This window comes from Alteripontixanthobacter muriae, assembly GCF_013336795.1.
GTDB classification, from domain to species: domain Bacteria; phylum Pseudomonadota; class Alphaproteobacteria; order Sphingomonadales; family Sphingomonadaceae; genus Pseudopontixanthobacter; species Pseudopontixanthobacter muriae.
This window is the reverse complement of sequence record NZ_JAAFZT010000035.1, coordinates 293570-349454: the sequence shown is the minus strand read 5'-3', so window position 1 is coordinate 349454 and position 55885 is coordinate 293570. Positions and strand designations below refer to the sequence as shown.

The window sequence follows — 55885 nt, the reverse complement described above, 5'->3', positions numbered from 1 at the left end:
ATGGCCGATGTAGCCAAGCTTGTTGAAGAACTTTCGAAGCTGACCGTCCTCGAGGCGGCTGAACTCGCCAAGGCACTGGAAGAAGAGTGGGGCGTTTCTGCCGCTGCTGCTGTCGCCGTTGCCGGCCCCGCCGCTGGCGGTGGTGAAGCCGCAGCCGAAGAAAAGGACGAATTCGACGTCATCCTGACCGGCGACGGTGGCAAGAAGATCCAGGTCATCAAGGAAGTCCGTGCGATCACGGGTCTCGGCCTGACCGAAGCCAAGGGCCTCGTCGAAGGCGCGCCCAAGCCGATCAAGGAAGGCGTGAACAAGGCGGAAGCCGAAGAGATCAAGGGCAAGATCGAAGCAGCCGGCGGTACCGTCGAACTGAAGTAAGCGATCAGCCCGGCAACGGGCGCTTACGCTTCGGTTTTCGCATCATGCGATCACCAGGAAAGGGCGGTGCCGGAAGGCGCCGCCCTTTTCCTTTGCCTGCACTCTCGCACTGCCAGTTCGAGCTTCTCTCAACCGGGTTCCGCCGGCGCAGCGCCGCTCGCTGCTGCCTGGTGCACCAGACCGCTCCCCGCCTTCAAATCATCGGCTTCATGCTGACGGGCCATCCGCTCCATGTCGATAGACCGGAAGCGCCTTTCGACTTCATCCACGCCGTTCGCGTCCACGCCCATGCTGGCAAGCGCCGCGCGCCCCATGGCGATGGCCGATTCCCGCACTTCGCGCACGATGAAATCTACAGGCGCAGCCTTGATCCGCAGCATTGATCGGCGGTCGAAGGTCCGCACCATTATGCTGGTTTGGGGGAAAGCCGTGCGCACGCCATGCAGGATCGTGTTGCCGATCTGGTCGCCGTCCATGCAGAACAGGATCATGTCCGCCTCACCCGCACCGGCCTGTCGCAGCAGATCGATCCTGGTACCATCGCCAAAATAGACTTTCGATCCAAAATCGCCCGCCAGGTCGATCTGGCCGACGTTCCGGTCCACCAGCGTGATCGTTGCGCCATGCCCCAGCAGCATCTGCGCGACGGTCTGGCCGAATCGCCCGTAGCCGACGACGATCGCCTTTGCCGTGCCTCCCTCCGGTGCCTCCCGCTGTTGGCTGCCCCGCCGGGGTTTTCGGATACGGGCGGTTGCCATCATCAGGAATGGCGTGGTCGCCATGGAAAGGGTGACGATAGCGCCGAACAGGCTGGCGACTTCCGGGGCAATCAACAGGCCCTGTTGCGCCTGGGCGAACAGGACAAAGGCGAACTCGCCGCCCTGGCTGAGCAGCAGTCCGAGCGCCAATGCCGGCCGCCAGGCCATTCCTGCAAACCGGCCGATGCCGAAGATGATAGCCGCCTTTATCGTAATCAGCCCGGCGGCCATGCCGACGACGAAGATCGGATTTTCGGCGATGGCGCCCAGATCCAGCATCATCCCGACCGCGAGGAAGAACAGGCCCAGCAGGATCGAGCGAAAAGGTTCGATATCCGCTTCCAACTCGTGCCGATAAGGTGTGTTAGCCAGCATCACACCTGCGACGAACGCCCCCAATGCGGTCGAGAGGCCGAGCCATTCCATCAAAGCTGCGGCAGCGATAACGGTGAACAGTCCGGCCACCACGAACATCTCGCGTTCGCCCAGATTGCCGATCAGACGGAACAAGGGGCGCAACAGAAAGCGGCCTGCTGCGATCAATGCACCCACGGTGAGCACCGACATCAGCACGAGTTGCCAAGCAGGTGCCGCGTCCGCGTCGGCCGGGTTCAGGCTCAATGCGGCGACAATCGTGATCAGAACGATGATCGAAAGGTCCTGGAACAGCAGGATCGCGAAGGCGCGTTCCCCGAACGGCGTTCTCAGCCTCCCGGCAGATTGCAGCATCGGCAGCACCTGTGCCGTGGACGACAGCCCAAGGGGCAGTCCGAGCGCCAGCGCAGCGACAAAGGGGAAGTCCGTCGCCAGAAGTATGAAGGCCGCAACCGCCAGCCCGCAGGCCGCGACCTGAGCGAAACCGATGCCGAAGATTGCCGTCCTCATGCGCCAGAGCCGCGCCGGGTCCAGTTCGAGCCCGACGATGAACAGCAAAAGGATAATTCCGATCTCGGCGAACCCAAGCATCGATTCGGCATTTCCGACTAGACCCAGGCCATGCGGCCCAACCACCGAGCCCGCCAGAAGGTATCCCAGCGTGGCACCGAGACCCAGCCGCCGGAAAAGAAGCACGAAACCCAGCGCAAAGCCGAGCATCAATACTCCGTCTCGCAGGAAACCGGCGCCTTCATGTTCCATTGCGCCATTCCTTTTCCATCGGCAGTGTCAGTACGGCAGATAGAAGCGCAGCAGCACCGCGCATAGGCAGGAAAGCTATCGCGGTCTCTAGAGGGCGTAGTTCAGTCGGATTCCGATGGTGTCGATGCCGGGGTTCTGCTCCGAATTGAACAGGCGCGCATTGCTGATGTGCACCCAGCTCGCCTCCACGCTCCAACGTTCGCTAACAGCGGTTCCGATGGCAATCTCCGGCTCGAACAGGATGCGGCTGCCGAGATCCGTCCGAAATTCGTTGTTACGATCTATTCGGAAATCGGGCGCGTCATGAATGACGAGGCCGATGCCGGGCCGGAGATAGACCGGGCCTGCCGCAATCTTCCAGCTGAGCCCGCCGCCTGCGAAATTCGTATCCCCCTCGCTGTTCAGCGAGGCGAAGACATATGGCTCCGGGCTGCCGATGAAAGCGAGCGCCTCTGCCCGTTCGAACCGATAGCCTGCCTGAAGGTCGACGCCGCCTTCTTCCGTATCGAAGGTGAACGGGGTGTCGACAGCATGGGCATAGATTCCGCCATAGACTTCTCCGGCAGCGGCGGGATTTGCGGCGGCAAGCGAACCGAAGATCGAAATCAAAGTGAAGGAGCGCAGGCCAGAGATTCGGGAAGGTCGCGACACGGCAAATACTCCGAAGAATGGCAGGCGTTTATGCAGCGCCATGCAGGCCGCCGCAAGCTGAAGCGATTGCCCCGGCGCGGCATGCACCCTATCGCGCGCCGGCGATGAACAATCCTGCAACCATCAGCCGCGCTCCTGGGGCGAAGCCGGTGTCCAATCCGTGGCGCCGGGAATTTCGCGCGACGATGCGGCTGGCCTGGCCCCTGGCCGCCGCGAATCTGTTGCAGATGCTGGTTCATGCCGTGGATGTCATCTTCGTTGCGCGACTTGGCGAACAGGCGCTGGCCGCAAGCAGTCTGGCCATTGCCATCTTCGGCCTTCTGCTCTGGGCATTGTCCGGCCTGACCGGCGCCGTCGCGCCGCTGATCGCCGCGGAATTGGGGCGGCGCAGCCATGCCGTGCGCGAGGTGCGCCGCAGCGTCCGCATGGGGCTGTGGCTCGCGGTGGCTGCGGGCCTGTTCGGCATGGCGGCGTGTTCGCAGGCAGAACGGCTGATGCTGCTGGCAGGGCAGGACCCGGTGATTTCCGCCATGGCCGGATCTTTCATGGACGTCATCATGTGGGCCATGCTGCCGATGATCATTGCCAACGTGTTGCGTATCTTCGTCTCGACGCTGGACCGGCCGATCTTTGCCACGCTCATCATCGCGGTCGCGATAGGGGTCAGCGTGATCGCCAATTACGCCTTCGTGTTCGGTAATCTGGGCGCACCCGCGCTGGGGCTCGAAGGCTCCGCCCTCGCCAGCGTGGTGACTTCGGTCTTCATCCTTGTGTCCTATGTCATCGCCATCCAGACCGACCGGCGGCTGTCGCGCTATCGAATCTTGGGAAACTGGTGGCGCCACAAATGGAGCCGCCTGCGCGAGATCACGCGGATCGGTACGCCGATCGCGCTCACCATTCTGGCCGAGGCGGGACTATTCTCCGGTGCTGCCTTCCTGATGGGACGGATCGGCCCTTCCGAACTCGCCGGCCACACCATAGCGCTGCAGATCGCCAGCCTCGCCTTCCAGATACCCTTTGGCATCGGGCAGGCAGCGACCATTCGCGTCGGCTATCATTTCGGCGCACGTGATGCGGGCGGCATTCACCGCGCCGGGTGGGTGGCGATGGGCATTGCCGTGGTGTTCAGCGGCGTCACTGCATCAATCATGCTGTTCGCGCCCCATTTCGTGCTGTCGCTCTATGTCGATCCGCAATTGCCGAGGAACGCGGCGCTGGTCGGCTTTGCAGTGCAATATCTGCTGTGGGCGGCGATCTTCCAGCTGGTCGACGCGGCGCAGGCGGTAGCCGCGGGCAATCTTCGCGGTTTGCAGGATACGCGCGTGCCGATGGTGATCGCCGTGCTCAGCTATTGGGCAGCGGGCTATTCGGTCGCGATCTGGCTGGGCCTGTCCACACCGCTGGAAGGCACGGGCGTCTGGATCGGCCTCGCCACAGGACTGGCGGTAGCAGCCGTGTTCCTCACCCTTCGCTGGACCCGCCGCGCGGCGCTGGGGCTGCTGCCGCAAAACTGAAACGGCGCAGCGATAAAAATCTTGGTTCTTCCCTGTTGACGCCCATGTGGGTCGCAACCATATGCCTGCTGTTGGCACTCTCATGGCGAGAGTGCCAAAGCTGATATTCATTCAACAAAGCAAGGAAGGTCAACGATATGGCATTTCGCCCTCTGCACGACCGGGTTCTGGTCCGTCGCATCGAAGCTGACGAAAAGACCGCCGGTGGCATCATCATCCCCGACAGCGCCAAGGAAAAGCCCAGCGAAGGCGAAATCGTCTCGGTGGGTTCGGGCGCCAAGGCCGAAGACGGCACGGTCACGCCGCTGGACGTGAAGGCGGGCGACCGCGTTCTGTTCGGCAAGTGGTCGGGCACCGAGGTCAAGCTGGACGGCGAAGACCTGCTGATCATGAAGGAAAGCGACATCATGGGAATCATGGGCTGAGCCCTGATTTCCGACTGACTGCACTTTTCTTAATCAACCCAATTCAGGAGAACCAATCATGGCTGCCAAGGACGTGAAATTTTCGCGCGAAGCGCGCGAAGGCATCCTCAAGGGCGTCGACACGCTCGCAAACGCCGTCAAGGTAACGCTCGGCCCCAAGGGCCGGAACGTCGTCATCGACAAGAGCTTCGGCGCACCCCGCATCACCAAGGACGGCGTCACCGTCGCCAAGGAAATCGAACTCAAGGACAAGTTCGAGAACATGGGCGCGCAGATGCTGCGCGAAGTCGCCAGCAAGACCAACGATCTCGCAGGTGACGGCACCACCACCGCCACCGTTCTGGCTCAGGCCATCGTGCGCGAAGGCATGAAGTCGGTCGCTGCCGGCATGAACCCGATGGACCTGAAGCGCGGCATCGACCAGGCCGTGATCCGCGTCGTGGAAGACCTCAAGGGTCGTTCCAAGGATGTCGCCGGGTCCAGCGAAATCGCGCAGGTTGGCGTCATTTCCGCCAATGGCGACCGTGAAGTCGGCGAAAAGATCGCCGAAGCCATGGAAAAGGTCGGCAAGGAAGGCGTCATCACCGTGGAAGAGGCCAAGGGCCTCGAATTCGAACTCGATGTCGTTGAAGGCATGCAGTTCGACCGCGGCTATCTGTCGCCCTACTTCATCACCAACCCCGACAAGATGACCGTGGAACTGGATAACCCTTATATCCTGATCCATGAAAAGAAGCTGTCGAACCTGCAGGCCATGCTGCCCGTGCTGGAAGCAGCCGTGCAGAGCGGCCGTCCGCTGTTGATCATCGCAGAAGACATCGAAGGCGAAGCGCTGGCGACACTGGTCGTCAACAAGCTGCGCGGCGGCCTGAAGGTCGCGGCAGTCAAGGCGCCCGGTTTCGGCGATCGCCGCAAGGCCATGCTGCAGGACATCGCGATCCTGACACAGGGCGAGATGATCTCCGAAGATCTCGGCATCAAGCTCGAAAACGTCACGCTCGGCATGCTCGGCGAAGCCAAGCGCGTCACCATCGACAAGGACAACACCACGATCGTGGATGGCGCTGGCCCGGCCGACGACATCAAGTCGCGCGTGAATGAAATCCGTGCCCAGATCGATGCGACCAGCAGCGATTACGACAAGGAAAAGCTGCAGGAACGCCTGGCCAAGCTGGCCGGCGGGGTTGCCGTGATCAAGGTCGGCGGTGCTTCGGAAGTCGAGGTGAAGGAACGTAAGGATCGCGTCGACGATGCGCTCCATGCAACCCGCGCCGCTGTCGAAGAAGGCATTGTCCCCGGTGGCGGTACCGCGCTTCTCTACGCCTCCAAGGTGCTCGAAGGCGTGAAGGGCGAGAATGACGACCAGACCCGCGGTATCGACATCGTTCGCCGCGCGATCCTGTCACCGATCCGCCAGATCGCGGAAAATGCCGGTCACGACGGCGCCGTCATTTCGGGCAATCTCCTGCGCGAAAATGACGAGACGCAGGGCTTCAACGCTGCGACCGACACCTATGAGAACCTGGTCAAGGCCGGCGTGATCGACCCGACGAAGGTCGTTCGCACCGCCCTGCAGGACGCAGCCTCGGTTGCCGGCCTGCTGATCACCACCGAAGCTGCCATCAGCGACGCACCGGAAGACAAGAATTCCGGCGGCGGCGGCATGCCCGACATGGGCGGCATGGGCGGCATGGGCGGCGGAATGGGCTTCTAAGCACACGTCATTCACGACCAACGTACGCGGGTCCGGGGGAGCAATCCTCCGGACCCTTTTTCATGATGGCGAAAGTGCACGCGCTTTTTCTCGGACCCGTTTGCAGCCCGTAAAGGTTGAGTGGCCGGAGGATCTTGCCCAGCCGATGCCGACCGTCTCGATCAATCATGTAACCCGTTATCGTTACCGCCGGGACGTGGCTTTCGGCGAGCATCGCATCCTGGTGCGCCCGCGTGAAAGTTACGACCAGCGACTGCTCATCGCGTCGCTGCAAATCGATCCGGCGCCCTCGTCCCAGCGCTGGCTGCAGGACGTATTCGGCAACGCCGTCGCCATAGCCTGTTTCGACAAGCGCGCAGATATGCTGGAGATACGCGGGCATGCAGAGGTCGACCACCGGCCGACCGCGCCTGAAGAAATCGCCGTTGAACCCTATGCAGCGCGCTATCCGTTCACCTATTCGGCGGAGGATATGCCCGACCTGCTGCGATCAATCGAGCGCAAATACCCCGATCAGGACCGGAAGCTCGACAGCTGGGCGCGGTCCTTCCTCAAATCCGATGGCGGTACCGATACTCTGGACCTGCTGACGGGGATGACCCGCAGCATAAAGGCGGAGTTCGATTACAACAGGCGCGAGGACAAAGGCATTCAGCCACCGTCGACCACTCTGAAGTCGCGCAGCGGAACCTGCCGCGATTATGCCGTCCTGATGATGGAAGCGGTACGGGCGCTGGGCTTCGCTGCGCGCTTCGTTTCGGGCTATCTCTATCAGCCGAGCGAAGCGGATGCGCGGATCGGTGGCCATTCCACCCACGCGTGGCTGCGCGTCTTCCTGCCGGGTTCCGGCTGGATCGAATTCGACCCGACCAATGGCATTGTCGGAAATCAGGGGCTGGTCCGCGTAGCCGTGGCCCGCGATCCTGTGCAGGCGACGCCTTTGTCGGGGACCTGGCGGGGCGTCCGGGGCAGCCAGATCGACATGGAGGTCGAGGTCGAGATCAAGCATCTTGTCGCTTCAACTGGCGGTACTGATCCCACCGGCCAGATCACGGCCCATGCGACCGAGGAAACTGCCGCATGCTGATCCGCACCGGCTTCGACATCAGCTTCGAGACAGATACGGAGGTGCCGCTGCTTGCCCTGCTGCACGTCCGGCCCGAACGGCAAAAGGACCTGCGCACGCCCGAAGTGTTGCAGACCGATCCGCACGTCCCGCATCGCACCTTCATCGATAATTTCGGCAATGTCGCCACGCGCCTGATCATACCGGCGGGCGGCATTACCTTGCGCACCGATTTCGTCATCGAAGATACCGGCACCCCCGATGAAGTGAACCCCGATGCCGTGCAGCAGAACATCGAGGATCTCCCCGACGAGGTTTTGCCGTTCCTGCTGGCAAGCCGCTATTGCGAAGTATCGAAACTGGCAAATGAATCATGGGAGATCGCGCGCAAGGCCGAACCCGGCTGGGCGCGGGTACAGGCGCTGGTCGATGCGGCCCATGAACGCATCAGGTTCGATTACATGAAGGCCAGCACCGACCATACCGCCCGATCGGCTTTCGACGAACGCTACGGGGTCTGCCGCGACTTCGCTCATCTGGCGATCACCCTCTGCCGCGCCGCGAACATTCCCGCGCGCTATTGCACCGGCTACCTCGGCGACATCGGTATCGATCCCATCGACGCGCACATGGATTTTTCCGCCTGGTTCGAAGCCTGGCTGGATGGCCGGTGGTACACTTTCGATGCGCGGCACAACACGCCGCGGATCGCGCGCATTGTCATGGCGAGAGGGCGTGATGCCACGGATGCCGCATTGACGACCGCCTTCGGCTCGGCCCGGCTCGCCAGGTTCGAAGTGCACACCGACGAGGTCGCAGGCACCGACCTGACCCGTTCGCCAAGTGAAACGGCGCTATCCCAATCTGCCCGCGAGACTGCCTGACCGGCGCAGTTCCGGCACATTTCGCAGGTACGTCCGTTGTCGCAACAGTATCATAACAGACGGAGACCCCAATTTATGAAATTGCCGCACAAGGCCCATGTCGCAATCGTCGATGGCGAACGCTTCCTCGTCATGCGCAATCACGGACAACCCTTCGAACCCAAACTGCAGCACGAAGCCAAGCCCTCGCTCGAAGTCACGAATTTCAGCGCCGGCGTGAAGCATCAGGACGAATCGAGCCAGCAGACCGGAGCGACCGATCTGAACGAGCTTGCGCATGGTGCGGCCGCGGCCGAATGGTTGAATGCAAAGGCTATTGCCGGCGACATCGACGACCTGCTCGTCATCGCCGACCCCAAGACCTTGGGTGAAATGCGGCGGCACTACCATGTCGAATTGAAGAACAGGCTGTGCGGCGAAATCGCCAAGACCATGACAGGCGAAACGACCGATCGCATCGAGAAGGCGATCAGCGCCGAATAGGTCACTTGCCGACATCAGGATTACGACTGGCGCGGTGATCGATTTCGTCCCGATCATGGAACATCTTGCCGCGCCAGCCCTTTGCGTGCCACATTGCCGGGATAGCCTTTGCTTCTGTTAAGGAAATGCAAACCATGAGGGCGGTAGGGTAAGCGCATGAAAATGAAGACAATCACCAACATGCTCGGTGCACTCGCACTGGGCACTGCCTCGCTGACCGGAATCTCAGCGACGCAGGCGCGGGAGCGCGTCGCGTCTGTCAATCTCGAAGCGATGTTCGATACCACTCTGGGCACCGAACAGCGCGCCCCGCGCGATTTCACCGCCGGGTATGATTCGCCATTCGAACGGCAAATCGCCGCGATTGCCGATGGGCAGGACGGCAGGATCGGTGTGGCGGCAGTGGATCTAGCGTCCGGCCAGCAGATTTCGATCCTTGGTGATCAGAGCTTCCCCATGGCCAGCACCAGCAAGATCGCGATCGCTGCAACCTTTATGGAAGGGGTGGAGCAAGGCCGCTGGTCACTGAACAGCCGCTTTCCGCTCATGATCCCGGTCCGCTCGCGTGCTTTTTCGAGCGATGTCGCCCCTGTGACCCGCGGTCAGAGCATGGCGGCCTCGGAACTCATCGAGATCATGATCACGCGTAGCAGCAATCCGGCAACCGATGCCCTGCTGGCAGCGGTCGGCGGCCCGGCAAAGGTGAATGACTGGGCACGCAGGGCCGGTCTCGACGGCTTCAACCTGACCCGCGACATCGCGACTCTCGTGCGAGACGATGGGGAGATCGATCCTGCCAAAGCCGTCGACATCCGCGACAGCGCCACTCCGGCGACGATGACGAAACTGCTGGCAGGCCTTTATCAGGGCCGCTGGCTGAACAATTCAAGCCGCCGGGTCATTCTCGGCGCAATGGAGCGGTGCCGCACAGGCAAGCGCCGTATCCCTGCTCTGCTGCCCGCTTCCGCGCAGGTGAAGCACAAGACAGGCTCGTTGAACAACACCTCCAGCGACATCGGCATCATTCATACCCCGGACGGGCGTGCAATCGCCCTCGCCATCTATGTCACGGGCCAGGGATCGCGGCCTGCGCGCGAAAGCAAGATCGCAGAGATCGCCCGGGCGCTTTACGACGGCTATGCCAAGTCGGACGGACGGAACTGGGTTACCGCAGCTTATTGATCGGCGGACCGGGCGGCCATTACGCCCGGCTTCCGGATTTCTGCTGAGCAAAGAAAAAGGGCGGTGCCATTGGCACCGCCCTTTCCAATTCGAAACGAGTTCGAACGATCAGTCCATCTGCGCTTCGGCAGTGGTTTCGTTCTGCAGGTCGCCTTCGACTTCAGCAGCGGCCGTGTCGGCTTCCATGGCGACGCCGTCAACAGCGGCTTCGGTTTCCATGGCAGCTTCGGTGCCGAGTGCTTCGGTTTCCGCACCGAGAGCTTCGACATTGGCTTCGGTATCGGCCATTGCGTTTTCGGTGGTCAGTTCAGCGGATTCTTCCGTGCCTTCCGAGCAAGCGGAGAGCGACAGAGCGGCACCGGCAGCAGCAGCGGCGAAAATGATCTTACGCATAGAATAAATCCTTGATTAGCAAGCGCTCCACCTGTGGGAGAGGCGCTGGCGAAACCCGAAAGCAGGCCTCGTGATGTTCAAATAATGGCGAGTTTGTGGCAGCGCAAGGGCAAATCGTCACATTGCGCCTCATTTTGCCTTTTTTTAGCATTTTTCAGGCCTCTTGGCTGAACATGGCCGTGGCAAATGCCGCTGGATTGCGCCCGGTCCCCTGCTAAAGCGAAGGCATGGCGGACAAGCAGCATCTCTATCTGGTCGACGGATCGGCCTATATTTTTCGCGCGTATCACCGGCTGCCGCCGCTGACCAATCCGGAAGGCACGCCGGTAGGCGCGGTGTATGGCTATACCACCATGCTGTGGAAGCTGGCCGAAGACCTCGACAAGGCATCGGGACCAACCCATCTGGCGGTCATACTCGACAAGGGCAGCACGTCGTTCCGCAACGACATCTATCCCGATTACAAGGCGCACCGGCCGCCGCCGCCGGAAGACCTCGTGCCGCAATTCCCGCTCATCCGCGATGCGACCCGCGCCTTCAGCCTCGCCTGTATCGAGGAAGACGGGCTCGAGGCCGACGACATTATAGCTTCCTATGCTCGTGCAGCGACGCGGCAGGGCTGGGATGTCACGATCGTTTCTTCTGACAAGGACCTGATGCAGCTCGTCGGCAAATGCGGGACCGGCGGCGGCTGTATCGACATGCTCGACACCATGAAGAACCAGCGCATCGGGCCGGAAGAAGTGGAGGAGAAATTCGGCGTCGCGCCCGAGCTGGTTGGCGACGTGCTCGCCCTTATGGGTGATTCGGTCGACAACATTCCCGGGATCTTCGGAGTCGGCCCGAAAACGGCGACCAAGCTGATTCAGGAACATGGAACCCTGACAGGTGCGCTCGATGCCGCACCGGACATGAAGGCTTCCAAGCTGAAGGAGCGCCTGCTGGAAGGGCGCGAAATGGCGGAACTCAGCCGGGTTCTCGTCACCCTGAAGGAAGATTGCGAACTGCCAGTTCCGCTGGAGAAATTTGCCCTGGATGGCGTTCCACACGAGCCGTTGGCGAAATTTCTCGAGGTGCATGGTTTCTTCAGCCTGCTGAAACGTCTGGATGCAGGGTCGGGCAGCCCAGGCAGGCGAACCGATCTGGACCCGGCGAAACGCAGCCCGAAGGGTAAGGACGTCCAGGAAGGCGCAAGTCAGCCTGCGCCCGAGATGCCGCCGGTCGACCGGTCGGCATACGTCTGCGTGCAGGACATGGAAACGCTGCAAGTCTGGATCGAGCGTGCCTTTGCTGCCCGGGAAGTGGCGATCGACACCGAGACCAGCGCGCTGGATGCGATGGAGGCGGAACTCACCGGAATCAGCATGGCGCTGGGTCCGAACGATGCCTGCTACATACCGCTCGGCCACGGCGGCACGGATCTGCTTTCCGACAGGCCGAAGCAGATCGACAAGGCCAAGGCACTTACTGCGCTGGAGCCGCTTCTGACCAGCGATGCCGTGCTGAAAATCGGTCAGAACATCAAATATGACATCAACATCCTTGCCCGGAACGGCATCGCCGTTGGCCCTCTCGAGGATACGATGATCACGAGCTTCGCTCTTGATGCCGGACGCTCGCTCGACGGGATCGGCGGCGGGCACGGCATGGACGAACTGGCGCAGCGCCACCTCGGTCACACCACACTCACCTTCAAGGATATCTGCGGCAGCGGCAAAAAGGCCATTCCCTTCGGCGAGGTGCCGCTCGACAAGGCCACCGAATATGCGGCGGAGGATGCCGACGTCACGCTGCGCCTGTATCGCACCCTCAAACCGCGCCTTGCAACCGAGCGCGGAACGCGCGTCTACGAGAGGATCGACCGCCCGCTGATTCCCGTCGTCGCTGCGATGGAGCGCGAAGGGATCAAGGTGGACCGCGCGCGTCTGGCCGGACTGTCTGACGAATTCGCAGCCGAACTGACGAAGCTGGAAACGCAGATCCACGAGATCGCGGGTCAGGAATTCACCATTGGCAGCCCCAAGCAGCTGGGTGACATCCTGTTCGACAAGATGGGCTACAAGGGCGGGCGGAAAGGCAAGAGCGGCCAGTATTCCACCGATCAGACGATGCTGGAGAAGCTCGCTGCACAAGGGGCCGAAATGCCGGGCAAGGTGCTCGAATGGCGGCAGCTGGCAAAACTGAAATCCACCTATACAGACGCTTTGCAGGCCGCCATCAACCCGCAGACCGGCCGGGTGCATACCTGCTATTCGCTAGTCGGCGCGCAGACGGGACGGCTGTCGTCGACTGACCCCAATCTGCAGAACATCCCCATCCGCACCGAGATCGGGCGGCAGATCCGCGAAGCCTTTGTTGCGGAACCCGGCCATGTGCTGCTGGCGGCGGACTATTCACAAATCGAGCTGCGACTCGCGGCGCATATGGCCGATGTTCCCGCTCTCAAAGAAGCGTTCGAGCAAGGACAGGACATCCACGCAAGGACGGCGGAGGAGATGTTTGGCGAAGTCACGCGGGACACCCGTGCGCAGGCCAAGACCATCAATTTCGCCATCCTCTACGGCATATCGCGCTGGGGCCTCGCAGGCCGGCTTGAAGTCGAGCCGGATGAGGCACAGGCGATGATCGACCGCTATTTCGAACGGTTCCCGGGCATCCAGCGCTACATCGTCCGCACCCTGGAGCAGGTGCGCGAGAACGGCTATTCCGAAACGCTGTTCGGCAGGAAAACCTGGTTTCCGCGGATCTCGTCCAAGAACCCGAACGAGCGTGCCGGATCCGAGCGGGCTGCGGTGAACGCCCCCATTCAGGGCACCAGCGCCGATATCATCAAGCGCGCGATGGTTCGCATGATGCCAGCGTTGCGCGATGCCGGACTGGCGCGGGAAGATGGCGGCATCAGGATGTTGCTGCAGGTGCATGACGAACTGGTGTTCGAAGTTCCGGAAGCGGATGCCGACGCGGCGCGGCCGATCATCGAACGGGTAATGGCCGAAGCCGCCCTGCCCGCGATCAAGCTGGACGTGCCGCTGGGCATCGACATCGGGACCGGGCCGAGTTGGGGAGCAGCGCACTGAACCCTGATCGGGTCGAAGCCGGCGCCCCTGGCAGCGATACGATTGCCGCACGTCCTACAGGGGCAGGACGGCTACCGAGCCGAACACGCATCGTGAACCTTGTGCTTTTCGCCATTGTCGCGGCTTCCCTGCTTGTCAGCCTCTATTTCGTATTTCAGACGATCGAGGCCGAGCGCCGGGAACGCGAGCAGGTCCGTGATACGGCGGGAGTGCTGACCGAACTCAATATTCTCAACCGCGCCGTCCTGAATGCCGAAACCGGTCAGCGCGGCTACATGATCACGCTCGATCAGCGCTATCTCGCACCGTACTTCGCCGGGCGGGATAGATACCGACCCTCGCTGGAACGCTTGCGGACAAGGATCAGCGCGGATGCAACCCCGCGGCAGATGGCGCTGATGGACGAGATCGAAAACCTCTCGGAAGCCAGATTTGCCGAGATGCAGGACGTAGTCGAACTGCTGGACGGGCGCGAATCGACGGAGGCGCGGCGGCGCGTTCTGACGGATGAAGGGCAGGAGGCCATGAACCGCCTTCGCCGCTCGTTCCGCGAAATCGAAGACATCGAGAACTATCTGCTTGCGGAAGCCATCAGTGAAACTGCCCGGTTCGAGGGGCGGGTGTTACAAATGCTGGCCGGGTTGCTGGTCGTCATGATCGTGGCGATCATATTCGGTTACATCCTCATCACCCGCAATATCCGCGCCGAATCGGAGGCTGCACAAGCGGCAGCGCTGGGAGAGGCTCGGGACCAGGCGGATCTCCTCGCAAAAGAACTGAACCACAGGGTCAAGAACCTGTTCGCCGTAATTCTCGCCATCGTGCAGATGAGCGGACGCGACCGGCCCGAGGCGAAGGAAGTGGTCGATCGCATCGGCGAACGGATCCGCGCCTTGTTGAAAGCGCATGAAGTCACGCAGGGAACGCTGGAAAGACCGGTGGCATCGCTGGAAGCGCTGATCGAGACCACGCTCGCACCCTACCGATCGACAAGGCAGCCAGCCCGCCTCGAGGGCCCGCAGATTACCCTGGCAGCCCAGCAGGTGACGCCGCTGGGCCTCGTGCTGCATGAATTGACCACCAATGCGGTCAAATATGGCTGCTGGGCAAGCGGCGGCCATCTGGATGTCGTGTGGTCGATCTCGGGACAGGACGTCATCGTGGAGTGGCGCGAAAACTGCGCCGGTGAAGATGAGGAACCGGCTCGGCAGGGTTTTGGCAGCATGCTGATGACCAGCGCCGCGCGGCAGCTTCGCGGTACGATCGATCGTCAGTTCACGAAAGAAGGCGCCCGGGTCGAGATCATATTTCCGCTGGCCGATTGATGCAGCTACAGGATGGGCGGAGCCGCGACCCCGCCCGTCTGTTTCACTGCGAACTCAACCGCCGTGTTTGCGCTCGCGGGTCGGTTCGACCATGCCTTCATGCAGAAAGCCGATGGGCATCGCTTCGGCAGCGCGCTTTTTCAGTTCCCCGCGCATCTTCTTGTATTCCTGCTCCATCCTCTCGGTAACGGTCGCGCGTGAATCTCCGAGCGCTTCGGTGAAGTCAGCACCGGTCACCTGCTGCACTTCGTTTCCTGCGCGGCGCAGGGCGTTGAGGCCGGCGCGGCGGACGACGTCCTCGAGATCGGCACCGGTGAAACGCTCGGTTTCGCCTGCAATGCGGGACAGGTCGACATCATCGGCCAGCGGCATGTTGCCGGCATGGATGTTCAGGATACGCTCCCTTCCGCCACGATCAGGCGTGCCGACATAGATCAACTCGTCGAACCGGCCGGGACGAAGCAGCGCCGGATCGACGAGAGTCGGTCGATTGGTAGCACCGATGACGATCACCGACTGAAGTTCTTCAAGCCCGTCCATTTCGGCGAGAATGGTGTTCACCACCCGGCCCGTCACCTGCGAATCGCCTGCGCCAGACCCGCGCGCCGGCACGAGGCTGTCGATCTCGTCGATGAAGACGACGCAGGGGCTTACCGACCGGGCGCGGGCGAACATCCGGGCGATCTGCTGCTCGCTTTCGCCATACCATTTCGACAGCAGGTCGCTGCTCTTCATCGAGATGAAATTGGCCTCGGCCTCCTTTGCCACGGCCTTTGCCAGTAGCGTCTTGCCGGTTCCGGGGGGCCCATAAAGGAGGAACCCCTTGGCCGGGCGGATGCCCAGCCGCTCGAAAGCATCGGGATGCTTCAGAGGAAGTTCGATGCCCTCCTTCAGCTTTTCCGTCGCTTCGGAAAGGCCGCCGACATCGTCCCAGCCGACATTGGGCACCTGAACCATGACTTCGCGCATGGCGGATGGCTGCACCCGCTTCAACGCGCTGAGGAAATCCTCCCGCGTAACCTGCAGGTCCTCCAGAACCTCGGGCGGGATGGTCCGTTCGTCCAGATCGAGCCGGGGCATGATGCGGCGAACCGCGTCGATCGCTGCCTCTCGCGCCAGTGCCGCAAGGTCGGCTCCGACGAACCCATGCGTGGTGCGCGACAATTCTTTCAGATCGACCTTGTCGCCCAGCGGCATGCCGCGCGTGTGGATCGCCAGGATCTCACGCCTGCCGGTCTCGTCCGGCACGCCGATCACGATTTCGCGGTCGAAACGGCCCGGGCGGCGCAGAGCTTCGTCTATGGCGTCCGGCCGATTCGTAGCGGCAATGACCACGAGATTGGAGCGTGCCTCCAGCCCGTCCATCAGGGTGAGCAACTGCGCGACGAGGCGCTTCTCGGCCTCACCCGGGACCTGATTGCGCTTGGGCGCGATGGAATCGATCTCATCGATGAAGACGATTGCGGGCGAGGACTTCGTCGCTTCCTCGAACACCTCACGCAGGCGCTTTTCGCTTTCGCCATAGCCCGAACCCATGATTTCAGGGCCGTTGATGATGAAGAACGCGGCGTCGCTTTCATTGGCAACAGCCTGCGCCAGCCGCGTCTTGCCGGTTCCCGGCGGGCCGTGCAGCAACACGCCCTTCGGCGGATCGACACCGAGGCGGGTGAACAATTCAGGATAACGCAGCGGCAGTTCGACCATCTCGCGCAATTGCTGGATCGTGTCGGACATTCCGCCGACATCGTCGTAATTGACGATGGCGCGGCCGCCCTGCGGTTCCTCGAACTCGGCGCGCAGTTCCACCTCGGTATTCTCGTCGATGTGGACGATGCCCTTGGGACTGGTCGAGACGACCGTGAGGCGTATCTGGGTCAGCGAATAAGCGGGCGTGTTGAACATCCGGCGCACTTCGGGCGGCATGTTCTGCACCGGCTGCTGACCCGTCGTGGCGACAAGGTCGCCCGCGACCAGCGGCTTGCGGAAGAAATTGCGTTTGAGCGCCTGGGTCGGCCCCTGCAGGCGCATCTCGCGCTGTGCGGGCGCGAAGACGACACGCGTTGCAGGGCGCGATTCCGCGACTGCAACATGGACATGTTCGCCCGATCCGGTTTCCGCATTGCCGCGCTGCAAGCCGTCGAGGCGGATCACGTCGAGCGCCTGATCCTCGTCATAGGCGGGCATCGCGATGGCAGCGGTTGTCCGCTTGCCGGTAATTTCGACCACGTCGCCTTCGGTGATGCCCAGCGACTGGAACGCCGACCTCGGCATGCGGGCGATCCCCTGACCGCTTTCCTCCTGCCGCGCCGCTGCCACCTGCAGCCTCGCCGTATTCCTGTCTATCGCCGTGTCCGCATCAGCCATCCGCATGCTCTCTTTCGTCTGAAATATCCGATTGCACAGCCTAGCTAGGAAGCGCGGTGTATAGTTGCAAATGGTCGAAAGCTGGGGGAGTGCCCGGCAAAGCGATGACAGGCGCTGCGCCAGCGAGCGGATCATGCGCGGTACGCGATGGAAACCGGCCGTTCCTGCGGCTGTCCGACTCCCGACGACACGCGGATGGCTAGCGAAAAAAAGCCCGGCAGGTTGAACCGGCCGGGCCTTGTAAGTCTTGGGAGAGGATGCCTGAAAAGGCCCGTCCTATATGCGCCCACCCTCACTATCTCGCAAGTGCGAAATACTCATTGCAGGTTGCAAAACATGCAAGTCCTTAAATAGTTTAGGATAGACAGACGGTTATTGAGCGTCCGTGGTTTGTTCGCCGAACTTATAACCGGAACCATGATGCGGTGCAGCATTGAAGCGGGTCGGCACACAAGATGCGAAGCTGCGGCGCAAACGGGTGAGGGTGACAGCGGCGCCCTCACAGCTTAGAGGATGCGGCGAATTTCTATCGGAGACTTCGATGAACAAGCTCTATCCCGATGCCGCCGCCGCGCTCGACGGCCTGCTCACCGATGGCATGCTGATCGCCTCTGGCGGCTTCGGCCTCTGCGGCATTCCCGAGCGTTTGCTGGACGCGATCCGCGACAGCGGCGTGAAAAATCTGACATTCGCCAGCAACAATGCCGGGATCGACAATGAAGGTATCGGCAAGCTGCTGCGGACTAGGCAGGTTGGCAAGATGATCTCATCCTATGTCGGTGAGAACAAGGAATTCGAACGCCAGTATCTGGCTGGGGAACTCGAGGTCGAATTCTGCCCGCAGGGCACGCTTGCGGAACGGATGCGGGCCGGCGGCGCGGGCATTCCGGGCTTCTATACCAAGACAGGCGTCGGAACGAGCGTTGCGGACGGCAAGGAGGTGAAAAATTTCGGCGGAGAGGATTACCTGCTGGAACATGGCATCTTCGCCGATCTGGCCATCGTGAAGGCATGGAAGGCGGATGGAAGCGGCAATCTGGTGTTCCGCAAGACCGCGCGCAACTTCAACATGCCCGCCGCGACCTGCGGCAAGGTATGCGTGGTGGAAGTCGAGGAGGTGGTCGCGAACGGCGATCTGGACCCCGATTGCATCCACCTGCCTGGCGTCTACGTGCAGCGCATGATTGTCGGCGCGCCGTACGACAAGCAGATCGAGTTTGTCACGACTCGGCCAAGGGAAGCGGCATGACACGCGCGACGGGCTTCGCTGCAGCGCTCGCCCTGGTTGCGGGCGGCATGGCCGGGCAAACTGCTGCTCTCGCTCAAGAGGCAGCTCCTGTTGTGACCGATGAGGCGCTGGATGCAGTTACCCTGCCCGAGGAACAACTCAAGGGCATGCTGCTGATGGTCGCCTTGCGGACCAATACGGTCGGGCAGTCTTTGGTCGCGAGCGGTGTTGCCGCCCATTGCGAGCGTTTTGTCCCGATCTTCGAGGCCACGGTCACCAACAATCTGCCGGAATGGTCCGCAAAATTGCGAGCGGCACATCGGGACAATGTGCCTGTCGATGTGTTGGTTCAGGCGACAAGCCAGGATTTGCAGGCCGCTGCCTTGACTCTGGCGCCATATGCCGAGATCGTCGGCGGGCAAATGCAGGCTGAAGCCGCCCCCTTGCTGGAATCTACCGGCGTAGATCTTCTCGCAAAATTGTCGGAGGCGACGCCGGACATGGATCTGGAGCAGATCGGTCAGGCTGCAAGACAGGCCGAAATCATGAAGGCTGCACAAGACGGCAGCATTTTCTGCGGCCTCATGCCTGCTCCGGCAGGTTCAACGCAGAACTGAGCTGATGATCGACTGACCCGCGATGCGCGCCGGCCGCCCGTTACACCTCGCCTTGCTCGTTGCCGCGACCACATGCCTGAGCGGCTGTGTCGCGGCGCTTGTCCCTCTCGCTGCGGGTGGTGCCCTCGCAAGCTCAGCAAGGATCGCAGGCGGCGGCAGTGAGGAGTCTGCCCCGGCGCAGGAACCTCGGACGCAGCGGGCTCTGGAGGCGGTCAGGCAAGGATCGGGTATCGATGAAGCAACCGGCGGTACCACGATTGAGGTCTTGCCAATCGACGTTCTGCCCGCACCATCGCCGGACGTTTCCGCCCCGGAGTTTGGCGGCTTTCATGATTTTCATCGCGCTGCTTCGGCCTTTGCGAAGGGTCAGGACGGCCCGAATCGCAAGTCGGCGCTGTTGGCTGAGGCGGGCGGTATGTCGGCAGATACCAAACTGTGTTCCGATCATCCTCCGGCCGTTCTGATCGATCTGGACCCGGACGGCGGGGTTCTGGACACAGGCGTTGCTCCTGCCGCCGCTGCCGGGCTAGCGCAAGCTCTGGCTTCCTTGCGAGCACAAGGCATGGATGTATTCTGGATCTCCGAGCAAGGCGCAGGCGCGGCCGGCGACATTCGCCGTGTCTTGCGCGAAAGCGGTCTGGACCCGCAAAGGCGCGATCCGATCCTGCTCATGCGCTATCCCGACGTTCGCAAGCAGACCCGCCGGCAGGATCTGGCCGCTACTCACTGTCTTGTGGCAATTGCTGGCGACAGCCGCCGCGATTTCGACGAGATGTTCGACTATCTGCGAGACCCGAACACTCCCACCGCTGCCGACCCCTTGCTGGGAACGCGCTGGTTTCTTACTCCCCCTCCGCTCGACTGAAGGACAATCGCATGCCGTGGACAAGAGACGAAATGGCCGCCCGCGCCGCACAGGAACTGGAAGACGGTTTCTATGTCAATCTGGGTATCGGCATACCGACGCTGGTGGCGAACCATATTCCCGATGGCATGCAGGTGACATTGCAGAGCGAGAACGGCATGCTCGGCATTGGTCCGTTTCCCTATGAGGGCGAAGAAGACGCAGACCTGATCAATGCTGGCAAGCAGACGATCAGCGAATTGCCCCATTCCGCCTATTTCGACAGCGCCACCAGCTTCGGCATGATCCGCGGCGGGCATATCGACCTGACGGTCCTGGGCGCGATGGAAGTGGCCGAGAATGGCGACATCGCCAATTGGATGATCCCGGGCAAGATGATCAAGGGCATGGGTGGCGCGATGGATCTCGTCGCCGGCGTGAAGAAGATCATCGTGGTGATGGACCATGCCGCCAAGGACGGAAGTGCGAAGTTCATTCCGTCCTGCACGTTGCCGCTGACGGGAACCGGTGTCGTGGACATGGTCATCACCAATCTCGGCGTGTTCCGCCGGCCGGACCACGACAGCCCGTTCGCTCTTGTCGAACTTGCACCCGGCGTCACTGCCGACGAGGTCGCCGCACAGACGACTGCCCATTACGTTGCCGAAGTCTGAAGACCCTTCAGCCTGGCGAATGAGTAGAAAGGCCCGCCATCAGAGCGGGCCTTTCGCTTTCGCAGGGATAGTTCTAGCCGTTTACGGCTGCTTTCAGATCATCCACCAGATCGGTCCGCTCCCAGGGGAATGCGTCGCCTTCGGCCGCACGACCGAAGTGCCCATAGGCGGCGCTCTGCCGGTAGATCGGCTTGTTGAGGCCAAGGTGCATCCGGATGCCACGCGGGGTCATTCCGCCGAGCTTGGACAAGGACCGGATCGCCTCCTCCAGCTTTTCGTCTGCCACAGAACCGGTGCCATGCGTGTCGACATATAGCGAGAGGGGCTCGCTGACGCCAATCGCATAGGCGAGCTGTATCGTGCAACGCGTCGCCAGCCCTGCCGCGACGATGTTCTTCGCGAGATAGCGCGTGATGTAGGCGGCGGAACGGTCAACCTTCGTCGGGTCCTTCCCCGAAAACGCGCCGCCGCCGTGCGGGGCTGCGCCGCCATAGGTGTCGACGATGATCTTGCGCCCCGTCAGACCGGCGTCGCCATCGGGCCCGCCGATCTCGAACGCGCCGGTTGGATTGATGTGGTAGACGGTATGGTCCGACAGCAGGCCCTTCGGAAGAATGTCGGCGACGACACTCTTCACGTAGTTCTTCAGTTCGGCTTCTTTTTCACCCTCGTGATAGCCCTTGCCGTGCTGGGTGGATACCACGACCGCAGTGCAGGCGACGGGCTTCCCATCCTTGAAGCGCAAGGTCACCTGACTCTTGCTGTCGGGCTCGAGGAAAGGAGCCGCCCCCGATTTCCGGTCCTGCGCCATCCGGTGCAGGATCTTGTGGCTGTAATCCAGGGTTGCCGGCATCAGGTCGGGCGTTTCGTTACAGGCGAAACCGAACATGATGCCCTGGTCGCCGGCACCTTCATCCTTGTTGCCACTGGCATCGACGCCCTGCGCGATCTCGCTCGATTGGCCGTGCAGATGATTTTCGAAAGTCAGCGTCTGCCAGTGGAAGCCATTCTGTTCATAGCCGATGTCACGAACGACCTGCCGAACCAGTTTCTCCATCTCCTCACCCGCGCCCGGTGCCCAGTAATCGTTATCTGCCCAGTCTGATCGGCTTTCGTCATACATCGGCATGCAGCGGATTTCCCCCGCCAGAACGATTCTGTCGGTCGTCGTCAGTGTCTCGCACGCCACACGCGACTCCGGGTCCTTCGACAGCATCAAATCGACGATTGCATCGGAAATCTGGTCCGAAACCTTGTCAGGATGGCCTTCGGATACGCTTTCGGAGGTGAAGAGATAGTTGGATCGCATGCAATGAATTCCTCAGGGGGAATGAACGGAGCCCGGACAGGCGATATCTGGCGCGAATTCCTAGACAGGCCACTTGCGATGCGCAAGCACGGCCGAACCGATGAACGACAGCGCCCAGATGAATGCCAACCAGTTTTGCAACCGCGCAAACAGCGTCGGCGAATGTGCGGGCGGTATGGTGCCATCGATCCGCGCTGCCACACCCTGCCCGATATGCTGACGCACCACGCCGCGAGCATCGATGACGGCGCTGATGCCGGTGGTGGTGGCACGCAGTACTGGGAGGCCTTCCTCTATCGCGCGAATACGCGCCTGCGCCAGATGCTGGGGAGGCCCCCAGGTGCCGAACCAGCCGTCATTGGAAGGATTGAAGATGTAGTCTGGCCGATTGTCGGGATCGACGGTCTGCCCCGAAAAGATTATCTCGTAACAGATCTGTACGCCTGCTTCGCCCCATGCGCCAAGATCGACGGTTTGCGGGCCGGGGCCGGGCAAGAAGTCGAGCGACCCTGCCACCAGCCGCGATGCGCCAAGGGGTTCGAGCAACCAGCGTAGTGCAAGATATTCGCCATAGGGCACCAGATGCGCCTTGCTGTAGCTGCCCACGATCTCGCCATCATCACCAAGAGCGGTCACCTTATTGTAGGCGGCGACCGCTCGTCCGGATTCTATTTCAAGATCAACGGCACCGGTCAGCAATACCCCTTCCGGCCCCATGACTTGCGCAATTCGGCGGCGGGCGAAATCGGGATCACCACCTGCCGTCGTCTGGTCGTAATAACGTTGCGGATAACCCGGGCGAAGATAATCCGGCACACCTGATTCGGGCCAAAGCACGACGCGGCGCCCGTCGCGGAACCTTGGCGCGGTCAAATTGGCCAGCGTGGCGAATTGCGCCTCATACTTTGTGGGATCGTTGATCTCGCTCTGTTTCAGGTTCGGTTGCACGAGAGTGAAGGGCATTTGCCCTTCGACGCCCTTCCCGGACGGCCAGAACATACCCGCCACGATCACAAGAGCGACGGCAGCGAAAGGCAACCACCGCTTCTGCGCCGCAAGTGCCCCGAGCATGCCGCCTGCAAGCACGACCAGGCCTGAGAGCGCATAGGTGCCCATCCACGGGAGGACAGCGGCGATGCCCGGCCTGTCCCAGCCACCCAGAAAGATCAGGCCCAGCGGATCCCACGCATATCCTGTGAAAACGTGTCCGCGCAGCCATTCGCTGACGATCCAGCAACCGGCGAGCATCGCGGCGAATGGCTCCCGGCGCATGGAACCGCCCAGCCACTGCGCCACCATTGCGGCCAATGCGGGATAAACGGCAAGGTAAAGCGCCAGCAGCGGGACCGCCAGCCAGCCCAGAACCGGCGGCATCTCAGCCTGGAAAGTGAACGCGGTCGCGATCCAGTTGTTGGCCAGCGTGAAATGGAACACGCCGAAAACCCATCCCCGAAAAAAGGCAGCTTTCGGTGTTGGAGCAGAGCGTACGACAAATGCGAACGCGCCTGTCGCCAGCAGAGTGGCTGGCCAGATATGCAGCGGCGGAAAGCCCAATGATGCGACCAGCCCAAGCAGGGCTGAAGCGATCAGCGGATGCTTTTGCAGGGCGTCGGCAATAGCCGGTCCCTGCGTGGCCAATATGCCTTTCATGGCCGCAGGCGTTCCCGCCATGGATCCGGTCCTGTCTTCGCGAACCTGTGTCAGCCTGCTTCGCGCATCGCTTCGCCTTCGTCGACGACCTTGCGGCGGCGGCGCGGTGCCGGCTTGTCGCTTTCGGCAGAAGCATCGCCGGCCGAACCGATGGACGGCGGCAATGCGGCGGAATCGATTGCCGCACCGCCCTCCTCATCGGCCTTCTTCCGCGGCCGGCGTGTCGCGGCACGCGGGCGCCGGGCAGGCGCTTCGGCGCCGGCATTTTCCGCATCATCGGACGCTTCTGCATCGCGCCGAGCAGTGCGGCGGCGTGGCCGACGATCATCGCCATCGTCGCTGGAATTGTCCTGCGCATTTCCGTTGCCGCTGTTGTCGTCAGCGTCGTCATCATCACGATCGTTGCGGGTCCGACGCGAGGGGCGGCGCGTATCCCGATCGGAATCGTCACTATCGCGGCGATTGCGGGAGCGGATTTCGCGGTCGTCCCGTTCGTTGCCATCCTGCTCGTCATCGTCATTACGATTGTCGCCGCGATTGTCGTTCCTGTTGTCGGAACGGCTATCGCTGCGGTTGTCGTTACGACCATCGCCGCGATTTTCATCGCTGTCGCCGCGCTTTCCGCGCGCTTCGTCCTGACGGGCCTTGTTGTCCGCGATCACCCGGAAATAGTGGTCTGCGAACTGCAGGTAATATTCGGTCTGAACCCGGTCGCCATTATGCTGGGCGTCCTGCGCAAGCTTCTTGTACTTGTCGAGCATCTGCGGTGCATTGCCACGGGCGCGATTGTCGATCCGGTTCGCCTGGCTGCCACTGGCCCCGCCTTGCGGGCGATTGGTATTCCGGCCGCGCCGGCGATTGTTGTTGCGATTATTGTTCAAAGGAGGTTTTCCCTCGTTCCCAGCCATCGAGATACAATATCATCGGGCTGCATGACCTATCGCCACGAGTGCTGATTTGCAGTTTCGCGGGTGCTCCGTCTGCTTCCCGGCTGGCCCCCAAGCCGTCCACTTCACAGATGTAGGAGCTGGATCAGGGATCGGCTGATGCCCGAAACACTGACCCTGCCCATTGAAGTAGCGAGGACGGTGCCGTTTGCCAAGCCCTATCCCGCAGGAATGTTCAGCACGCGTCACCTAGCCGCAACACCAGCGCCCGCGGCCGTCCGCCAAGATCGTTATGCGTGACAGCGGTAAAGCCTGCAGCTTGCGCGAGTGCGCTCACCGCCTCCGCCTGAGTGGCCCCGATTTCGAGCACGCAGGCCCCGCCCGGGTTCATCAGTTCCGTCATTTGCGGGATCAGCAATGCGTAATCGTCCAGCCCCTCTGGCCCTGAGAACAGGGCGCCAACAGGCTCGTGAAGAGCCACGTCGGGCATGAGGTCGGCACCATCTTCCACATATGGCGGGTTGGCGATGACCAGATCGAAACGTCCCAGATCGGTCGCCCAGCCGGATTCCGCCCAACTGCGCCGTTGCAGTCGCGCCCGTTCCATCAAGCCCAGTCGCGACCGGTTGTGAGAGGCGACCTGCAGGGCCGCAGCGGAGATATCCACGCCCGTTCCAATGCTGCCCGGCCGTTCGCACAACAGGGTCAGCAGCAAGGCGCCCGATCCGGTTCCGCAGTCTAGGATGGCCGCTTCCGGGGGCAATACCTCCAGCGCCGCTTCCACTACGCTTTCGCTATCGCAGCGCGGGATAAGCACGTCAGGCGTAACCACGAAGGATCTTCCGTAGAATTCCTGCGATCCGATGATGTAGGCGACCGGTTCATGCGTTAAACGACGGTCAATGGAAGCGGCGAAGACAGGCGGAACAGGCATCGCCATGCCGTGCAGCAACATGCGTGACCGTGACATGCCGAGTGCGTGCGCCATCAGCAATTCGGCATCGAGACGCGCCGTATCTGATGTCGCCACCAGCATCGCGGCGGCCTGACGCAGGGCCAATCCGACAGTTATCGCACCTTCCGGCTCCGCGCCGCCCGTCATGCGTTCAGGCTGGCGAGCCGCTTCGCCTCATCCTCGGCGGTGAGTGCATCGACCAGTTCCGCGAGGCCATTGCCTTCGAGTATCTCCGGCAGTTTGTGCAAGGTGAGGCCGATGCGGTGATCGGTTACCCGCCCCTGTGGGAAATTATAGGTCCGGATGCGCTCGCTGCGGTCGCCCGATCCGACCATCGCGCGGCGTGCCTCGGCCTCGGCTCCATGCGCCTCGGCGCGTTTCAGATCGTAGAGCCGCGTCCGCAGCACCTGCATAGCCTTGGCCCGATTCTTGTGCTGGCTGCGTTCGTCCTGCTGGATGACAACTAGGCCGGTCGGCAGGTGGGTCAGGCGCACGGCGGAATCGGTGGTGTTCACATGCTGACCGCCGGCCCCGCTCGCCCGGTAGATGTCGATCTTGAGGTCCTTGTCCTCGATCGTGACGTCCACCTCATCCGCTTCGGGCAGAACCGCGACGGTCGCGGCAGAGGTGTGGATACGCCCACCGCTTTCCGTCACCGGCACGCGCTGGACCCGGTGAACGCCGCTTTCGAATTTCAGCTTGGCGAAGACATTGTTGCCGCGAATGTTGGCGACCACTTCCTTGAAGCCACCGACATCGCTGGCGTTCATGCTGACGGTTTCGACCCGCCAGCCCTGCTCGTTCGCGAATTTCTCATACATCCGGAACAGATCGGCCGCGAAGAGGGCCGCTTCGTCCCCGCCCGTACCGGCGCGAATTTCAAGCATCGCGGGCCGTGCATCGGCCGAATCGCGGGGCAGCATGGCCAGCGCCATCTGCCGCTCCGCCTTGGGCAAGGCGCGGCGCAGGCGGGTCAGTTCCTCCTCTGCCAGAGACTTCATTTCGGGATCGGTGTCGCCTAGCGCTACAAGCTCTTCCATTTCGGCGCGCATCGCCATGACTTCGCGCGCTACCTGGGCCACCGGCTCCAGTTCGGCATAGTTGCGGCTGGCAGCGGAGAACTCCTCTCCTTCCAGCGTACCGCTAGCCATGCGCGCTTCCAGGGCGGCAAAGCGGTCCGTTATCTGGCGCAGCCTCTCGGCGGGAATGGTCATGCGTCGCCCGTGCCGGACCTGGTGGCGAGAAGATCGCCCAGAGCGGTTTCCAGTCGCGCTGTTCCAGCGGGATCAGCCTTGATCCGGTAATCCGGGGCACCATCGCGCGAGGACAGGGCGAGAATGGAATGCGCGCCCGATTTTACCGCTTTGTCGAAGCGCTTGCGGGGACTGCCGCTGGCCATGAGATCGGCAGAAAGGCCGGCACCCCGGATCTTGCGCAGGGCCGCGAAGGCGGGAGCCATCATCGCATCGTCTTCGACCACGACGATGCAATCCGCCGAATCCTCAGCTTTCATCTCCACCAGCATGGCCAGACGCTCGATACCTGCAGCCCAGCCGACCGCCGGAGTGGGGGCGCCGCCAAGGCTCTCCATCAGGCCATCGTAACGACCGCCGCCGAGAACCGTCCCCTGAGCGCCCAGCCGATCGGTGACGAATTCGAACGCGGTGTGGCGGTAGTAATCGAGACCGCGAACCAGGGCCTGGTTGCGCGTCCAGCTCACACCGGCAGCATCAAGGCCCGAAGTCACTTCGGCAAAGAAGTCCTGCGCTTCGGCAGAAAGGAACGCGTCGATCTTCGGTGCATCGCCGACAAAGGCCTGGTCACGCGGATCCTTGCTGTCGAGAATGCGCAACGGGTTCCGCTCCAGCCGCTCCTGGCTATCCTCGCTCAGTTCCAAGCGATGAGCGCCGAAATGTTCGATGAGTGCGACGCGCCAGGCCTCGCGGCTTGTGCCGTCACCCAGCGTGTTGAGCTGCAGGGTAACACCGTCCGCTACGCCCAGTTCTTTCAGCAAGTGATCCGCCATGGTCAGCAGTTCGACATCCGCCTGCGGCTCGGCCGATCCGATCCATTCGGCATCGATCTGGTGGAACTGGCGATAGCGGCCCTTCTGCGGACGTTCGTAGCGGAACAGCGGCCCGTGCGTCGCCAGTTTAAGCGGCACATGCTGCTGCCAGCCGTCCGTCAGGAAAGCGCGGGCGATGCCGGCGGTGAATTCCGGACGCAGCGTCAGGGATTCGCCGCCGCGATCCTCGAAGGAATACATCTCCTTCGACACCACGTCCGTCGTTTCGCCCAGCGAACGGCTGAAGACCTCGGTCTTTTCGAAAACCGGCATCTCCGCCCGGCGGAAGCGGTAGAGTTTGCGGATGCGCTCGAACGTCGCGACGACATGGGCGAAAGCCTCTGCCTCTGCGCCGAAGATGTCCTGCGTGCCGCGTATCGCCTGGGGTGTCTTGCTCATGGGCTTGCGCTTAAATGGCAATTGGCGGCCTATCAACAATCTTGGCGGCGATCCGATGCCGGGCGATGTTGCAGGGCAGGCAAAATCCTGTTGGCGAAGGGAAAACCGCTCGCTAAGGCCCCGGCGCATGCAGATAGAGAAAATTCCCACGGGCGATAATGTCCCCGACAGCCTGAACGTCATCATCGAAGTCCCGACGGGCGGCGAACCGGTGAAGTATGAATTCGACAAGGATTCGGGGGCGCTATTCGTCGACCGCATCCTGCATACGCCGATGCGCTATCCCGCAAACTACGGCTTCATCCCGCATACGCTTTCACCCGATGGCGACCCGCTGGACGCGCTGGTCATCGCGCGCAGCCCCTTTATCCCGGGCTGCGTGGTGCGGGCCCGCCCTATCGGCGTGCTGAAGCTGGAAGACGAGCATGGCGGCGATGAAAAGCTCATCTGCGTGCCGGTCGACACGACTTTCCCCTATTATACCGATGTGGGCGAACGGCAGGATCTGCCTTCGATCATCTTCGAACAGATCGAGCACTTCTTCACTCACTACAAGGATCTGGAGAAGGAAAAGTGGGTGCGCGTCGGCGAATGGGGCGATGCGGCGGAAGCCAAGCGGATCGTGATAGAGTCCATCGACCGGGCGAAGAACGCCAAGGACTGATCATGACAAAGGATGGGAGCGGAGCCGACGGCACGCTCCCGCGTCTCCCTTGACATTAGGTTCGCCCCGGCCAGCTATTCCACAGGCTGGCTGGAATCGAGCAGGTCCTTCTCGCCAGGATCCGCTGCCCGCTCGGCCTCTACCATGCGGGCAACCTCGTCATCGGGACGGACATCGGCGTGGTCGTGAACATTGATGTCCGCCACCGACGAACCAACTGCGGCTGGCGCTTTTTGCTTCGGCGCCTCGCCGATTGTGCCCGATTGATTGGCCAACTCTCCCGCATCCTGAGCTGAACCGAGCGACAGCGGTGCGCCGCGCGGGTCGAAGCGCAGACGGTAGATCGGTTCGGGCAAGGCGAAGCCGGCCTTCTCCAGCGCGGCTTTGACCACGGCGATAGAGCGGCTGCGCGCCTTGAACCAGTCTGCCTCGCGCTGGTCGATCCAGCCGAAGAACCGCAAGACGATATTCGAATCGCCGACCTCTACCGTCCGAGCCTCAGGCGCGGGATCGTCGAGGATGTAAGGCAGCTGCGCCAGCATCTCGCGCCCAAGTCTGCGGGCTGTTTCCGGATCGTCATCCGCATCGATGCCGAGATCGAAGTCGAATCGCCTCTGCGGGTTGCGGGTGAAATTGAGAAGCACGGCATTGAAAACGGTCGCATTCGGGATGCGCAGGTGATTACCGTCCAACGTCATCAGGATGGTGGCACGGCTGGTCAGGCGGATCACGCGGCCCTCGTGCTCGTCGATCATAACATGATCGTTGGCGCGGAAGGGCTGCCGCAGACTCAGCATGAGCGATGCGACATAATTCTCGATTGTGTCGCGCATGGCGAAACCCAGCGCGATCCCGACCACGCCTGCGCCGCCGAGCACGGCACCGAGCAGCGCCCCTGCCCCGATAATGTCGAGGCCGACCACCATCCCGCCGACAACGAAAATGAAGCGGATCGCGCTGGCAATCAATTCGGCCAGGAAGCCGTTCGGAGCCACGCGGCGCCAGAGCGAGGTAAAGGAAGAAAGCAGATAGCCAATTCCGCCGATCAGGATGGCAACTCCCACAGCCAGCAGGAACAGCGGAATCATCTGCGTAAAACCGGCAATCCGTTCCGTCAGATCGCCAAGCGAGGTCAGGCTTTGGTCCACGGAGAGGTCGCGAGTAAGGCCGTTGTCGACCGTCACGACTCCCGAGATGCGCGACACGATCGCTTCGGCGCGGGCGATGTCTTCCTCGTTCGGAACGGTGCCGCTGAGGATGACGACGCCTTCGTTCACCGTGACGCCGACCTTGGCGAAGGCGGGCAGTTCGCCGAAGATCCCTTCGATCCGACGTGCAATCCGGCTGTCGGCCCCGGCATCGGCCTGGTCGTCGATGGTGGGTTCTGCCGTGGCCTCGGCCGCCGGTTCGGCATCAGGCGCAGCGGGCACGAACGCGGCGGCAGGCACTGCCGCGAACAGGCATGGCCCGGCGCAAACGAGCAGGAGAGCAGCCAGAAACGAGCGGTAGCCGGTCAGGATCATACACCCCTGTCCTGCGCCGATCGCCGCAGGTCAAGCCGCGTAACGATTGGGCGGTAGAATGCAGCCTGCGGCGGCCGCCGTTGCAGGAAAGCTGGCGGCCTTATCGCACGGGGGGTTTCACGCCGCCGCCGCGATGCTACATGAAGAAGGCAATGACGATCGATAAGGAAGACGAATTCGCAGGCGGTAGCCCCGTACTGGTGGATGATCCGGCACTGCCCGGCGCGCCCGGCGGTGCCCTCGGCCTGGACAAGGCCGACCTGCAGGACCATGAGGCGCTGGAACATGCCGCCGCCCCGCCGCTGCTGAACGGCGGGCTCGAGGTGGTCTCGATAGCGAAAAGCTATGACAAGCGAGCGATCCTGACCGACATATCGCTAAGCGTGGCGAAGGGCGAAGTGCTGGGCCTCCTGGGCCCGAACGGCGCGGGCAAGACGACCTGTTTCTATTCCATCATGGGCCTCGTCCGGCCTGACTCCGGTCGCATCCTGATGGATGGAGAGGATGTCACCAAGCTGCCGATGTATCGCCGCGCCATTCTCGGCCTTGGTTACCTGCCGCAGGAAACCAGCATCTTCCGCGGCATGACGGTGGAGCAGAACATCGACTGCGTGCTCGAGATGGTCGAACCCGACCGCGCCACACGGGCAGCCGAACTCGAACGCCTGCTCGATGAATTCGGCCTCACGCGCCTTCGCACCAGCCCGGCCATGGCGCTTTCGGGCGGCGAGCGGCGACGTTGCGAGATCGCGCGGGCGCTGGCGGCGAAACCGTCGATCATGCTGCTGGACGAACCTTTCGCCGGCATCGACCCTCTCTCCATCAGCGACATTCGCGATCTCGTTAAGGATCTGAAGCAGCGCGGCATCGGCGTGCTGATCACGGATCATAACGTGCGAGAAACTCTGGAAATCGTCGACCGGGCCTGCATCATCTATGGCGGGCAGGTGTTGTTTGCCGGGACGCCGGAAGACCTGGTCGCGGACGAGAATGTGCGCCGACTCTACCTGGGTGAAGGCTTCACATTGTGACCTGCGTGTCCCGCCCGTGCCGGCTTCGGGGTTGAGGCATGTCACTCGGCCCTCGCCTGGATCTGCGGCAGTCGCAATCGCTGGTGATGACGCCGCAATTGCAGCAGGCGATCAAGCTGCTGGCCCTGTCCAATCTCGAGATCGAAACCTTCATCGGCGAGGCGCTGGAGAATAATCCCTTGCTGGAAGCGGGAGAAGTCAGCCGCGAGGATGGGAATGGCTTGGGTGACGATGGCGCAGGAAGCGGCTCTGACGGAGAACCTGCGGAGGGCAGCGCGGACAGCCTTGCAGCCGGGGGCGATAGCGCGCTGGATATCGACCCCGTAACGCTGGATGGCGACCGCGAAACAGGCGATGGGCAGTGGGGCTCGGCCATTTCCACAGCCGGTATGGGGGCCGAAGGCCCGGACATTGACGAACGGGGCGCGGATGGCCCGACGCTGGCGCAGCATCTCGACAATCAGATCGGTGCCGCCGCCTCCAGTGACCGGCAGGCATTCATCGCCCGCACACTGATTGGCCTTCTGGACGAAGCCGGTTATCTCGTTTCGACCCTGCACGATGTCGCTAGTGATCTGCAAGTTCCGCTCGCCGAAGTGGAAGCGGCTCTTGCGGTGATCCACACGCTTGATCCGACCGGTGTCGGGGCGCGCAGCCTTTCCGAATGCCTAGCGCTGCAGGCGCGCGACGTGGACCGGTACGACCCCTGCATGGCAAGTTTGATCGACAATCTGGATCTGGTGGCGAAAGGCGATTTCCGCCGCCTCAAGCGCATTTGCAATGTCGATGACGAGGATTTTGCCGAGATGCTGGCAGAGCTCCGGGGCTACGACCCCAAGCCGGGCCTCGCATTCGGTGGATCGGCCAGCGCCGCCGTCGTGCCCGATGTGCTGCTGTCGCCGGCGGATAATGGCTGGGACATCGCCATCAACCAGGCAAGTCTTCCGCGTCTCGTGGTCAACCGGCCCTATTACCTTTCGCTACGCGGCGGATGCAGCGGCGCCGAAGCAAAAGCCTGGCTGCGGGAGAAGCTGACTGATGCCAACTGGCTGATCAAGGCTCTCGACCAGCGGCAGAAGACCATCCTGAAAGTCACGGCGGAGATCGTGAAGCAGCAGGAAGGTTTCTTCCGCCGCGGCATTTCCGAACTGAAGCCGCTGACGTTGCGAATCGTCGCCGATGCGATCGAGATGCACGAAAGCACGGTCAGCCGGGTGACCAGCAACAAATATCTTCATTGCCCGCGCGGCACCTTCGAACTCAAATATTTCTTCACAAGCGGGGTAAGCAGTGCCGATGGCGACGGGGCGAGCAGCGCCGCCGTCAAGGCCGCCATTCGCACCCTCACCGACGCCGAAGATCCAAAAAACGTGCTGTCCGACGACCGGCTGGTCGAATTGCTGAAGGAACAGGGCTACGACCTCGCCCGCCGCACAGTTGCCAAATATCGTGAGGCGGCCGGCATCGGCAGCAGCGTTCAGCGGCGCCGACAGAAGAAACTGCGAGGATTGTAGCTTGACAGCGATCCGCCGACCCTCAGCATTTACGCAAGATTAACCTTTAACGTTCACTCCTTGTGTGGTTAACTCTGGTCAACACCTCTTTACAGAGGGTTACCGAGGGGTTTCGGGCTAACAGGGGGGGAATTGATCCCATGCGCGTTCTGCTGATCGAAGACGAGCCGACGACGGCGAAAGCCATCGAATTGATGCTGACGACTGAGGGCTTCAACGTATATTCGACCGATCTGGGCGAGGAAGGTCTCGATCTGGGCAAGCTGTATGATTACGACATCATCCTGCTCGATCTCAACCTGCCCGACATGCATGGTTACGACGTGCTGAAGAAGCTGCGCGTCGCCAAGGTGCAGACGCCGGTGCTGATCCTGTCCGGCATTGCCGAGATGGACAGCAAGATTCGCAGCTTCGGCTTCGGTGCCGATGATTACGTGACCAAGCCGTTCCACCGTGAAGAACTTGTGGCGCGTATTCACGCCGTCGTTCGCCGGTCGAAGGGTCACAGCCAGTCGGTCATCCGCACCGGCAAGCTGGCGGTCAATCTCGACGCCAAGACGGTCGAGGTCGATGGTGCCCGCGTGCATCTGACCGGCAAGGAATATGCGATGCTGGAGCTGCTTTCGCTTCGCAAAGGCACGACGCTGACAAAGGAAATGTTCCTGAACCATCTCTACGGCGGTATGGACGAGCCTGAACTGAAGATCATCGACGTGTTCATCTGCAAGCTGCGCAAGAAACTTTCGCATGCCTGCGGCGGTGAAAATTACATCGAGACGGTCTGGGGTCGCGGTTACGTCCTGCGCGATGACGAGGATGCTGCTGCCGAAGCGGCCTGAGTGCCGCACGTCTTGCGGGACTTTCCGGCTGGCGCTTGAGAGCGTCGAAAAATGATGTATCTGCGCGGGCATGACTGCGCATAAACCCGGCGATCCCACTACCCTGAACCGCCTTTACGGCCGCACCCAGTCGCGGGGCTTGCGGAAGGGGCAGCAGGAACTGGTCGACGATTTCCTGCCGAAGATCGCCGTTCCGGATAGCGGCGAGATCACGGCAAGGCGGCTGTTCGGCCAGGATGTGCCGCTGCATTTCGAGATCGGCTTCGGGGCGGGTGAACACCTCGCATATCGTGCCGATCTGCTGCCGGATCATGGGTTCATCGGCGCCGAGCCTTTCGTCAATGGCGTGGTCGGCGCCCTGGCCCATGTGCGCGACAACGGGCTTGCGAATGTTCGCATCCAGCTTGGCGATGCGCTCGAGGTGCTCGCCCGCCTTCCGGACGGTGCGCTCAGTTTCGTCTATCTGCTTCATCCCGACCCGTGGCCCAAGGCGCGACATGCCAAGCGGCGGATGATGAATGACGGACCGCTGGACATGATCGCAGCCAAGCTGAAGCCGGGCGGCGAGTTCCGCTTCGGCACCGATCACGATGTCTACCTGCGCCATGCCCTGATGGTCATGCGCCGACACACGCATCAGTTCGACTGGCTGGTGGACGGGCCGTCAAGCTGGCAGAAGCGCCCCGGCGGCTGGTGCGAAACACGGTATGAAGCAAAAGCTCGCCGGCAAGGGCACGAGGTCTGGTATTTCCGCTATCGCCGGCGCTGAGGCAGCTGCAGTCTACTTAGCGGAACACACACCTTCACTCACCGGTTGAACCTGCAAAGGCACCAAAAGAGAAGAAGGTCGACGCATGGCGGACAGGAAAGCACTCATCATCGGCGCATCGCGCGGCATCGGCCTCGGCCTGACGCGAGAACTGGCTGGCCGGGGTTGGCATGTGACCGCCAGCCAGCGCTCCGAAGGAGCCGAATTGGGTGGACTGGCGGCGGAGAGTACGGCCATCGACACGATCCGCGTCGATGTCACGGAGCCGGAAAGCTACGAGGGTCTGAGCGGGAGCATGAAACCGGGTTCACTCGATCTGCTGCTGGTCAATGCAGGCATCACCGGTGCGAAGCACCAATCGACCCAGCAGGCCACCTCGGATGAGGTCGCGCATGTGATGATGACCAACACCGTCGGACCGCTGCGTCTGGCGCATCAACTGCTGCCGCTCGTCAAGGATGGCGGCACGCTGGCTTTCATGACCTCGCAAATGGGGTCGATCGCCGATTCTTCCGGCGGATATGAACTGTACCGCATGAGCAAGGCGGCGCAGAACATCCTCGCACGCGGACTGTTCGAACAATTCGCCCGGCAGCGGGATATCGCCGTGCTGTCGCTGCATCCGGGCTGGGTTCAGACCGACATGGGCGGCGTCAGCGCGACTCTAACCGTTAGCGAGAGCGTCAAGGGGCTCGCCGACGTTCTGAAAACGCCACGCAAGCCCGATCATCTGTTCCTGTCCTATGACGGCTCGCAGCTGCCCTGGTGACGGTGCCTAGCCCACCACTCCTGCCGCAGCGAGCACTGCCAGGGTGAGCACATCAGGCGCAATCGCGGTCATGGGCGCGATCTGAACCGGCTTTTCCATGCCGATCATCATCGGCCCGATGGTCGGGTTGCCGGCCAGTTCGCGCAGCAATTTGGCCGACAGATTGGCCGATTGCAGACCCGGCATGATCAGCACGTTCGCAGGGGCGGACAGGCGGCTGAACGGATAGAGTTCCATGACCTTGGCGTTCAGGGCAGCATCGGGCGCCATCTCGCCTTCATATTCGAAGTCGGTGCCTTCCTCGTCCAGCAGATGCACCGCTCCGCGAATGTTCTCGAGCCATTTGCCGCTGGGGTTGCCGAAAGTGGAATAGGACAGGAATGCAACGCGCGGTTCATGCCCCAGCCGCCTTGCGACAGCGGCAGTTTCGCGGGCGATATGCGCAAGTTCTTCCTTGGTCGGACGCTCGTTGATCGTCGTGTCTGCAAGGAAGGTCGTGTAATTCTTGCCGATCATCAGATGGATGCCGAAGGGCACCTGCCCCGGTTTGGGGTCGAGCACGAGGCTCACTTCCTTCATCGTCTGCGCGAATGGCCGGGTCAGGCCCGAAATCATCGCCTCGCCATGGCCGAGCGCCAGAAGCAGCGAGGCGAAAACGTTGCGGTCCTGATTGACCATCCGGCGCACGTCGCGTTCGGTATAGCCGCGCCGCTGCAGGCGCTGGTACAGGAAATCCACCATCTCCGGCACATGCTCGGAATCCTTGGAGTTCTGGATCTCGAAGCTGGCCGGATCCTCGACCGCCAGTTCCTCCAGCTTGGCCAGCACGGCATCGGTTCTGCCGACAAGGACCGGTGTGCCATAGCCGAAATCGCGGAACTGGATCGCGGCGCGTAGCACGACATCCTCCTCCGCTTCCGCGAAGACCACACGCTTGGGGTTCTTCTGCGCTTCTTCGTAGACGCGGGTCAGGACCGAGGTTGTCGGATTGAGGCGCGCCTTGAGGCTGAGGCGGTAATCCTCGAAATCGGCGATGGATTCCTGCGCCACGCCGGAGTCCATCGCAGCCTTGGCTACCGCGCTCGAAACCCGCTCCATCAGGCGCGGGTCGAAAGGAGCGGGGATGATGTAGTCGCGGCCGAACTGGTGCTGCACGCCATAGGCGGCGGCGACTTCCTCAGGCACCCGCTCCCGCGCCAGTTCCGCAATCGCGCGGGCGGCGGCGATCTTCATCTCCTCGTTGATGGCGGTTGCCCGCACGTCGAGAGCGCCACGGAAGATGAAGGGAAAGCCCAGAACGTTGTTCACCTGGTTCGGATAATCCGACCGCCCTGTGGCGATGATTGCATCGGGCCGGACCCTTTTCGCATCGTCAGGCATGATCTCCGGCACCGGATTGGCCATGGCGAAGATGATTGGCTGGTTTGCCATCTTCTCCACCCATCCGGGCTTCAGCGCACCGGCTGCGGACAGGCCGAGGAAGATGTCAGCGCCGTCAAGTGCCTCTTCCAGTGTGCGCGCCTCGGTCTCGACAGCATGCGCGCTCTTCCACTGATCCACATCCTTGCGCCCGGGATAGATCGGGCCGGAACGGTCGCAGACAATCACATTGTCATGCCGCACGCCCATTGCCTTCACCAATGCCGTACAGGCCAGCGCCGAGGCACCCGCCCCGTTCACGACCATCTTCACGTCTTTCAGCTCACGACCGGTCAGGTGGCAGGCATTGATCAACCCGGCCGCTGCAATGATTGCTGTGCCGTGCTGATCGTCATGCATGACGGGAATGTTCATGCGTTCGCGCAGCGCCTGTTCGATGATGAAGCATTCCGGTGCCGCGATATCTTCCAGATTGATGCCGCCGAAGGTCGGCTCCATCAGCGCGACGGCTTCGATGAACTTTTCCGGATCTTCCGTGTCGAGCTCGATATCGATGGCATCGACATCGGCAAACCGTTTGAACAGGACAGCCTTGCCTTCCATCACCGGCTTGGAGGCAAGCGCACCCAGATTGCCCATGCCAAGAATGGCAGTGCCGTTGGAGATGACCGCCACCAGATTGGCGCGCGCCGTATAGCGCGCGGCCATGGCCGGGTCGTCGGCAATCGCCTGAACGGGCGCTGCGACGCCCGGCGAGTAGGCGAGGCTGAGGTCGCGCTGGGTAGCCATCGGCTTCGAAGCAATGATTTCGATTTTACCGGGGCGCAGAGTCTCGTGATAGAACAGCGCTTCGCGGGTGGTGAAGCCGCCTTTTCGATCCTCGGCTACCGCCTGGTCCGAAACGCTTTCCGGCGCTGCGTTCTGGTCGTTCTGATTGTCTTTGCTGTCCGCCACGGCGATGTCCCCCACGGGTGAATTTCTGCCGCTGCCCTAGGGGAAAGCTGCAGCGGAATACAGGGGGCAATCAGGGGAAACCGGCTCGGCGCTTGTTCCGAATCGTCGCCCCGTCCGCTAGCGCTGGCCCATGGCCGCAAAATCCACCCCGATGATGACTCAATATCTGATGCTCAAGGCGCAGGCTGCGGGGTGTCTGCTGTTCTACCGGATGGGCGACTTTTTCGAGCTGTTCTTCGACGATGCGCGAAAGGCGGCCTCCGTTCTGGACATCGCGCTGACCTCGCGCGGCGAACATGACGGCGCGCCGGTGCCGATGTGCGGTGTGCCCGTGCACGCGGCGGATAATTACCTCGCGCGGCTGATCAGGGCTGGCTGCCGGGTGGCGATCGCCGAGCAGGTGGAAACTCCGGCAGAGGCGAAGAAGCGCGGCGGGTCGAAGGCGCTGGTCAAGCGCGACATCGTGCGGTTCGTGACGGCGGGAACGTTGACGGAGGAAACCCTGCTGGAACCGCGCCGCGCGAATCGGCTCGCTGCCCTCTGCGTGGTGCGCGGTCAGCTGGGGATTGCCGCCTGCGACATTTCGACGGGCCGAATGGAACTGGAGGATTGCGGCGATAGCGAACTTGCTGCCGTGCTAGCCCGCATCGGCGCAAGCGAAGTGGTCGTGCCGGAAGATCTGCCGACTGGCGAGACAATCGACGCGTCGGCGATCCCCCCAGATGCGGTTACGCGCCCGGCGCAGACCTTCGACAGTGCAGCAGGAACGGAGCGCCTGCAGGCGCTGCACGGCGTTGCGACACTGGACGGGTTCGGGAATTTCGGACGCGCTGCGCTGGCTGCCGCTGCGGGGCTGATCGCTTATCTCGACCATGTCGGGCGCGGCACGCTGCCCTTGCTGTTGCCGCCGGTTTCGCGCGGCAACAACTCCGCGTTGGCGATGGATGAAGCGACCCGGGCCAGCCTCGAGATCGTGCAGACACAGGATGGCCGGCGCGAAGGGAGCCTGCTCGCCGCAATCGATCGCTGCGTCACGGGTGCAGGTGCGCGCCAGCTTGCAGAAGACCTCGCAGCACCCCTGCTGGCGCGGGACGCGATCGAGGAACGGCTGGCGCTGGTTGCCTGGTTGCATGCGGACACAATGCTGCGCGGCGATCTGAGGGCGGCGATGCGGAGCCTGCCCGATATCGGCCGTGCGCTGGGCCGGGTTGCCGCAGGGCGCGGCAGTCCGCGTGATCTGGGGCAGCTGCGCGATGGGCTAGGCGAAGCACGGCGCATCCGCGATCATTTGGCTGGACTCGAAAGCCTGCCGCCACTGCTGGAGAGAGTGCTGCCGTATCTCGGCGGGCATGGCGCCCTGGTCGATCTCCTGTCCCGTGCGCTTGTTCCTTCGCCACCGACGGAGCGCGGCCAGGGCGGCTACATCGCCGAAGGGCTCGATGCATCGCTAGATGAATTGCGGCAGGTGTCGGGTAATGCCCGCCGCGCCATTGCGACGCTCGAAAGCCGCTATCGTGAAGAGACCGGCATTGCTGCGCTGAAAATCAAGCACAATGGCGTGCTCGGCTATTTCATCGAGGCGCCCGCGCGGCACGCCGATGCGCTCATGGGGCCCGACAGCGGCTTCACTCACCGCCAAACCATGGCGGGCGCCGTGCGTTTCAACTCGCTCAAGTTGCATGAGGAAGCCAACCGCATCGCCGAAGCAGGCGGTCGGGCTCTGGCCGCCGAAGAAGAGCACTTCACGCGCCTCTGTATCGAAGTGGAGGAACACCGCCAGAGCATTGCGAAAACGGCAGAGGCGCTCGCCCGCCTGGACGTTTCCGCAGGTCAGGCGGAGCGGGCCGCCGAAGGGCATTGGTGTCGCCCCTCGATTACAAATGGCACCACGCTTTCCATTGTGGCTGGCCGGCACCCGGTCGTGGAAGCCGCATTGGAGCGGAGCGGCAGTCGCTTCGTCGCCAATGATTGCCGTCTCGCCGAGGACGACCGGCTGTGGTTGATCGGCGGGCCCAACATGGGCGGCAAATCGACCTTCCTGCGGCAGAATGCGTTGATCGTCCTGCTGGCACAAGCTGGCGGCTATGTGCCAGCCGAAAGCGCGGAAATCGGGCTGGTGGATCGGCTGTTCAGCCGCGTAGGCGCTTCCGACAATCTGGCGCGTGGGCGCTCGACCTTCATGGTCGAAATGGTCGAAACCGCCGCCATCCTGGCGCAGGCGACACCGCGCAGCTTCGTCATTCTGGACGAGGTCGGGCGCGGAACGAGCACCTATGACGGGCTCGCGCTTGCCTGGGCTGTGGTTGAGGCGGTGCATGAGAACAACCGCTGCAGGTGCCTGTTCGCGTCCCATTATCACGAGCTCGCGCGGCTTGCCGACAGCTGCGACGCATTGTCCCTGCACCACGTGCGCGCCCGCGAGTGGAAGGGAGAACTCGTCCTGCTGCACGAACTCGCGCCCGGTCCCGCCGATCGCTCCTACGGCCTTGCCGTGGCGCGCCTCGCCGGGGTGCCGAAGCAGGTGGTGGAACGAGCGAAGTCGGTGCTCGACAAATTGGAAAAGACCCGCGCCGAAACGGGCGGCGTTGCCGCAGGGCTCGGTGAATTGCCGCTGTTCGCGGCAGCCGCCGCTGCCGAGGAAGAGGAATGCGACATCGTTCGTGACAGATTGCGAAGCGTAGACGTCGATGCACTGACCCCGCGCGATGCGCTCGACCTCTTGTACGAATTGAAAAAGGAGGTCGGCACAAGCGAAAATTAACTTTCCCGATGCATCGTGCCGGACATGAGCGGGAAACTGTTTAAAGGCCGATCCGCGGCAGTCGCGTTCGCCGGGTTCGTAATGTTTGCAGCCGTTTCGCTTGTAGGAACGGCTGACGACGATGGCCTGGTCACGCAAGCGGCAGACGAAACAATAGCTGCACCGTCAGCTCCGGAACCTACCATCGAACCCGTCTCGCAATCGACGGAGCCGTTCGGCATGGCAGATGATGTCGCCTTTGCGTCAGACGAAGACCTGATCGACGATGCAGAGGGCTTCGACCCTATGCCGATGTCTGATACGCCCGATCCGGTGCTGCTCGATGCCGGACCCGCGTCGGATGATCTCGTTGAGATGGTTGCGAAACCCGGCGCCGGTGATACGCTGCCCGTCGATGAGCGACGATACGAAATCCTCGAATGATTCCTCGAACGATCTGGCCGAACAACGGACCGATCTCGCCGAAGACCGCAACATCATGGCAATGGAGCGAACCTTCGCAGGCTGGATGCGTACGGCATTCGCGGCCATCGGGATAGGATTGGCTTTTCGCGCCGTTTTTGGCGAATTTCAGCCGCCGTGGCTTGCCAAGGCCATCGCAACGATGTTCGTCGCTTCAGGTGGCATTCTGGCGATCGTGGCCCAGCGGCGCGCGCGCAAGACGATGGCGCGCCTCAATTCCCACCGCATGAAGCCCGCATCGGCACCGAACTTCGGGCTGCTGGGCTATGCCGTCGCGTTTGGCGCGGCGGTGCTGATTGCGGGCCTGTGGATCCTGAACAATGGTGAGGTCGCTCCGTCCAGCTGACGAGAGCGACCCGCCTTTTCAGGTCCCGTCGCCGCGCAGGCCGTCGGGCTTGCGGGATTTGCCGTATTTATCGACGTTATCATCGTGATTCGGCTCGCCGCGATAGGCATCCATGTCGATCCGGCCCGAACTTTCCATGTCGCGCATGTGATCGATGGTGTCCTGTGTTGAATCGTTCATCAACCCGCTCTTGTTGTCGCCCTTCACGCTTTCAGTCGGGCTGGAGGTGGCGGGGGTCAGCCCCCGCGCTTCCCTGGCGACTTCCTGCGCCTGGTTGCGGTGGTCGTCCTGCTCGTCATTGTGCATTTCGGGCGCAAGGTCGCTCATCCGTTGTTCCTTGCTTTCACCCACGCCGCTGGGGCCGCTGGTAGTCTTCTTGTCGCTGCTCATGGCTGATTCTCCTTTGTCGCATCAACGGACGGACGGAGCGCCATGTTCCCGCCTCAGCGGGTAGGGACAGGCTCTTCCCCAGAATAGTCGTAGAAGCCACGCCCGCTCTTGCGGCCGAGCCACCCTGCTTCGACATATTTCACCAGCAGGGGCGCGGGTCGGTACTTGCTGTCGCCGGTCGTGTTGTACAGCACCATGATAATGTCGAGACAGGTATCCAGCCCGACGAAATCGGCCAGTTCCAGCGGCCCCATCGGATGATTGAGCCCGATGCGGCAGCCCTTGTCGATATCGGCGACATCGGCGGTGCCCTGCCCCAGCACGAACACCGCCTCGTTCAGCATCGGCAGCAGGATGCGATTGACCACGAAGCCCGGCTGGTCCTGCGCCTCGACCACTTCCTTGTTCAGCCGTTCCGCAAATTGGCGCACCCGCGCCACCGTTTCCTCGCTGGTGGCAAGGCCGGGGATGACCTCGATCAGGCCCATGACGGGCACTGGATTGAAGAAATGCAGTCCGATGAAGCGGGCGGGATCGGGGCTGGCCTGCGCCATGCGGGTGATGGGAATGGAACTGGTGTTGCTGGCGAGGATCGCGTCCTTGCGGAGCACCTTGCCCGCCTCTGCAAAAATTGCGCGCTTGACCCCTTCCTTTTCTGTCGCGGCCTCAATAATCAGGTCGGCATCGGCCATCGGTTCGTAACTGGCGACGGGGGTAATCCTCGCAAGGGCGCTGTCGGCCAGCGCCGCCTCGATCTTGCCGCGCGAAACCATGCGCGCGAGTGCCCCGCCGATGCGTTCATGCGCCTTTTTCGCAACCGCGAGATCGACATCGGAAAGCAGCACGTCCATCCTGTAGCGTGCAATGGTCTGAGCGATACCCGAACCCATCTGGCCCGCGCCGATTACGGCCACTTTGTTGATCACGGAAATACCCTTCGCAGATGCAGCATAGACCGCCGCGCTAGAGCATAAAGAAAGGGATTTCCAGCCTGCGTTGCAGATGCAGAGTGCAGATCAGCGGCTGCCGCCCGGAACCCATTTTACGTCCGAAGCACCATCGTCGTTCAGCACCCGTGCCAGCACGAACAGGAAGTCCGACAGCCGGTTGACATAGGCGAGGGCCGCCGGATTGATCGCTTCGGCTTGCGCCAGTTCGGTCATCGCCCGCTCTGCCGCACGTGTGCTGGCCCGCGCGACATGCGTACGTGCCGCAGCTTCGCTGCCGCCAGGCAGGATGAAGCTGGTGAGCGGCTGCAGATGTTCGTTATATTCGTCGATCGCCTGCTCGATCCAGTCGGTCTGGGCAGGGACGATCCGCAGCACCATTTCGGAAGGAGCGAAATCGTCCCCGCCGCTCGCAGGTGTTGCAAGATCGGCGCCGAGGTCGAACAGATCGTTCTGTATCCGCACCAATGCAGCATGGTGCGGCGCGTCCCTCAGCGCAACGGCAGCAAGGCCGATGGCGCTGTTCGCCTCGTCCACTCGGCCAATCGCTTCGATCCGCAACGCGTGCTTCGCCGTTCGCGAACCATCGACCAGGCCGGTGGTGCCATCGTCACCCGTGCGGGTGTAAATCTTGTTCAGCTTGACCACGAACTGTCCGGATCAGTTACTGATCATCAGCAAAACCGCGACCACCAGCACGGCCAGCGCCTGATATTTGATGCGATTGAACATCATCTTGTTCTGCATCAATTGCATGTCGGTGGCGTCCTGCCCCTCACCCGTTTCAAGGTCGATCTTGGTGCTTTTCATGAAGGCGATGACGCCACGCACGAGAGAATAGACGACTAGTCCGCACAGGACGACGAGCAGGATGATGAGCAGAGTGTTCATGCGCTGCCATATAGGGTCAGCATCGGCGGATTGCTAGGACAGGTGAAGCCCTGCAGGCAGCTTCCCGCTGCGCAAGGACTGCGCCAGTTTTCGCCCGTCCTCACCGCTTCGGCGCCTGTCGGCCATGGAAGCGGAGAAACGGCTCTTCGAAAGCTTTTCGCCGCTCTCGTCACGGATCAGCGGATGATGAAGCCACTGCGGGACGGGCAAATCGAGCAGCGCCTGCAGCAGGCGGTGGATATGCGTGGCGGCAAACAGATCCTGCCCCCGGGTCACCAGAGTAATCTCGTCAGCGGCATCGTCCAGCGTGGCGGCAAGGTGGTAGGCGGCAGCAGCGTGCTTCGGCACCAGGACGACATCGCCCAGCAGATCGGGACGGGCATTCTGCGGGCCGGCCCGCACATCGTTCCAGGTCAAGGGACCGGTGCACCGCATGGCCTCAATGATGTCCAATCGCCAGGCAACAGGAGCGCTGCCTTCGTCATCCTTTACTTCTCCAATCCCGACCCGGCAAACGCGGCACCGCGCGGGTGTGGTCCGGTCGGCATGACGATCTTCTGCGGCAGGCTTTTCATGGGCCTGTTCCGCGCGGCTGCAACGACAGGGGTAGAGCAAGCCATCGGTGTTCAGTCGATCCACCGCTTCTGCATAGCTGTTCAGCCGCAGCGATTGCGGGGCAGTCTCGTCGAAATCAAGGCCGAGCCATGCCATGTCGGCGCGATATTCAGCCACGAGTTCCGGCCGGGCGCGTGCTGCATCCACGTCTTCGATGCGCAGGAGCGCCCGTCCGTTTGCGTCCCTCGCCGCATCGTGAGCAACGATGGCCGAAAGGGCGTGTCCGAGGTGCAGCGGTCCATTGGGACTGGGGGCGAAGCGCGAGACGATCATGATCTTCGTGACGATAGCGACGCCGCGCAATTAACGGAATGCCTGTGGAGGGGCAGGCGTAACAGGGTTGACGTTTTCCTCCGGCAATGGTCCCTGTACAACCATCAGGAGGGAACGCCGACCGTGTTCAAGGCCGATCTGATCGAAAAAGCCGCGCGCTTTCGCAGCGCCGAAGAAGATGCCACGCGCAGTCCGCAGTCCTGCCCGGCGCTGGTCCTGAACGCCGACTACACCCCGCTGTCCTATTATCCGCTGAGCATCTGGCCGTGGCAGACCGCGATCAAGGCCGTGTTCCTCGACCGTGTGGATATCATCGCCAGCTATGACCGGAACGTGCATTCGCCCTCGCGCGACATGCGCATTCCGTCCGTCATCGCGTTGCGCCAATATGTGCGGCCAAGCGAATTCCCCGCATTCACCCGTTTCAACCTGTTCCTGCGCGATCGCTTCGCCTGCCAGTATTGCGGCGACACCAGCCATTTGACTTTCGACCATGTCATACCCCGCCGGATGGGCGGGAAAACGACCTGGGAGAACATCGTCACCGCCTGTGCGCCCTGCAACATGAAGAAAGGCGGACGGACACCTGCGCAGGCGCACATGACGCAAGTGCGCCCCATCCGCCCGACCAGCTGGCAATTGCAGCAACGCGGAAAACGGTTTCCGCCGGGCTTTCTGCACGAGACGTGGCGCGACTGGCTCTATTGGGACATTGAACTGGAAGCCTGATCGCCTGTCAGGTGACGGCGGCCCGCTCGCGATATTCGGCGCGGTCCCATTCCCTGTCCTCGACAACCTGCCGCAAGATGTCCGCCGCCTGCCAGAGATCTGAAAACGACAGATAGGCGGGCGCGAAGCCAAGCCGCAGAATGTCGGGATCGCGGAAGTCGCCGATCACGCCGCGCGCGATCAGTGCCTGGCTGATTGCATGGGCTTCCTTGTGGCGGAACGACAGCTGGCTGCCGCGGTCTGCCCCATCCGGAGGGCTGACCAATTGGAGCGGCAGCTTCATCTGCTGCATGCAAGTGAGGAAAAAATCTCCCATTTGCAGCGACTTTTCGCGCAGTGGGACAATGCCGATTTCAGCGACCAGATCTACCCCGACCTCCAGCGCGCTGAGGCCGAGCACGGGTGGTGTGCCGGCCAGCATCCGGTCAATGCCGGGTGCAGGCGCATAGTCGTCGACAAAGGCGAAGGGCTGCGCGTGGCCGAACCAGCCGGTCAGCGGCTGAGCCAGCCTTTCATGATGCCGGCGCGCGGCAAAGGCGAAAGCCGGTGCGCCGGGGCCGCCATTCAGATATTTGTAGCCGCATCCCACCGCGAAATCGGCATTGCAGTCGTTCAGCGCGACCGGCACTGCGCCTGTCGAGTGGGACAGGTCCCACAGCACCAGCGCACCGGCCTTCTGCGCTGCGGCGGTCAGTGCCTTCATGTCGTACATCGCGCCGGTCTTGTAATGGACTTGAGTCAGCATCAGCAGGGCCACATCGCCTGAGAGTGCCGCCGCGATGCCATCGCGTTCGGCCAGCCGGCGCTCTGCCAATCCCTGCCGCTCCAGACCGGCGATCATGTACAGGTCGGTCGGGAAATTGCCCGCCTCCGACAGGATCACCGTCCGAGCGTCGTCGTCCCGCTGCGACTGCATGTCCAGCGCCGCGGCAATAAGCTTGAACAGATTGACCGACGTGGAATCGCAGGCGATCACCTCCCCCGCATCGGCACCGATCAGTGGCGCGATCTTCGCCCCAGCGCGCCGGGACAGCGATATCCATCCGGCACCCCCGCTTTCCGCATCGTTCCAGCTGCGGATCAGGCCATCGCCCCATTCTTCGCCAATCACCTGCGCCATGCGGCCCGGCGTTGCCTTGGGCAGAGCGCCAAGCGAGTTGCCGTCGAGGTAGATCACGCCTTCAGGCAGGTGAAACCTTTCGCGGTAGCGGGCGAGCGGATCGGCTGCGTCACGCCCGGCGGCTTCATCACGCAAATTCATGGCAAATTCCGCAGAATTGCGCGGCAGAGGCCAGCATCGCCGCCCCCTATCTTCAGCGGCAGGGCGATCAGTTCGTAGCGGCCGGGCTCCACGTCGTCCAGCACCAGCCCTTCCAGTATACGCATATCCGCTTTCAGGACTGCCAAATGGGCTGCCATCTCCTTTGAATCCTGCGGATCGAGCGATGGGGAATCCAGTCCGACCAGCTTCACGCCTTGCACCGAAAGCCAGTCGATCGCCTCGGGAGCGATCGTGGCGAAGCTGTCTGGCCAGGCATCATGAGGGAACTGGTCGAAGGTGCGGAACAGAACACGGCCGGCGCTTTCGATCTCCGGCAAGTCGCCGATCCCGATCTCCGGCCCGGCACCGCGCGCGTCGACCACGAGGCATTCCCCTATGTAAGGATCGAGTTCGAGGCCCGCCGCATCAACCGCGTCCTGAGCATAGTGCAGCGGGGCATCGCCATGCGTGCCCGAATGGGTCGACATCGTCATGCGCGCGACATTTACCGGCGACCCGTCCTCCATGCGCCAGCTGCGTTCCAGCGCGAAGGCGGTATCGCCCGGCCACACGGGAAGGCCCGGCCGCAGCGTCTGGGAAATGTCGTGGATGCGCCGTTCGGATTTCCAGCTGCTCATATTTCCGTCCTTACCGACAGCAATTCGGGGAAGAAGGTCTGTTCGAGAACCTTGGCAAGATAACCCACGCCTGCGGTGCCGCCGGTGCCTCGCTTGAAACCGATGATCCGCTCCACCGTCTTGAGGTGACCGAAGCGCCAGCGCTGGAAGTGATATTCCAGATCGACCAGCTTTTCCGCCAGTTCGTACAGATCCCAATGGTCTTCGGGGCGGCGGTAAATCTGGGCCCATGCTGCTTCGACAGCATCGCTTGCCCGCCATTCTTCCCCAGTCGGGCGGTTCAGCACCTTTTTGGGAATGGCAAAGCCTCGACGCGAAAGCAGCCGCACCGCTTCATCATACAGGCTGGGCCGGTCCAGTTCGGCGCGCAGTTCCTCCGCCACCTCCGGCGTGGCCTCGTGCATGGTGACCATGTCGGGGTTGCGGCCGCCGAGCATGAATTCCATCAGCCGGTACTGCGCCGACTGAAAGCCCGACGACGTGCCGAGGAACGGGCGCACACGCGAATAGTCGTGCGGCGTCATGGTCGAGAGGACCTCCCAGCTGTGGATCAGCTGGTTCTGCGCACGCGCGACCCGTGCCAGCATCTTGAAGGCCGGGCGCAGGTCGTCGGCGATGATCCCCTGCCGCGCGGCCCGCAATTCGTGCAGGCAAAGCTTGAGCCACAATTCGCTGGCCTGATGCACCACGATGAACAGCAATTCGTCATGAGCATCGGAGGCTGGATGCTGCGCGGAAAGAATGCGGTCGAGGTCCAGATAGGAAGCGTAGGTCACGTCAGACGGCATGGAATACCGCCCTCATTGTTCAATGATCCGGGTTTCCGGGTGATGCTTGTCGAGGTGGCGACGTACAATCCGCAGGTTCCGCGTATTGGAACGGAACGCCAGGTCGAAGGCATCGCCGACAAGCGGAATGGCGCCGATTGCGGTATCGACACCGAGATTGCCCATCATCCGGAACAGCTTCCACTTCGGCATGCCCAGATTACGCGCTTCCCAAACGATATAGCTGCCCAGTGCCGCCGCTATAAGGTCGCCCACCACGGGCACCAGGCCGATGAGCGCATCCAAGCCGACCGGATATCTGGTGCCCGGGATGGTGAAGCTGCGTTCGAGAATACGTTCGACCTGCTCGATCCGGCGGCGGATCGATGCGGGGTCGTTCCCGAGGGGAAGATCGATGCCTATCGCATGCAACTGGTGCGGCGGTGGCCGGTCCCGGCCCGAGTGCAGCCGCGAACCGGTGTCGCGCGGATTGTTGGGTTCGTCCATGAGTATCCTTCCCGTGCCATTAGCACCGCTGGCCTTCAGATGGGACGCTGCGCCATCGGGAACAAGGGATGCAGGCTCCAGCCATTTTCGAGAAAACCCGGAAGATCCGCCCGGACCAGCGCCCAGCGGATCGGCGGGCCAAAGGGTATGAAGACCTGTGCAGCATTCAGACGGGCCTCCGCCGCCGTCAGCAGGATGTCCTGCGTCGCAGGGTCGGCAGCAGCGAGAGCTTCGTTCACCAATGTGTCGGCCGCGCCGGAACAGGCTCCGCCGCCGAGCGAGCAGTTGAACTGGTTCAGATACCAGCGGGGAGCGGCATAGCGGGTAACGGTGTCGACAAGTCTCAATTCGGCGGATTCTCCGGGTTCGACACGCATGGCATCGACGCCGATGGCGGCGAAATCGGCAGCCAGCCGCGTAAACAGGATGTCGGCACCCGGACCGGTCGGCATTCTCAGCCGCAGGTTCACGGCCTCGCCCGTACTCGCTTCATACGCGGACACGCGGGCGGCGGCCTTGGCACGCCTTTGCTCCAGCGTCAGCCCCGTCCAGTCCGGATAGGCGCTATCCGGCCGCCGGGCGATTTCCGGCGGAACGATCTGGGTCGCCGGGCTCCAGCCGCCGATGCTGAACGGAGCGAGCAGTGTGTCGCGATCCAATGCCATCGAGAGGGCCTCACGCCCTGCCGGTTCGGCGAGAAAGCCTTCGAGCGATGTGAAGCGGAGCCCGAACAGGCCGCGGGGCGCATCGAGACGCACCGTCCCGCGCGCAAGGGGGCCGGTATCGACCATCGGCAGACTGGCGATGCGCCCGGAAAATACGCCGTCGATCTCCCCACGCCGGAATGCATCGAGCGCGTTCTTCGGGCCCAGGATACGCACGCGCAGGGGCCGGTATTCGTCGCGCCAGTTCTCCGCCTGCGGCAGCCCCCGCTCCTCCGGGGGAAGGACGGTCAGCAAGGCGGAACCGCCATCGCCGACGATGTTCATCGGGCCGGTGCCCTCGCCATCGCGCATAAGCCCGAGTTCAGGCTGTGCAAGCAGCTGCAGAAATCCCGGCATCGGGCTGCTCAGGCGTATTTCCACCACGCGGCCGGTCATCGCGCGGATCTCGTCGATCTTGGCAAGGTCGAGGCCGAGGGACGTGCCTTCGAGAGCGTCGATGTCGCGCATCAGGGACCTGCGGACGGATGCCGCAGTCAGGCGCGAACCGTCCGGCCAGTCGACATCACGCAGACGGAAGATGTAGCTCAGCCCGTCATCGGCAACGATCCAGCGTTCCGCCAGAGCTGGCACGATCTCGCCATTGGCATCGATAGCGACGAGGCCCTGCGCGGTCGCGGCACGGATCTGCTGCGCTGCGGGCGACAGGCGCATGCCGCTTTGCACCAGCGTTGCCGGATTGCCGATGAAAGCGATTTCGACCGGACCGTCCTCGTTACCCTGACCGCAGGCGGACAGGAGCATCGCAGCGGACAGCATGCACAGCATCGCCGCGAACCTGGAGGCGCTTTGGCGAAATGATGGCAAGAGGGACAGCACGGTCGCAAGCATTGCGAACTGCCTAACATATTGCCTGCCAATGGTCAGCGGAAGATGCGCTCTTCGCAGGCTATGGATCAGATTTTTCGCAAACTCCCGTGCCGATCTGCGGTCGGGTCGGGGTGCAGCGCTTCGGAGCGCACATAGCGCGGCGTCGACGAGCCCTTGTTTAGGGTAACCGGAGCGCGCGCCAATTTGGGGTCGATTTCCTTGCTGAAGGCGATACCGAACCGGTGGTCCTGAACCCAGGCCACCGCGCCATCGACCCAGCCGATCCCCCTCAGGTTGACCGAAATGCGTGAGCCGCGAACCACACCGACCGCGCCATCCGCCATCATGCCGCCCGCCGACAGATTGCGTACCTTCACGCGTTCCGCCTCGCTCTGCCCTTCCACACGTATGTCGGCCATCAGGAACAGGCTGTCGCGCGGAATATTACGTGTGTCGACGGCGGACATTGCGCTCAGGCACCCTTTCGTAATCTGGCCACGCTTAGATCCGTGCGCGATGATGCAGGCTCGGAACGCACCTTATCGATCTAAATATCTAAGATAAGTTTAAGTTCGTTCTTCGCGCACTACAAGGTTTTCAGGGCACCGGGCGGAAGTTCTTCAATCGTCGCGGCTGATCTTTTCGCGCCGCTCATGCGCTTCCTGCGCCTCGACCGTCAAGGTGGCGACGGGGCGAGCCAGCAGGCGCTTGATGCCTATGGGGTCGCCCGTCTGTTCGCAATAGCCATAATCGCCTTCGTCGATACGGCGCAGGGCGGCGTCGATCTTCGCGGTCAGTTTGCGCTGCCGGTCACGCGTGCGCAGTTCCAGGCCCCAATCGGCTTCGCTGCTGGCACGGTCGTTGGCATCGGCTTCCCTGATCGGCCCGTCCTGCAGGTTCTGCAACGTCGCCGTGGCCGAGTCGCGAATGGAGCGCTTCCATTCCTCCAGCAGCGCGCGGAAGAACCGCATCTGCCGCTCGTTCATGTAAGGCTCGTCCTCACGCGGAAAATATTCGTCGGGAACAGCGCGTTTCGCCTGTTCGAGATCGTTCAATTCGAACGCCGATGATGCCATGCGACCAATCCTCTTCCCTGCGATCGGACGGCCCTGATTGCGGCCGCCCCACATTCCCGAATTTTTCCGACGATATGCGCGACCTTGTCGGCGGCCCTATAAGCGCGCGCATCGGCCGAAACAAGTGGCCTGTTCCGCTGTGTTCCCCGCTTTTTGTAGCGGAAAGGCAACATAATCGCAGCGCTATGACTTTCAGCCAAACGACAGGTTTTTCAGCCATTCACAATTTTTGGAGTGGTTTACCTTTTGTTTACCATGAAGGCCGACATTCGGAATTGCCGGGAGGGGGGAACTTGCCGGCGAAACTGGGGGGAATGCGATGAGACTGGTAAGTACGAAACAAAATAAAATTCTGACTACGCCGGGAACAGGTACTGAAGCGTTTCTGGGACGCTGCCTTGCTGCCGCTTCGCGCGGCGACAATGATGCCCTGTTCGATCTGGGCGTTGCCTATTCGACCGGCAGCCACGGACTTACGGGCGACATGATCGAGGCGCATAAATGGTTCAATCTTGCCGCGTCGAAGGGGCATGAGGAGGCAAGCTGCTGCCGGGCAGATGTCGCCGACGAGATGACGGCTCGTGAAATTGCCGAAGCACAGCGCCGGGCGCGAGAATGGCTTGCCGCAGACCTGCGCAAAGTGGCCTGAACAGACCGATCATCCCTTGCGGAACGGCGTCCTGTCACTGAGCATGAGGCTGTCCACAGCCACGCCTTCACGCTCCTGCGCCAGATAATCGTCCACCGCAGCGCGAAAGCCCGGGTCGGCAATGAAGTGGGCCGACCATGTCTGCACGGGTTCATATCCGCGCGCCAGCTTGTGCCCGCCCTGAGCGCCAGCCTCTACACGCTGCAGGCCGCGTTCGATTGCGGCGTCGATGGCCTGATAGTAACACAGTTCGAAATGCAGGAAGCGGATATCCTGCGTGCAGCCCCAGTAACGACCGTAAACCGCCGTGCCGCCGATGAAGTTCAGCGCACCCGCGACTGGTTCGCCATCCTGATAGGCCATGACCAGCATCAGCGCATCGCCCATGCGTTCACCCAGTAAAGTGAAAGCTTCACGCGTCAGATAGGGCGTGCCCCATTTTCGCGCGCCGGTATCCTGGTAGAACACCCAGAACGCATCCCAATCCGCTTCTTGTATGTCATCCCCTGAAAGACGGCGGATCGCCAGGCCGGCTTGTGCAGCCGCACGTTCCTTGCGCAAATCCTTGCGCTTCCGCGACGAAAGGGCGCCAAGAAAATCGTCAAAGCTGTCGTAGCCGCGGTTTTCCCAATGAAACTGGATGTCGTTGCGCAGCAGCCAGCCTGCGTCGGCGAAGGCCGAACGGCGGGAGGGTTCGATGAAGGTCGCATGGGCGGAGGAGAAGCCGTTGCGTGTCACCACCTGCTCTGCCGCGCGCAGCAACGGCAAGGCGAACTTGTCATCCGCGACCAGAATGCGCGGGCCGGTGGCAGGAGTGAACGGAGCGGCAATCTGCAGCTTGGGATAATAGCGCCCACCGGCCCGCTGATAGGCATCGGCCCAGGCATGATCGAAGACATATTCGCCCTGGCTATGCGCCTTGGCATAGGCCGGCAGGGCGCCAAGCAGCCTCCCCCTCGCATCTTCGAGCAGGATCGGTGCCGGTTGCCAGCCGGTATGAGGACCGACGCTGCCGGAATCTTCCATTGCGGTGAGGAATGCGTGCGACATGAACGGGTTGCCTGTCCCGGCCACTGAATCCCAAGCGGTGCGATCCACTTCTCCGACTGAGCCTGCGATGCGCGCAACGAGATCGCCTTCGCTCACGATTGCGCTCCGGCCATCAATCCTTCGGAAGGCAACAGGCCGGTGCCTTCCGCGATGGGCGCGTCGGCATGGAGCGCGGCACGTTCACGCAATTCGGGCGAGCGAACTGTCCAGCTGAGTATCGGCATACCAGCCGCCCTGTGCCGGGCGGCAAATGCAGACGGCAGGTCGCGAATGTCCACGGCCAGGAAGTCGGGGCGGGCATGTCGCATGGCGAGCGATCTTTTCAGCCGCCCTTGCCAGCCCCGCTCACCTTCTTCGGTCACGACCAGACCGCGCGGGATACCGGGGGCGAAGCGGGCGAACCATGCGCCTACTCTCGGATCAAAGCTCATGACCGCGATGTTGCTGGACGGCGAACTGACGATCGCGCGGCTGACCGAGTGACAGATCGGGCCGTGCGGCAGATTTGCGCGTGACTTGATCTCTACCAGCACCGGCACCCGACCTGCAATTTGCCTCAGCACCTCGCCCAGAGGAGCGATTGCATCATTGCCGCCGGTGAGAGGAATTGATGCAAGTTCCGATGCACTGCGCTTCGCGACCGGCCCACATTCGCCGGTCAGACGGTCCAGTTCCCAATCGTGAAACACCACCGCCTGATCGTCGGCGCTGCGCTGGACGTCGCATTCCACGCCCAAGCCGCGCTCGGCAGCTGCTTCAAACGCAGATAGCGAGTTTTCCACCAGCACTCTGCCGCCGGCCATCGTGCCATGCAGCCCGCGATGAGCATAGACGTGGCCGGTCAGCCAGCCTGTCCTGTTCGGGTCTCTATCAGTCCTGCCGGATGGCAACGATCGCATCCACTTCGACCGGCACGCCCAGCGGAAGCACCGGCACACCGACGGCGCTGCGGGCATGGCGGCCAGCTTCGCCGAAAATTTCGAACATCAGGTCGGACGCTCCATTCGCCACCTTGGGCTGATCCTTGAAGTCGCCAGCCGAACTGACGAAAGCGCCCAGTTTCAGGATGCTTTCCACCTTGTCGAGCGATCCCAGCGCGTTCTTCAGCTGCGCTAGGATCATGATCCCGCAGGCGCGCGCCGCGGCTGTACCATCATCAAGGGACACGTCCTCACCCAATCGGCCCGTCACGAGCTTGCCGTCGATGAAGGGAAGCTGGCCCGAAACGTAAGCCAGCCCGCCATGCACCACCACCGGCTTGTAGCTGGCGACGGGCGCTGCCGCTTCGGGCAAATCGATGCCAAGGGCCTGAAGGCGTTGATCAATGCTCATGCGGATAGTTCCTCTTGCTGTATGTCGCTGTCCAGCCAATCGAGCAGCCAGGGCAGCGCGTCGTTCCAATTGTCGATACGGGCATGGGCATGGCCGGCCGCATGCGCGCAGTCGATATGCGGAGCGAGCCTCGGCTCCGCACAGAGATGCAGGCGCGTGACATGCGGGACGACATCCGATGCCGAGCGGTGATGCTGCGCCAGATCGTCGATGAAAACGGCCTTGATGGGCCGGTACTCCTCAAGGATCGCCTGAATTGCAGGACCTTTCGGACCCTGGTTGGTGAAAACCCGCGCGTTCAGCCCCGCAGTGGCGATTTGCCGGGTGCGGCTTTCCTGCCGGTCATCGGTAAGGTTCGTCAGAATGACCACGTCTGCATGTTCGGCCAGCCGGTTCAGGGCGGGGATAGCCCCGTCGACAGGATCCTGCCGGTCCATTTCCGTGTCGAAGAACTTGCCCAGCAGTCGCCAGATGTCGCGCTCGGGCACAAGATCTCCGCTTTCCTGCCAACGCATCGCTTCTGCAAAGCTGTTGCCTTCCAGTTTGAAGTGAACGCCCTGCTCTTCACCCAGCCAGTCGGCGAAATGGCTCACCATTCTCAGCAGCACCTCGTCGCAATCGGAAATGACCAGCGGGCGATTGGGCAAGCCCGCTGCGGAAATATCGGCATTGCTCGGAGCATTCATCGGATCAGTCCTTCATGGGCTGCGACCAGATCCTGCGGCGTGACGTTCAGCGCATCCGCTGCGAGCACGAGATCGGGTTCGTGATTGGCGAGAAATTCGAGCACGGCGGCCTGCACGTCCCTGCTGCCGAGGCCGTCGCGCAAAACCTGCGGGGTGAGGCCGGTCAGCGTCAGCAGCCGTTCTGCCCGATCGGGATCGCTCAGGATCCACCCCAGCGCCGACAATGCCAGCGCTTCGGGATCCTTGCGGTCATGTGCATTCGGGTCGGACATCTGCCTGCCTTGGTGCTACGTAGTTGAGGGGATCGGCGGTTGCAGCGATCATGGGGCCATTCATTTCGGGTTTCGTGTATGCAGCCGCAAGGGTAAAGGGGCAAGAATGGACAAATCCGCAGGAAACACCGCCGCAGATAACAGCCAGCGTATTCTCGTAGTCGAAGATAATGATCTGAACAGAAAGCTGTTCTGCGACGTCTTGCGCGCCGGCGGATACGCTGTCGAACCGGTTGCAGATGGCGGCGAGGTGCTGAGCGCAGCACGCCGTTTCGCACCCGACCTGACGATCATGGACATCCAATTGCCGGGCATTTCCGGCATCGACCTGATCACGGCGCTCAAATCCGATACGGCGCTTTCCGATACTCCGGTTCTGGCCGTCACCGCTTATGCGGGAAAGGGTGACGAAGACCGGATCCGCGCCGCCGGAGCACAGGATTATCTGTCCAAACCCGTTTCGATCGGGCCATTCATGGCTGCGGTGAGGCGGCTGCTTCCTGCCACCGGCTGAGCCGCGCGGGCGGGTGCAGGACTTGACAATCCGCTGCCTTGCCCTCTTTCCAGACCTGCAAGACATGGACGAGCAAACCGCTCGCCGCCCAAGGATAGATTGGAATTTTCGATGGACCGTGCCGAAACAGACCGTCGCATTCGCGAACAGCTCGAACCCTTCAACAAGAAAGGGATCGCGGTTGCCGACGACACCAGCTTCGCCAGGGATCTGGAGTTCGACAGCCTGACCGTCATGGACTTCGTGGCCGCTATCGAAGATGAATTCGACATCATCATCAGCATGAACCAGCAGGCGGAAATCGAGACTTACGGCCAGCTGGTCGATGCCGTCCATGCCATGCGGAAGGACGACGCATGAGCGAAGGCGTAATGCAGGCGGACCAGCCGCCGGTTATCGAGGCTGCACCTGCAGGCGACCTGTTCGCCAAGTTCGACGGGCTGATCGCCATGCGCGAAGGCCTGCTGAAGGCCGGGCAGGAGGACCCCTTCAGCCTGGTCATGGAGCAGGTGCTTTCGCCCACCCGCGCGATCTGCAACGGACGCGAGACGATCCTGCTCGGCACCTATAATTACATGGGCATGACTTTCGACCCCGACGTCATCGCGGCGGGCAAGCAGGCGCTCGCCGATTTCGGCACCGGCACTACCGGCAGCCGCGTTCTGAACGGCACCTATCAGGGCCACCGCGAGTGCGAGGACGCGCTGCGCGAATTCTACGGCATGGATCATGCCATGGTGTTCTCCACCGGATATCAGGCCAATC

At 62.3% G+C, this 55885-nt stretch carries 57 protein-coding genes (1 of these 57 only partly in view); 28 read left to right on the top strand and 29 right to left on the bottom strand.

Annotated elements, in window-relative coordinates:
- A complete protein-coding gene (rplL, locus tag G7A66_RS11670) occupies positions 1–375 on the top strand; it encodes a 50S ribosomal protein L7/L12 (protein WP_174295815.1) in 375 nt (124 codons plus the stop codon).
- Positions 376–503: 128 nt separating this feature from the next.
- Here rplL and G7A66_RS11665 read toward each other — a convergent pair whose 3' ends face one another.
- Together G7A66_RS11665 and G7A66_RS11660 are read right to left on the bottom strand one after the other, a co-directional pair.
- On the bottom strand, positions 504–2270 hold the full coding sequence (locus G7A66_RS11665; protein ID WP_232366830.1) for a cation:proton antiporter domain-containing protein: 1767 nt from the start codon (positions 2268–2270) through the stop codon (positions 504–506).
- Between the two features lie 87 nt (positions 2271–2357).
- Positions 2358–2963 (bottom strand): acyloxyacyl hydrolase, encoded by a 606-nt coding sequence (locus G7A66_RS11660; RefSeq protein WP_174295814.1) that lies wholly within the window; start codon positions 2961–2963, stop codon positions 2358–2360.
- A 62-nt stretch (positions 2964–3025) separates the two neighbouring features.
- Between G7A66_RS11660 and G7A66_RS11655 the strand changes: the two genes are divergently transcribed.
- The 7 genes from G7A66_RS11655 (at position 3026) to G7A66_RS11625 (ending at position 10192) form a co-directional block, all read left to right on the top strand.
- On the top strand, positions 3026–4438 hold the full coding sequence (locus tag G7A66_RS11655; RefSeq protein WP_174295813.1) for an MATE family efflux transporter: 1413 nt from the start codon (positions 3026–3028) through the stop codon (positions 4436–4438).
- Between the two features lie 137 nt (positions 4439–4575).
- Complete coding sequence (gene groES / locus G7A66_RS11650; RefSeq protein WP_170003494.1) at positions 4576–4863, top strand: co-chaperone GroES; 288 nt, start codon at positions 4576–4578, stop codon at positions 4861–4863.
- A 58-nt stretch (positions 4864–4921) separates the two neighbouring features.
- Positions 4922–6577: a chaperonin GroEL gene (gene groL, locus G7A66_RS11645; protein ID WP_174295812.1), complete on the top strand. Its 1656-nt coding sequence runs from the start codon at positions 4922–4924 to the stop codon at positions 6575–6577.
- Between the two features lie 145 nt (positions 6578–6722).
- Positions 6723–7664, top strand: a complete 942-nt coding sequence (locus tag G7A66_RS11640) for a transglutaminase family protein (RefSeq protein WP_174295811.1) — start codon at positions 6723–6725, stop codon at positions 7662–7664.
- The gene (locus G7A66_RS11635) at positions 7658–8527 is read left to right on the top strand and encodes a transglutaminase-like domain-containing protein (protein ID WP_174295810.1); all 870 of its coding nucleotides are present in this window, start codon (positions 7658–7660) and stop codon (positions 8525–8527) included. The genes G7A66_RS11640 and G7A66_RS11635 overlap by 7 nt, the downstream gene beginning before the upstream one ends.
- 75 nt (positions 8528–8602) lie before the next feature.
- Entirely contained in the window at positions 8603–9010 is a 408-nt protein-coding gene (locus G7A66_RS11630) for a baeRF12 domain-containing protein (protein WP_174295809.1), read from the top strand.
- Between the two features lie 156 nt (positions 9011–9166).
- Positions 9167–10192, top strand: a complete 1026-nt coding sequence (locus tag G7A66_RS11625; RefSeq protein WP_174295808.1) for a serine hydrolase — start codon at positions 9167–9169, stop codon at positions 10190–10192.
- Positions 10193–10300: 108 nt separating this feature from the next.
- On the opposite strand, the gene G7A66_RS11620 is transcribed toward G7A66_RS11625, so the two are convergent.
- Entirely contained in the window at positions 10301–10585 is a 285-nt protein-coding gene (locus tag G7A66_RS11620) for a hypothetical protein (protein ID WP_174295807.1), read from the bottom strand.
- Between the two features lie 227 nt (positions 10586–10812).
- On the opposite strand from G7A66_RS11620, the gene polA reads away from it, so the two are divergent.
- Positions 10813–13662: a DNA polymerase I gene (gene polA, locus G7A66_RS11615; protein ID WP_174295806.1), complete on the top strand. Its 2850-nt coding sequence runs from the start codon at positions 10813–10815 to the stop codon at positions 13660–13662.
- A 92-nt stretch (positions 13663–13754) separates the two neighbouring features.
- Positions 13755–14987 carry a sensor histidine kinase gene (locus G7A66_RS11610; RefSeq protein ID WP_174295805.1) on the top strand — a complete coding sequence of 411 codons (1233 nt, stop codon included), beginning with the start codon at positions 13755–13757 and terminating at the stop codon, positions 14985–14987.
- 54 nt (positions 14988–15041) lie between these two features.
- Here G7A66_RS11610 and G7A66_RS11605 read toward each other — a convergent pair whose 3' ends face one another.
- Entirely contained in the window at positions 15042–17351 is a 2310-nt protein-coding gene (locus tag G7A66_RS11605) for a CDC48 family AAA ATPase (RefSeq protein WP_174295804.1), read from the bottom strand.
- 541 nt (positions 17352–17892) lie between these two features.
- On the opposite strand from G7A66_RS11605, the gene G7A66_RS11600 reads away from it, so the two are divergent.
- Genes G7A66_RS11600 through G7A66_RS11585 form a run of 4 tightly spaced genes read left to right on the top strand, consistent with a single transcriptional unit; the run spans position 17893 to position 20714 of the window.
- Positions 17893–18600 carry a CoA transferase subunit A gene (locus G7A66_RS11600; RefSeq protein WP_174295803.1) on the top strand — a complete coding sequence of 236 codons (708 nt, stop codon included), beginning with the start codon at positions 17893–17895 and terminating at the stop codon, positions 18598–18600.
- Positions 18597–19196 (top strand): hypothetical protein, encoded by a 600-nt coding sequence (locus tag G7A66_RS11595; RefSeq protein WP_174295802.1) that lies wholly within the window; start codon positions 18597–18599, stop codon positions 19194–19196. The genes G7A66_RS11600 and G7A66_RS11595 overlap by 4 nt, the downstream gene beginning before the upstream one ends.
- 22 nt (positions 19197–19218) lie before the next feature.
- Positions 19219–20061 carry an HAD family hydrolase gene (locus tag G7A66_RS11590; RefSeq protein ID WP_174295801.1) on the top strand — a complete coding sequence of 281 codons (843 nt, stop codon included), beginning with the start codon at positions 19219–19221 and terminating at the stop codon, positions 20059–20061.
- 11 nt (positions 20062–20072) lie between these two features.
- Positions 20073–20714 carry a 3-oxoacid CoA-transferase subunit B gene (locus tag G7A66_RS11585; protein ID WP_174295800.1) on the top strand — a complete coding sequence of 214 codons (642 nt, stop codon included), beginning with the start codon at positions 20073–20075 and terminating at the stop codon, positions 20712–20714.
- Between the two features lie 73 nt (positions 20715–20787).
- Here the strand turns inward: G7A66_RS11585 and metK are convergent, their stop codons facing one another.
- The 6 genes from metK to hisS form a co-directional block, all read right to left on the bottom strand.
- On the bottom strand, positions 20788–22023 hold the full coding sequence (gene metK / locus G7A66_RS11580; RefSeq protein WP_174295799.1) for a methionine adenosyltransferase: 1236 nt from the start codon (positions 22021–22023) through the stop codon (positions 20788–20790).
- Between the two features lie 60 nt (positions 22024–22083).
- Positions 22084–23694 carry an apolipoprotein N-acyltransferase gene (gene lnt / locus G7A66_RS11575; protein ID WP_332310547.1) on the bottom strand — a complete coding sequence of 537 codons (1611 nt, stop codon included), beginning with the start codon at positions 23692–23694 and terminating at the stop codon, positions 22084–22086.
- A gap of 29 nt (positions 23695–23723) precedes the next feature.
- Complete coding sequence (locus G7A66_RS11570; protein WP_232366828.1) at positions 23724–24554, bottom strand: DUF4167 domain-containing protein; 831 nt, start codon at positions 24552–24554, stop codon at positions 23724–23726.
- Between the two features lie 241 nt (positions 24555–24795).
- The gene (gene prmC, locus G7A66_RS11565; protein ID WP_174295797.1) at positions 24796–25662 is read right to left on the bottom strand and encodes a peptide chain release factor N(5)-glutamine methyltransferase; all 867 of its coding nucleotides are present in this window, start codon (positions 25660–25662) and stop codon (positions 24796–24798) included.
- Complete coding sequence (gene prfA, locus G7A66_RS11560; RefSeq protein WP_174295796.1) at positions 25659–26729, bottom strand: peptide chain release factor 1; 1071 nt, start codon at positions 26727–26729, stop codon at positions 25659–25661. Before prfA ends, prmC begins: the two co-directional genes overlap by 4 nt.
- Positions 26726–27979, bottom strand: coding sequence for a histidine--tRNA ligase (hisS, locus tag G7A66_RS11555; protein WP_174295795.1), 1254 nt, complete (start codon positions 27977–27979; stop codon positions 26726–26728). The genes prfA and hisS overlap by 4 nt, the downstream gene beginning before the upstream one ends.
- A 127-nt stretch (positions 27980–28106) precedes the next feature.
- Between hisS and ppa the strand changes: the two genes are divergently transcribed.
- Positions 28107–28643, top strand: coding sequence for an inorganic diphosphatase (gene ppa / locus G7A66_RS11550; RefSeq protein ID WP_174295794.1), 537 nt, complete (start codon positions 28107–28109; stop codon positions 28641–28643).
- A 74-nt stretch (positions 28644–28717) separates the two neighbouring features.
- Here ppa and G7A66_RS11545 read toward each other — a convergent pair whose 3' ends face one another.
- Entirely contained in the window at positions 28718–30166 is a 1449-nt protein-coding gene (locus G7A66_RS11545) for a mechanosensitive ion channel family protein (protein WP_174295793.1), read from the bottom strand.
- 245 nt (positions 30167–30411) lie between these two features.
- Between G7A66_RS11545 and lptB the strand changes: the two genes are divergently transcribed.
- The 5 genes from lptB to G7A66_RS11520 all read left to right on the top strand — a co-directional run bounded on the left by lptB (position 30412) and on the right by G7A66_RS11520 (position 35088).
- On the top strand, positions 30412–31197 hold the full coding sequence (lptB, locus tag G7A66_RS11540; protein ID WP_174296029.1) for an LPS export ABC transporter ATP-binding protein: 786 nt from the start codon (positions 30412–30414) through the stop codon (positions 31195–31197).
- Positions 31198–31235: 38 nt separating this feature from the next.
- Positions 31236–32711 (top strand): RNA polymerase factor sigma-54, encoded by a 1476-nt coding sequence (rpoN, locus tag G7A66_RS11535; protein ID WP_174295792.1) that lies wholly within the window; start codon positions 31236–31238, stop codon positions 32709–32711.
- A 140-nt stretch (positions 32712–32851) separates the two neighbouring features.
- Complete coding sequence (gene ctrA, locus G7A66_RS11530; RefSeq protein ID WP_174295791.1) at positions 32852–33550, top strand: response regulator transcription factor CtrA; 699 nt, start codon at positions 32852–32854, stop codon at positions 33548–33550.
- Between the two features lie 70 nt (positions 33551–33620).
- Positions 33621–34319, top strand: a complete 699-nt coding sequence (trmB, locus tag G7A66_RS11525; protein WP_174295790.1) for a tRNA (guanine(46)-N(7))-methyltransferase TrmB — start codon at positions 33621–33623, stop codon at positions 34317–34319.
- Between the two features lie 85 nt (positions 34320–34404).
- Positions 34405–35088, top strand: a complete 684-nt coding sequence (locus G7A66_RS11520) for an SDR family NAD(P)-dependent oxidoreductase (protein WP_174295789.1) — start codon at positions 34405–34407, stop codon at positions 35086–35088.
- A 6-nt stretch (positions 35089–35094) separates the two neighbouring features.
- Here the strand turns inward: G7A66_RS11520 and G7A66_RS11515 are convergent, their stop codons facing one another.
- Positions 35095–37314, bottom strand: coding sequence for an NADP-dependent malic enzyme (locus G7A66_RS11515; protein WP_206675207.1), 2220 nt, complete (start codon positions 37312–37314; stop codon positions 35095–35097).
- A 238-nt stretch (positions 37315–37552) separates the two neighbouring features.
- Between G7A66_RS11515 and mutS the strand changes: the two genes are divergently transcribed.
- From mutS to G7A66_RS11500, 3 genes are all read left to right on the top strand, one after another.
- A complete protein-coding gene (gene mutS, locus G7A66_RS11510) occupies positions 37553–40183 on the top strand; it encodes a DNA mismatch repair protein MutS (RefSeq protein WP_232366826.1) in 2631 nt (876 codons plus the stop codon).
- 81 nt (positions 40184–40264) lie between these two features.
- The gene (locus tag G7A66_RS11505) at positions 40265–40606 is read left to right on the top strand and encodes a hypothetical protein (protein WP_206675177.1); all 342 of its coding nucleotides are present in this window, start codon (positions 40265–40267) and stop codon (positions 40604–40606) included.
- Positions 40578–40991, top strand: coding sequence for a YidH family protein (locus tag G7A66_RS11500; RefSeq protein WP_174295787.1), 414 nt, complete (start codon positions 40578–40580; stop codon positions 40989–40991). Before G7A66_RS11505 ends, G7A66_RS11500 begins: the two co-directional genes overlap by 29 nt.
- An 18-nt stretch (positions 40992–41009) precedes the next feature.
- Here G7A66_RS11500 and G7A66_RS11495 read toward each other — a convergent pair whose 3' ends face one another.
- From G7A66_RS11495 to gluQRS, 5 genes are all read right to left on the bottom strand, one after another.
- Complete coding sequence (locus G7A66_RS11495; RefSeq protein WP_174295786.1) at positions 41010–41381, bottom strand: hypothetical protein; 372 nt, start codon at positions 41379–41381, stop codon at positions 41010–41012.
- Between the two features lie 53 nt (positions 41382–41434).
- On the bottom strand, positions 41435–42304 hold the full coding sequence (locus G7A66_RS11490; protein ID WP_174296026.1) for a 3-hydroxybutyryl-CoA dehydrogenase: 870 nt from the start codon (positions 42302–42304) through the stop codon (positions 41435–41437).
- A gap of 93 nt (positions 42305–42397) precedes the next feature.
- Complete coding sequence (locus G7A66_RS11485) at positions 42398–42976, bottom strand: cob(I)yrinic acid a,c-diamide adenosyltransferase (RefSeq protein WP_174295785.1); 579 nt, start codon at positions 42974–42976, stop codon at positions 42398–42400.
- A 12-nt stretch (positions 42977–42988) separates the two neighbouring features.
- Positions 42989–43219, bottom strand: a complete 231-nt coding sequence (locus tag G7A66_RS11480) for an HIG1 domain-containing protein (RefSeq protein WP_174295784.1) — start codon at positions 43217–43219, stop codon at positions 42989–42991.
- Positions 43220–43252: 33 nt separating this feature from the next.
- Positions 43253–44137 carry a tRNA glutamyl-Q(34) synthetase GluQRS gene (gene gluQRS, locus G7A66_RS11475; RefSeq protein ID WP_332310546.1) on the bottom strand — a complete coding sequence of 295 codons (885 nt, stop codon included), beginning with the start codon at positions 44135–44137 and terminating at the stop codon, positions 43253–43255.
- A gap of 111 nt (positions 44138–44248) precedes the next feature.
- Here gluQRS and G7A66_RS11470 point away from each other — a divergent pair, with 111 nt between their 5' ends.
- Positions 44249–44836, top strand: a complete 588-nt coding sequence (locus G7A66_RS11470) for an HNH endonuclease (RefSeq protein ID WP_332310559.1) — start codon at positions 44249–44251, stop codon at positions 44834–44836.
- 7 nt (positions 44837–44843) lie between these two features.
- Here the strand turns inward: G7A66_RS11470 and kynU are convergent, their stop codons facing one another.
- The 7 genes from kynU to dksA form a co-directional block, all read right to left on the bottom strand.
- Positions 44844–46091 (bottom strand): kynureninase, encoded by a 1248-nt coding sequence (gene kynU, locus G7A66_RS11465; RefSeq protein WP_408609267.1) that lies wholly within the window; start codon positions 46089–46091, stop codon positions 44844–44846.
- A gap of 2 nt (positions 46092–46093) precedes the next feature.
- Positions 46094–46735: an arylformamidase gene (gene kynB / locus G7A66_RS11460; RefSeq protein WP_174295781.1), complete on the bottom strand. Its 642-nt coding sequence runs from the start codon at positions 46733–46735 to the stop codon at positions 46094–46096.
- Positions 46732–47523: a tryptophan 2,3-dioxygenase gene (locus tag G7A66_RS11455; protein WP_174295780.1), complete on the bottom strand. Its 792-nt coding sequence runs from the start codon at positions 47521–47523 to the stop codon at positions 46732–46734. The genes kynB and G7A66_RS11455 overlap by 4 nt, the downstream gene beginning before the upstream one ends.
- A gap of 12 nt (positions 47524–47535) precedes the next feature.
- Entirely contained in the window at positions 47536–48009 is a 474-nt protein-coding gene (locus G7A66_RS11450) for a DUF4112 domain-containing protein (RefSeq protein WP_174295779.1), read from the bottom strand.
- 35 nt (positions 48010–48044) lie between these two features.
- A complete protein-coding gene (locus tag G7A66_RS11445) occupies positions 48045–49490 on the bottom strand; it encodes an ABC transporter substrate-binding protein (RefSeq protein WP_232366825.1) in 1446 nt (481 codons plus the stop codon).
- Between the two features lie 137 nt (positions 49491–49627).
- The gene (locus tag G7A66_RS11440) at positions 49628–50008 is read right to left on the bottom strand and encodes a PilZ domain-containing protein (RefSeq protein WP_174295777.1); all 381 of its coding nucleotides are present in this window, start codon (positions 50006–50008) and stop codon (positions 49628–49630) included.
- Between the two features lie 153 nt (positions 50009–50161).
- Positions 50162–50617, bottom strand: coding sequence for an RNA polymerase-binding protein DksA (dksA, locus tag G7A66_RS11435; protein ID WP_174295776.1), 456 nt, complete (start codon positions 50615–50617; stop codon positions 50162–50164).
- 319 nt (positions 50618–50936) lie between these two features.
- On the opposite strand from dksA, the gene G7A66_RS11430 reads away from it, so the two are divergent.
- On the top strand, positions 50937–51266 hold the full coding sequence (locus G7A66_RS11430; protein WP_174295775.1) for an SEL1-like repeat protein: 330 nt from the start codon (positions 50937–50939) through the stop codon (positions 51264–51266).
- Positions 51267–51275: 9 nt separating this feature from the next.
- On the opposite strand, the gene G7A66_RS11425 is transcribed toward G7A66_RS11430, so the two are convergent.
- From G7A66_RS11425 to G7A66_RS11405, 5 genes are read right to left on the bottom strand one after another with little or no spacing between them, the layout of a single operon-like run.
- The gene (locus G7A66_RS11425) at positions 51276–52412 is read right to left on the bottom strand and encodes a GNAT family N-acetyltransferase (protein WP_174295774.1); all 1137 of its coding nucleotides are present in this window, start codon (positions 52410–52412) and stop codon (positions 51276–51278) included.
- Entirely contained in the window at positions 52409–53215 is an 807-nt protein-coding gene (locus G7A66_RS11420; RefSeq protein WP_174295773.1) for a glycerophosphodiester phosphodiesterase family protein, read from the bottom strand. The genes G7A66_RS11425 and G7A66_RS11420 overlap by 4 nt, the downstream gene beginning before the upstream one ends.
- Positions 53187–53648, bottom strand: coding sequence for a RidA family protein (locus tag G7A66_RS11415; RefSeq protein ID WP_174295772.1), 462 nt, complete (start codon positions 53646–53648; stop codon positions 53187–53189). Before G7A66_RS11415 ends, G7A66_RS11420 begins: the two co-directional genes overlap by 29 nt.
- The gene (locus tag G7A66_RS11410) at positions 53645–54334 is read right to left on the bottom strand and encodes an HAD family hydrolase (RefSeq protein ID WP_174295771.1); all 690 of its coding nucleotides are present in this window, start codon (positions 54332–54334) and stop codon (positions 53645–53647) included. The genes G7A66_RS11415 and G7A66_RS11410 overlap by 4 nt, the downstream gene beginning before the upstream one ends.
- Complete coding sequence (locus G7A66_RS11405) at positions 54331–54606, bottom strand: DUF3572 domain-containing protein (protein WP_174295770.1); 276 nt, start codon at positions 54604–54606, stop codon at positions 54331–54333. Before G7A66_RS11405 ends, G7A66_RS11410 begins: the two co-directional genes overlap by 4 nt.
- A gap of 106 nt (positions 54607–54712) precedes the next feature.
- Between G7A66_RS11405 and G7A66_RS11400 the strand changes: the two genes are divergently transcribed.
- The 3 genes from G7A66_RS11400 to spt all read left to right on the top strand — a co-directional run.
- Positions 54713–55120 (top strand): response regulator, encoded by a 408-nt coding sequence (locus G7A66_RS11400; RefSeq protein WP_174295769.1) that lies wholly within the window; start codon positions 54713–54715, stop codon positions 55118–55120.
- Between the two features lie 111 nt (positions 55121–55231).
- Entirely contained in the window at positions 55232–55480 is a 249-nt protein-coding gene (locus G7A66_RS11395; protein ID WP_174296024.1) for an acyl carrier protein, read from the top strand.
- Positions 55477–55885, top strand: the 5' end (the start) of a protein-coding gene (gene spt / locus G7A66_RS11390) for a serine palmitoyltransferase (RefSeq protein ID WP_174295768.1). The gene runs 845 nt beyond the window's last position; only the first 409 of its 1254 coding nucleotides appear in the window; it begins with the start codon at positions 55477–55479; its stop codon lies beyond the right edge, outside the window. Before G7A66_RS11395 ends, spt begins: the two co-directional genes overlap by 4 nt.

Bases quoted from the DNA above. Each gene is read 5' to 3' on its own strand.
- trmB (WP_174295790.1), top strand. From the start codon at position 33,621: ATGACTGCGCATAAACCCGGCGATCCCACTACCCTGAACCGCCTTTAC.
- G7A66_RS11600 (WP_174295803.1), top strand. From the start codon at position 17,893: ATGAACAAGCTCTATCCCGATGCCGCCGCCGCGCTCGACGGCCTGCTC.
- G7A66_RS11655 (WP_174295813.1), top strand. From the start codon at position 3,026: ATGAACAATCCTGCAACCATCAGCCGCGCTCCTGGGGCGAAGCCGGTG.
- G7A66_RS11660 (WP_174295814.1), bottom strand. From the start codon at position 2,963: ATGGCGCTGCATAAACGCCTGCCATTCTTCGGAGTATTTGCCGTGTCG.
- G7A66_RS11585 (WP_174295800.1), top strand. From the start codon at position 20,073: ATGCCGTGGACAAGAGACGAAATGGCCGCCCGCGCCGCACAGGAACTG.
- metK (WP_174295799.1), bottom strand. From the start codon at position 22,023: ATGCGATCCAACTATCTCTTCACCTCCGAAAGCGTATCCGAAGGCCAT.
- G7A66_RS11405 (WP_174295770.1), bottom strand. From the start codon at position 54,606: ATGTCCGACCCGAATGCACATGACCGCAAGGATCCCGAAGCGCTGGCA.
- G7A66_RS11595 (WP_174295802.1), top strand. From the start codon at position 18,597: ATGACACGCGCGACGGGCTTCGCTGCAGCGCTCGCCCTGGTTGCGGGC.
- ppa (WP_174295794.1), top strand. From the start codon at position 28,107: ATGCAGATAGAGAAAATTCCCACGGGCGATAATGTCCCCGACAGCCTG.
- G7A66_RS11410 (WP_174295771.1), bottom strand. From the start codon at position 54,334: ATGAATGCTCCGAGCAATGCCGATATTTCCGCAGCGGGCTTGCCCAAT.
- G7A66_RS11415 (WP_174295772.1), bottom strand. From the start codon at position 53,648: ATGAGCATTGATCAACGCCTTCAGGCCCTTGGCATCGATTTGCCCGAA.
- G7A66_RS11430 (WP_174295775.1), top strand. From the start codon at position 50,937: ATGAGACTGGTAAGTACGAAACAAAATAAAATTCTGACTACGCCGGGA.
- G7A66_RS11420 (WP_174295773.1), bottom strand. From the start codon at position 53,215: ATGCGATCGTTGCCATCCGGCAGGACTGATAGAGACCCGAACAGGACA.
- G7A66_RS11500 (WP_174295787.1), top strand. From the start codon at position 40,578: ATGAGCGACGATACGAAATCCTCGAATGATTCCTCGAACGATCTGGCC.
- kynB (WP_174295781.1), bottom strand. From the start codon at position 46,735: ATGAGCAGCTGGAAATCCGAACGGCGCATCCACGACATTTCCCAGACG.
- rplL (WP_174295815.1), top strand. From the start codon at position 1: ATGGCCGATGTAGCCAAGCTTGTTGAAGAACTTTCGAAGCTGACCGTC.
- G7A66_RS11640 (WP_174295811.1), top strand. From the start codon at position 6,723: ATGCCGACCGTCTCGATCAATCATGTAACCCGTTATCGTTACCGCCGG.
- G7A66_RS11520 (WP_174295789.1), top strand. From the start codon at position 34,405: ATGGCGGACAGGAAAGCACTCATCATCGGCGCATCGCGCGGCATCGGC.
- lnt (WP_332310547.1), bottom strand. From the start codon at position 23,694: ATGGCGGGAACGCCTGCGGCCATGAAAGGCATATTGGCCACGCAGGGA.
- groES (WP_170003494.1), top strand. From the start codon at position 4,576: ATGGCATTTCGCCCTCTGCACGACCGGGTTCTGGTCCGTCGCATCGAA.
- G7A66_RS11625 (WP_174295808.1), top strand. From the start codon at position 9,167: ATGAAAATGAAGACAATCACCAACATGCTCGGTGCACTCGCACTGGGC.
- G7A66_RS11605 (WP_174295804.1), bottom strand. From the start codon at position 17,351: ATGGCTGATGCGGACACGGCGATAGACAGGAATACGGCGAGGCTGCAG.
- hisS (WP_174295795.1), bottom strand. From the start codon at position 27,979: ATGAGCAAGACACCCCAGGCGATACGCGGCACGCAGGACATCTTCGGC.
- G7A66_RS11495 (WP_174295786.1), bottom strand. From the start codon at position 41,381: ATGAGCAGCGACAAGAAGACTACCAGCGGCCCCAGCGGCGTGGGTGAA.
- G7A66_RS11635 (WP_174295810.1), top strand. From the start codon at position 7,658: ATGCTGATCCGCACCGGCTTCGACATCAGCTTCGAGACAGATACGGAG.
- G7A66_RS11400 (WP_174295769.1), top strand. From the start codon at position 54,713: ATGGACAAATCCGCAGGAAACACCGCCGCAGATAACAGCCAGCGTATT.
- G7A66_RS11590 (WP_174295801.1), top strand. From the start codon at position 19,219: ATGCGCGCCGGCCGCCCGTTACACCTCGCCTTGCTCGTTGCCGCGACC.
- G7A66_RS11445 (WP_232366825.1), bottom strand. From the start codon at position 49,490: ATGCTGTCCGCTGCGATGCTCCTGTCCGCCTGCGGTCAGGGTAACGAG.
- G7A66_RS11545 (WP_174295793.1), bottom strand. From the start codon at position 30,166: ATGATCCTGACCGGCTACCGCTCGTTTCTGGCTGCTCTCCTGCTCGTT.
- G7A66_RS11505 (WP_206675177.1), top strand. From the start codon at position 40,265: ATGTTTGCAGCCGTTTCGCTTGTAGGAACGGCTGACGACGATGGCCTG.
- G7A66_RS11450 (WP_174295779.1), bottom strand. From the start codon at position 48,009: ATGGACGAACCCAACAATCCGCGCGACACCGGTTCGCGGCTGCACTCG.
- G7A66_RS11395 (WP_174296024.1), top strand. From the start codon at position 55,232: ATGGACCGTGCCGAAACAGACCGTCGCATTCGCGAACAGCTCGAACCC.
- prfA (WP_174295796.1), bottom strand. From the start codon at position 26,729: ATGACCATTCCCGCCGAGAGGCTGCGCCAGATAACGGACCGCTTTGCC.
- G7A66_RS11665 (WP_232366830.1), bottom strand. From the start codon at position 2,270: ATGGAACATGAAGGCGCCGGTTTCCTGCGAGACGGAGTATTGATGCTC.
- G7A66_RS11455 (WP_174295780.1), bottom strand. From the start codon at position 47,523: ATGCCGTCTGACGTGACCTACGCTTCCTATCTGGACCTCGACCGCATT.
- groL (WP_174295812.1), top strand. From the start codon at position 4,922: ATGGCTGCCAAGGACGTGAAATTTTCGCGCGAAGCGCGCGAAGGCATC.
- G7A66_RS11480 (WP_174295784.1), bottom strand. From the start codon at position 43,219: ATGAACACTCTGCTCATCATCCTGCTCGTCGTCCTGTGCGGACTAGTC.
- G7A66_RS11620 (WP_174295807.1), bottom strand. From the start codon at position 10,585: ATGCGTAAGATCATTTTCGCCGCTGCTGCTGCCGGTGCCGCTCTGTCG.
- mutS (WP_232366826.1), top strand. From the start codon at position 37,553: ATGGCCGCAAAATCCACCCCGATGATGACTCAATATCTGATGCTCAAG.
- G7A66_RS11630 (WP_174295809.1), top strand. From the start codon at position 8,603: ATGAAATTGCCGCACAAGGCCCATGTCGCAATCGTCGATGGCGAACGC.
- ctrA (WP_174295791.1), top strand. From the start codon at position 32,852: ATGCGCGTTCTGCTGATCGAAGACGAGCCGACGACGGCGAAAGCCATC.
- polA (WP_174295806.1), top strand. From the start codon at position 10,813: ATGGCGGACAAGCAGCATCTCTATCTGGTCGACGGATCGGCCTATATT.
- G7A66_RS11440 (WP_174295777.1), bottom strand. From the start codon at position 50,008: ATGTCCGCCGTCGACACACGTAATATTCCGCGCGACAGCCTGTTCCTG.
- prmC (WP_174295797.1), bottom strand. From the start codon at position 25,662: ATGACGGGCGGCGCGGAGCCGGAAGGTGCGATAACTGTCGGATTGGCC.
- dksA (WP_174295776.1), bottom strand. From the start codon at position 50,617: ATGGCATCATCGGCGTTCGAATTGAACGATCTCGAACAGGCGAAACGC.
- rpoN (WP_174295792.1), top strand. From the start codon at position 31,236: ATGTCACTCGGCCCTCGCCTGGATCTGCGGCAGTCGCAATCGCTGGTG.